Origin of the sequence: Lactiplantibacillus garii (assembly GCF_003885105.1) — a bacterium.
GTDB classification, from domain to species: Bacteria; Bacillota; Bacilli; order Lactobacillales; family Lactobacillaceae; genus Lactiplantibacillus; species Lactiplantibacillus garii.
On the sequence record NZ_QWZQ01000020.1, the window covers coordinates 1 to 56,989 of the forward strand.

A 56,989-nucleotide genomic window follows, 5' to 3' on the forward strand; every position below is an offset into this window, starting at 1 on the left:
ATATTAAAGAATACTTTTATTATCGGTTTATAGACCAAATAGTTAGCAAGAATCTAACGAAGTCTTCGGGATTTGACGCTTGGGGTGAAGATTATAATGCAACATTTGACTGGCGAACGGATGACTATAAAATTTCTTACAACAAGTATGATCCAGCTATAAAAGCATGTCTTGATCAGGCCAAAAAGAACACAGAAAAACATTATAATTTAAAACTTGAGTGGTAATAAATAGTTTCACCAGCACTCCGCCATTGGTTGAGTGCTATTTTTATACCCAAATTGTCCCGAACAAGACGTAAAAAGGTTCTTTTGTTTTGCATAAATTGTGGTGCAACCACGTAAAAAAGCGTAACGGAGGAAAACAAAAATGAAACGTGAAACACTAACAGAATTAAAGCTTACCGACGAACAAATTAAGGCCGTTATGGATATTAACGGCGAAAATATTGAAAATGCCAAGGTTAAAGCTGGTACTGGTTTGGAAGCTTTACAACAGGAGAACGAAACCTTAAAGGAAAATTTAACTAGCCGGGATATGGACTTGAAAGACCTAAAAAACAATTAGGACTTCACCATGCCAGTTACAGACCTGTAATCTAAGCATGACAAAGGTACCAAAGCGTTGACTGTATAGCTTAATCAAACAAAGTTATTTGGAATCAGTAATGTGGGATGCCAACGCCAGTGTTTGCGTTTAATCCAAGTTAGAACAGGATAGTTATGTTAAAATCATTAACACATTGAAAACGACCAAGTTTGATAAGATAAAAATTATCTGTATGACTCTGAGAATCTACATAAACTATTAAACCAATATTCTAGAATTGAAAAACTTGAACGTGATAGAATCGGTAAGTACACCAAGAAAAAGTACAAGTTGTTGGTTATGCTGGCCGGACTGATACGAAGACCGATTCGATCAAGATGTATCACTCGAAGAAGAGAACGTACATTGTGCCACAAGTTTTGCAAGAAAGGACGGATAAACATGACAATTGATATTGATAAATATTATGGTAAGTCTGTTAAATTAATTGATATTAGTAATCAAGTTTTTACGGGGTTTGTCCAGTCTGTGGATGAAGCTGAAGATGGGATTGCTTGCATAGATTTGATTAATACAAAGCAATTCCCAGATGATGTAGTAGATTTTAAGGTAGATGAAATTAAATCAATTAAAATCATTGGTGGCTAACTAGTCGCCTTTTTGTTTGCTCTGAGTACGTTTTTAAACCAACAGAAATGAATGTATGGTGTCCATAAAACCGCATCCGTATTCATTATAGTTACGAGGGAGTTTTTTTATTTCATGCTTACAAAGCAGCCTCTTTAGTTGATTTTTCCAGAAGAAGGCAGAATTACGTGAATTATTCAAGGGTGTTAAGAAAGCATCTTAGTCGGATGAGTGTCCATAAAAGAATAAATTTTACCCGCCAGACCTTAACCGTTTAACTGGTTGTTCGTGTGAAGTGGTCGAGCTTCCTTAAATAAAGCAATTAATATTGAGTCTGACGTCGTGCGCAACCCGCTTTACGAATGATGTCAAAGATGTTTTACTGTGAATGTAAAACATGTTTGACAAGGAGGGTGGTACAACCGTGCGGAACAGTATTGCAGTTCGGCGCAAACAGCGGCAGTTATCCCAAGCCGAAGTGGCCGTATTAACGAACGTGACGCGCCAAACCATCAATGCAATTGAGAATGATAAGTACGATCCGTCGCTAACGCTGGCGTTTGAACTGGCAGCGTGTTTGGGGACAACCGTGGACGAACTATTTGATTTTAGGGGGAAAAGAGAATGAGCGGTGCAAGACGAGTGGTTAGGTTTACCTTTTGGAGTAATTTTGGCACGTTCCTGTTATTGGCGTTAGAAATGGGGAGCTTCATGTACCACTTACCGTTAATGGTTAGTTTAGTAACGGCCCTGATTTTAGCGGGGGCGGTCTTTTTTCAAGTTTGGTACTTAAGACACCATTACGGGGTGACCAAGGTTGAAGAGTTCTATTTGGCGGGGGACGAACGGGATCGCAACATCGCCTACCGCGTCCACAACAGTTGTCTCTACTTTTTAACGCAGGCGCTGGAGGGACTACTAGTTGCCGTCTTTTTGCTGTTGCTGGCCGGTGTGACTAGTGCCGTGGCGTTAGGGACCTGGATCCTGGAAATCGGCTTTACCATCTTAATCCTGTCGAACTGTCAGTACTATTATCTCTGGCAAAAATACGATGCGGCCTGAGCGGGAGGTAACGGCTGGCTAGTTACTGAAAACGGTGCTGATCGTTGCACCCACAATCGGTTTGCTCGGCACGCTGGTGGTTGGTGCGTGCAAAGACAATCCGGACCCGTGGCACTTGGGCTGGGCGGCCTCTTTTTAGACGCGTTTGCCGTAATCATTATCGACGCCCGCCAACGCACGGTGCGCGGACAATCCGATTACGACTGGTTGGCCAAGCTGTTTAACGGTTACTTTGGCATCATCCTGGTTACCGTCATTATTGGGAGCCTCTATTTAATGGGACATCATTAAGTCAAAAAACGGGTGGCCGTTACTGAAACGTAGCGACCACCCGTTTTGTGCGGGTTAAAAAGAATGAGTTAGGACGGAATACTCGAATTGGCTGCCAGACTACTTTCCAAATTGGTTAAGAAAATCGTCACCAAGTCCTTTTCCGCGGGGGTGAGGGTTTTGGTCATCGGAAAGGCGATGAAGTAGTTTAACGCGATCAGGTCTTCGGGCAGCGGGTACAAGTTATAGCGCTCGGCATCCGGTTGGACGTGGACGCTGTCCGGTAACAAGGTGACTCCCATCCCGGCCTGCGCCAGCTTAGTGATCGTCAGGGTGTTGGTACTTTCAACCGCGATGTTGGGTGTCAGGTGGTACTTGGAAAAGAGGTAGTCCAATTGGCGGCGAATGGACGAGCCCTGGGGCGACACAATCAGCGGTTCGGCGAGTAAGCGTTCAATGGGGACGGTGCCCGGGTTCAGGTAGGCGTGTTCGGCGCGGTACAACCGCGAGCTCGCCGGAATGACGGCGTAGTAACCGTCGCGGCCGCGGTCGTGGATCGTTAGTCCGGGCGCGATCGTTTCGGGATTCTGTCCGAGTAGAAAATCAAGCTCACCGTGTAACAAGCGTTGCTCGTTGCGTTCGGAAATGTCTTCGACCAGTTCGATCCGGCTTTCGGGGTGCACCCGCTGGTAGGCGGGCAGCACCAGTGGCAACAGGTAGTAGCCTAAACTCGACAGCACGCCGATTTTAATGACTTGTTTGTCGGGATGCGCGTAATGTTTTAACTGTTTTTGAAACTGCGTGGTCTCGTTTTCTAAAGCGGTCAGGTGTTGGTAATACAGCCGGCCGCCGGGGGTCAGCGTTAAGGGCGTGGCGTCACGGTCAATGATGGCTAAGCCCAGTTCTTTTTCGGCCGTTTGGATGGTCTGCGTTAAGTAGGGCTGCGAGATGTAAAGGTCCTTCGCCGCCCGGGTAAAATTGCCGTGTTTCAAGAGCGCGTCTAAGAATCGCAGCATGTTAACGGAGTTGGTTTTGGGCAAAAAAATCACCTCATAGTAATTTTGTTATGACTTGATAGTTAAATAAATATTTCACAAGGTCGGTGGAAACAACTAAACTAACGGTATGGAAATGAAGTTTAATTGCCCCTGACCGTGGGCGTGAATAAGTCCATCATAGCATTTTTGTGCTGGTGGTAAAGCGAACGGGTCACGGTGGGGGCTTGAAAGGACGTTTTATGATGAAATTAGTTGGAATCGTGGGCACCAACGCCACGCAGTCGACCAACCGGCAGTTATTGCAATACATGCAGCGGCACTTTGCCGACCAGGCGGGCCTCGAAATTTGTGAAATTGTCGACTTACCCGCGTTTAACGAACCGGAACAGCACGTTGCCCCGGCGGCGGTCCAAACGCTGTCCGATGCAATCAGCGCGGCCGATGGGGTAATCTTTGCCACGCCGGAATACGATCACTCGATCCCGGCGGCCCTCAAAAGCGCGATTGAATGGTTGTCGTACACGACCCGGCCGCTGATCAACAAACCGGTGATGATCGTCGGGGCGTCAAACGGGTCACTCGGGACTTCCCGGGCGCAGGCCCACTTACGGCAGATTTTGGAAGCCCCCGAGTTAAAGGCGTTAGTGATGCCCAACGTGGAATATTTGCTGGGCCACTCCCTACAAGCCTTTGACGCGAACGGTGACTTGGTGGACGCGGACAAGCGCCACGAACTGGACCAAGCGTTTAACGAATTCGTTGCGTTTGTTGGGCTGACAGAAAAGTTAACGCCCACGGAGACGTTCTTTGAACAAAGTCGTCAATTTTCATGGTCACAGATTACGAACGGGGAGGACCTTTAAATGAAAAAGTTAGTTGGAATCGTCGGCACGAACGCCCGGCACTCCTATAATCGACAGTTATTGACCTTTATGCAGCGGCACTTTCAGGACCAGGCGGAAATTGAGATCCTCGAACTGACCGACGTCCCGCTGTTTAACGAATCCACGGATGGTTCCGATAGTCCGGTCATTCAAAACTTTAACCAAAAAATCACGGCCGCCGACGGGGTGATCATCGCCACGCCAGAACATAACCATTCGCTGCCTTCCGCGCTGAAGAGTATCTTGGAATGGTTGTCGTTTAAACTACACCCCTTGGATGGCAAACCGGTGATGATCGTCGGCGCTTCATATAGTGTCCAAGGTTCGTCACGGGCACAACTCCACTTGCGGCAAGTTTTAGACGCGCCCGGCGTTAACGCCAGCGTCATGCCGGGGTCGGAATTTTTACTCGGCCGGGCGCAGGCAGCCTTTGATGAACAGGGTAATTTGAAGGTTAGTGGCACGGTGGACTTTTTAGACAGTTGTTTTGCCAAGTTCCTGAAGTTTGTTGACGTGATTGGCGAATTAAACGTCCCGGACGCTATCAGTTATCAGCCGGGGACCTACGCCGTGCACGCGACCGGTCATAACGGGGAGATCCCGATGAGCGTGACCTTATCGAAGGACCGCATCGAAAACATTCAGATCGATACGTCGACCGAAACGGCCGGAATTAGTGACGTGGCCTTTGAACGGATTCCGAAAGCCATTATTGATGGTCAGACGCTGGCCGTCGACGCCATTTCCGGGGCCTCGATGACCAGTCACGGGGTGATCGACGGGGTGGCCACGGCCGTTAAAGAAGCCGGCGCCAATCCCGACGACCTGAAAAAACGGCGCGGTGGCACGACTGCCGCCCAACCCGAAGCGCCGGTGCAAACGCTCGACACCGACGTAGTGATCGTTGGGGCCGGTGGTGCGGGCCTCACCGCCGCCGCCAAAGTTTTACAAAGCGGTCAGCGGGCCCTCGTTTTGGAGAAATTCCCGTCGGTCGGTGGCAACACGGTTCGTGCGGGTGGCCCGATGAACGCGGCCGACCCGGATTGGCAAAACCAATTTGCCGCGATCCCGGGTGAAAAGCACACCTTAAAGGCCTTAGCGGAGCTTGATCCCCAAACGATCGACCCGGAATACCGGGCTGATTTTGAAACGTTACGGGGCCAGATCAACGACTACTTGAACCAGACGACTGGCCAACCGGGGTATCTGTTTGACTCGAAACTGTTACACCGGATCCAAACCTACTTAGGTGGTAAGCGCACCGATTTGAACGGCCACAAGATTTACGGCCAGTACGACTTGGTCAAAGAACTGACCGACCACGCGCTGGACTCCGTGAAGTGGCTGGAAAGTATTGGTGTTCAGTTTGACCAGAGTCAGGTAACGATGCCGGTCGGCGCAATCTGGCGGCGGGGCCACAAGCCGATGGGCGACCTGGGCTTTGCCTACATCAAAGCGTTACAGCCGTACGTAGAAAGTCACGGCGGCACCATCATGACCGAAACGGCTGTTCAGCGCTTAACGACGGCGGACGGCCGCATCACCGGCCTGATTGCTGAAGGACCGGCTCACCAGCGGATCGAAGTGACGGCTAAGGCCGTGATTCTAGCGTCCGGGGGCTTTGCCGCCAACGTGAAGATGCTGCAAAAGTACAACACGTACTGGACCGCCATCGATGACGATATTCAAACGACCAACTCGCCGGCCATGACCGGGGACGGCATCGAACTCGGAACCCGGGTGGGCGCGGACTTAGTCGGGATGGGCTTTTCACAAATGATGCCCGTTTCGGACCCCGACACCGGCGAACTGTTTACCGGCTTACAGGTGCCACCGCAGAACTACGTGATGGTCAACCAGCAGGGGAAGCGGTTCGTCAACGAGTACGGTAGCCGCGACGAACTGACCCAGGCCGCGATTGATAACGGCAGCCTGTTCTACTTGATCGCCGATGACGAGATCAAGAAGACGGCCTATAACACCAGTCAGGAAAAGATCGACCAGCAGGTGGCCGCCGGGACCCTGTTCCGCGCGAATACCCTCGCCGACCTGGCTAAACAGATCAAGGTTGACCCGGCCGTGTTAACGGCGACGATCAAGGCTTATAATTCGTACGTGGATGCCGGTGAAGATCCTGAATTCCACAAGAACGCCTTTGATTTGAAAGTTCAAGTGGCACCGTTTTACGCCACACCGCGGAAACCCGCGACCCACCACACGATGGGGGGCTTGAAGATCGATACCGGCGCCCACGTCTTGAACGCTGGTGGTCAGGTCATCAACGGGCTGTACGCCGCTGGGGAAGTGGCCGGCGGAATCCACGCCGGTAACCGGTTAGGCGGTAATTCGCTGGCGGACATCTTTACCTTTGGCCGCATTGCCGCGGCCAGCGCCGTCGCCGATGAATGCGCGGTGGAAACTGAATAATTGAACGTTAAAAAACGAGTAAACCAGTCCTAGCGAAGGAACTTGGTTTACTCGTTTTTGGAGTGACCATAATGTTATTACGAACGGTGGCTTTGTATAATAAGATGATGAAAGTAAGATGATTATGATGGCCGCTAAACTTAAAGGTAAGACTACGTATAGCTTAAAAATTGCAAGTCGTGGTCGGGTCACGTTACCAGCACCATTGCGGCAGCGGTTGGGTTTAAAAGCGGGTGACGAATTAGAATTAAACCGTGGATAATAAGGGGCAAATGACGCTGAAACGAAAACCCTCTGCTTTAGACTGGTCGAATTTGATTCAGGGATTACCGACTGAAACCGTCGTGATTGATCAGGATGGTCATTTTGATGAAACGGTGTCCCCACACTTTGCTAAATGGATGAAGGGGACTGCAAACGATTGATCCTGAGAATTTTGATAAATGACAGATTAACGATTTGATTATGATTGACTTGCCATACACCGTTAAGAAAAACTACTAGGTGAAACAGGTCAAGCACGCTGTTCGAATAATCAAAAAATCACCGTTCTAAACTGAACACTTAGTTCAATTTAGAACGGTGGTTTGTTAATCCAGTTGTTTCGTGGTGATTTTTCCATCAAGGTAAACGAAGTAGCGGTTGACCAGCTGGCCACGCTGCCCGTTGGCGGTCTTGGCGAAGGCGTTGACCTGGTAGTAGTGGTGGCCTTGGCCGTCCACGTTGACGGTCGGAACGCTGGCAAACAGTTGGTGTTTCGGTGCGTTCAGGACCTGTTCAACCGCCGCGGCGGCCTTCGTGGCGCTGGTGACGTGGTCGTCTTCGGCCTGGTACTGCTGGCCGGTCTTTTTAGCGGCACTGGCATCTTGCGCCTTCGCCTGGTCGTTCGCGGCGGCCGCCCGGTTACTAGCCGCGATCCGGCTTTCCTGTTTGGTGGACAGGCTCGGTTCGGCTTGTGATGTGCAGCCAGCTAATCCTAATAATAAGAGTAAACTACAAGTACTAACGGTAATTATTCGGAACAAGGTCCAACCCCCTCATTGTGATTGTTCCTGCGATAAACTGGGGTACGGCGCGTGGTCGATCACTTGAACGTCCGCGTAGGCCATCACCCCGATACTAATTAATAAAATCATGACGAGTAATAATTTTTTCACGAGTGCGCGCCTCACTTACTTCCAGTTCGGCACCCAAATGACCCGGTCAATTTGTTCGGGGAGGGCGCTGACCTTACTACCGGCCTTGGAGCCGGATTCGACCGCCACCGTGTACGTGATCGGCGCGGCGTCGACTTGGACCACGGAACCGCGCTGACCGTCGATCGTGTCGACTAAACTGTACAGCGGGATCTGGTCGTTATCGATCTCCATTTCGTAGAGCGTAAATTGTAAAAAGTAGGACTTTTTACCGGTTTTAATTTTTAACGGGGTGTCGATTGACCCGTAGTCCTGCAAGTCGCGGTGTTGAGCGTTCGGATCGTTTAAGTACTGCATCTCGTCGACCGCGTCGATCGCCATCTTCCATTCGCCACCGGTCAAGTGGGTCTTAGACGACAACGTCATGACCGAGTTGGCGTAAATGTCGATCACGTTAAAGGCCTCGTTGACCTGCTTTTTCGGCAAATAACCGATGGTGTAACCGTGGTCGGCGACCTTCAGTTCGACCCGCACGGAGCGTTGCGGACCGTCGACTTCTTCCACTAACTGGACTTCACCGATGTTGGCGTTGGCGTCGACGCGGTACTTTTTATCGTAGAGGTAGTCGGCCTTTAAGCCCGATTCGTTGTAGCCGTTGTAAGGCTTGAAGTAGCCGCGCTGACTGGCATCGGCTAAAGCCGCCTCGAATTCCTTTTGGTAGTAATCCAACCCGATCACGTAGGAACGGAAAATGGCCCGCGAGTTGGCGGTGATCCGCCGGGTGTGGGGCACTTCGATCGGGTGGGGTGCCGTGGTCCGCAGGCGTTCGCGGAAGCCGTTATTTTGAACTTGCAGCTTGTTTAAACGGCGTTCCTGGTCCTGATTGGCCAAACTTTGCTGCACCAGCCGGGTCCGGATCGACTTCAACAAGACCGCCTGTTTGTCGGCGTCCTGCTTGACGTGGTGGCCGTGCACCAGCACCATGATCAAAATAATGAATAGTATTAGGCAGGCCAAACCCAGCCCGAAAATTAACGGTAAAGTTGACATTTGAATTCACTCCAAAAAGAATTGCAGATTAGTTTTAGTATAGTAGACGCCGGGCTTAAACGCCAATTTTCTGCTGGTGCTTGTCAGTACGGCCCTAAATGCGTTATGATATTGCTATTGCTTAAATAACTGAGATAATTACATTAAGAAACGGCGGCGAACGACAGTGCAGTGGTTAACAAAAGTCTACCGGCGATATCAGTATTTTTGGAAATACGCAATTTTTGGCTTCATGGCCGCCCTCGTTAACGTGGTGGCCTTCTGGATCTTGCACTCAATTTTATTTGAACACTATTTGTTTTCCAACACGATTGCGTGGATCATCGCCACTTTGTTCAGTTTCTTTACCAATAAGGCGGTGGTGTTCCACTCCAAATCAACCAGTTTTTGGCATTGGTGCCGCGAATTTATCAGCTTTATGCTCACCCGGGGTCTGTCGTACCTATTCGATACGCTGATCATGTTTGTGGGGATCTCGCTGTTATTCTGGGGCCCGATGGTCGTCAAAATCATTGACCAAATCTTGGTCGGAATTTTTAACTACGGAACGTCCCGGTTGATTTTTATGGAACACAACCAAAAAATGCGCATGCGACATAATTTGATGAAGCGGTTAAGTAACCGGAATTCATAAGTTAACGGCCCAGAGCAAAAGCTCTTGGCCGTTTTTTAGATCCAGTTGCCGGTCAAACTCAGGTGCAGCAGGGCGCCACAAACGACCGTGACCACGATGCCCGCCGTCAGTAAGCCGAGTAATTGGCCAGTCAAATGGCTTTCCTGCTTACGGGCAAAGGCGATCTCAATGAGCCCAATCGTGCCGATACCAAGCACCGCCTTGATCAGGGTCAGCCACCAGTTACCGCCGAAGGTTTTGGTCGCCAAATAAACACCCGTAATAATAAGAAGTAAATAACCCAGCCGACTTAAAATTAAGTAGCGGTTAGCCGCTTTGACCGATTTGCGGCTGAGGCCTAACAGCACCATTACCGTCAGCCATAGCCAGCCACCAATATGAATCATTAGAAACATTTTAAAACGCCTCCCAGTTCACTTATGCATGTCTAATTTTAGCATGAAAGTGAGCCTGGGAGGCGTTTTCTTTTAACGGGTGGGCGCTAGATTTTTTTGTTGAACGTAATTCACGAGTTCAATCACCGTTTTGAAGCGGTTAAACGGGGTCACGATGTGGACGCCGTTAAAACAGTCACAAATGCCGTCGATCAATTCCTTGGCAATTTGTAAACCGACTTCCCGTTCGTTACCGTCCAACTCCGCCTGGGCCATCCGGTCGCGGACCACGCGCGGTAAGCGGATGCCGTGGACTTCGTGGTGTAAAAATTCGGCGTTGCGTTTGGATACCAGCGGCAACACGCCCACGAACACCGGCACGTGCACGTCGTTGGCCTTAAGCGCGTTGGCGAGCGCGGTGACGTTGGCCAGGTCAAACACCGGCTGGGTGATCACGTAGTCGCAACCGTACGCCAGTTTGCGCTCGATCGACTTGGTGGAAACGGTGGTGCGGTAGGCGTTGGGGTTAAACGCGCCGGCGACCTTAAAATCACTGGCCTGTTTTAACGACTTCCCGGTCGGACCGACGCCGGTGTTAAACTGTTTGATCAACTTGATCAGTTCCACCGACCGGACGTCACCGACCGACGTGGCGCCGGGAAAGTCGCCCAATTTAGCCGGGTCGCCGGTCACGGCCAGGATGTCTTCAATTCCCAGGCTGTGCAGGCCCATAATCTCGGATTGTAAACCAATCAAATTGTGGTCGCGGGTCGTCAGGTGAACGATCGGCGTGATGCCGTAACTGAGTTTCAACTGGGCCGCGATGGTGGCGTTGGCGATCCGAACCTCGGCCAGCGAGTTGTCGGACAGGGTGATCCCGTCGACGCCGGCCGCCTTGAGCCGTTGCGCGCCGCGGAAAAATTTGGCCGTATCGAAGTCGCGCGGCGGGTCGAGTTCCACCAGGGCGGTCTTTTGGGTGGCGACCTTGGTCAAAAACGGGTGCTGGCGCTTCGTTGGCGTGAGCGGTTGGGATAACGGCTGGTTGGCCCGGTCACGGTGCGGCACGATGGCCCGGCTCGCCAGTCCGCGGACGGTGGCGGCGGTGTGCAGCGGCGTGGTCCCGCAGCAGCCGCCAATCAGGTTCAATCCTAGCTGGCGAAACCGTTCGGCGTAGGTTTCAAAGTATTCGGGTTCGCCGTCGTAAACGACCGCGCCGTCCTGGTCGGTCCCGGGTAGCCCGGAGTTCGGGTAGACCGCCAGCTTGACGTTAGTCGGGACCGTCAAATTTTCAAACGACTGGGCGAGGTAGTAGGGCCCCAACCGGCAGTTGGCGCCGACCACGTCCGCCCCGGCCGCGGCGAGTTGGCGAATGGCGGCGTTAAAGGTCGTTCCGTCCCGCAACACGCCCGGTGACAACATCGAAACGTTGGTGATCACCGGTAAATCGGTCGTGGCTTTGACCAGCTTTAAGGCGCTTAGTAGTTCGGGCAACTCGTAGTAGGTCTCCAGCAGGATCCCGTCGAGCTGCGGCGTGGCCAGCAGGGCGTCCAGTTGTTCGCGCAAACTGGCCCGCATTTCCGGCGGGGTGGCCCGTTGAATCCCCTGGTCGGTGTCGCCGGCCAACCCGCCGATGGTCCCAAGCAGGTAAACGGGGTGGTCGGCTTGCTGACGAGCCTTGACCGCCAGTTGAACGGCCGCCTGGTTAATGGCGGTGACCTGGTCTTCTAAGTTGTAGCGGGCCAGTTTTAACCGGTTGGCGGCGTAGGTGTTGGTCTGGATCACGTCGGCCCCGGCGTTCACGTAGGACTGGTGGACCCGTAAAATCGTGTCCGGGTGGGTCAGGTTGAGGGCTTCAAAGGCCGAAGCGATGCCGTAGTTGCCGTAAAGCAGGGTGCCCATCGCGCCGTCCGCCACTAAGACCCGTTGTTGTAACGCTTGTTTTAGATCCATGGGCGTGACCTCCTACTTACTTGGCGTACTGAGCCGGGCTAACACGGCGTTGCGAGCGGCGACCATGTTCTTTAGCGAGGCTAACGTTTCCGGTTCCTGACGGGTCTTTAAGCCGCAGTCCGGGTTGATCCAGAACTGGTGGACGTCGATCACCCGCAGTGCCCGGGAAATATTGGCCTCAATTTCGGCTACGCTCGGGACCCGCGGACTGTGAATGTCGTAAACGCCCAGCCCAATCTCCTTGTCGTAACCGTTGTCCTCAAAGGCACTGATGATCTCACCGTGCGACCGCGAAGTTTCAATCGAGATCACGTCGGCGTCTAGGGCCTTGATGGTGTCGATAATATCGGCGAAGTTCGAGTAGCACATGTGGGTGTGAATCTGGGTGTCGTTGTGTACGCCGCTGGTCGTGATCTTAAACGAGTAGACCGCTTCGTCCAAGTAGGGCTGCCAGTGCCGCTGTTTGAGGGGCAGGCCTTCCCGTAACGCGGGTTCATCGACCTGGATGATTTTGATACCGGCCTTTTCCAGGTTCAGGACTTCTTGCCGCAACGCGAGCGCGATTTGATTTTGGACCTGGGCCTTAGGGATGTCGTCACGGACGAAGCTCCAGTTGATGATCGTGAGCGGCGCCGTCAGCATGCCCTTGACCGGCTTGGTGGTCAAACTTTGCGCGTAAACCGATTCGGCGACCGTGATCGGCTGGGTGTAGGCGACGTCCCCGAAGATCACCGGCGGCCGGACCCCGCGGGACCCGTACGATTGGACCCAGCCGTTCTGGGTCGCGTAAAACCCGGTCAGCTTTTGCCCAAAGTATTCGACCATGTCGGTCCGTTCAAACTCGCCGTGGACTAAGACGTCTAAGCCGAGGTCTTCTTGTAACTTGATCCACCGTTTGGTTTCCGCGTGCAAAAAGGCCTGGTAATCGGCGTCGCTGAGTTTGTGTTTGCGCCAAGCCGCCCGTTTGGCCCGTACTTCGCGGCTCTGCGGAAAACTGCCAATGGTGGTGGTGGGCAGCAGCGGTAAGTTCAAGCGCGCGTGTTGCAACCGGATGCGGGTGGTAAACGGCGCCTGGCGTTCAAAGGTTTGGCTGGCCAAGTGGGCTTCGGCGGCCCGCACGTCCGGGTTGTTGCGGTGACTGGACCGGTTGAGCGCGTCTAAATTGGCCCGGTTGGTGTCTAAGGCCGCTTGGACGCTGGCCGCGCCGTCGTTGACGACTTGCGTTAAGACGTGCAGTTCCTGCAACTTCTGGTCGGCAAACGCCAACCCGCCGAGAAGCACCGGGTCGGCCTTGGTTTCGTTCTTGGTCGTGATCGGCACGTGCAGTAGCGAGTTGGCCGGTTGTAACCAGAGGTGCTGGTCGTCGACCACGGTCAGCAGCTGGTTGACTAGCGCGCCCTTGGCCTGCAGATCGCTGGCCCAGACGTTGTGACCGTCAATGATCCCGGCGGCTAAAATTTTGTCTTGCGGGAAGCCGTCCGTCAACAAGTGGGTCAAGTTTTCCCCGTGGTCGTGCACGAGGTCTAAGCCGATCGCTTGGACCGGTAAGTTGACGACCTGCTCGTATAAGTCGAGGCTGTCAAAGTAGGTCTGCAGTTCCACGTTGAGCGTGGGCGCCGCCGCGTGCAGGGCGGACAAAGCGTCCGAATACGGCTGAATCTCGGCCGGCTCAGTGGTTTGGACCAGTGTGGGTTCGTCTAACTGCACCCACTGCACGCCGTTAGCCGCTAGTTCTTGGAAAACTTGTTCGTACAGCGGTAACAGTTGGGGCAGCAGTTCGGCCACCGCGGCGGCGTCGAGGTACTGGCCGTTACGTTTACCGAGTTTTAAGAAGGAGACCGGGCCTAAAATGACCGGTTTGCCGGCGATTCCCAGTTCGGCTTTGGCTTCCTGGTAGTAACGCAGCCAGCGGTTATCCAGCAGCTGGAAGTGGACGTCGTCAAATTCGGGCACGATGTAGTGGTAGTTGATGTTGAACCACTTGGTCATTTCCGAAGCGACCGCCGTTTTGGTGCCGCGGGCCAGGGCGTAGTAGTCGCTGAGATCCAACTGGTGGTCAAAGTGGCCGTAGCGCTGCGGGATCACGTTAAACGCGGCGATCGTGTCAAGCACGTGGTCGTAGTCGGAGTTGTCGGCGACCGGGATCAAGTCGACGCCTAACGCCCGTTGTTTTTTTAAGTTCGCTAACCGCAATTGTTTGGCGGTGGCGTGGAATTCCTGGGCGTCGAGTTGGCCCTTCCAAAAGTGTTCCAATAAGTGTTTCCATTCCCGGTGTTCCCCCAACCGTGGGTATCCTAAGTTACTACTAATGACAGTCATAAAACCGCTCCCCTTAATTTTATTTAAATCAACATAAAAAAACGGCAACCTCGTCGCAAAAGGACGAAGTTGCCGTTCGTGGTACCACCTTAAATTTACCAATACCTCACGATATTGATCTTAGCCCGTACGTTTCATACGGTAGCTGGGTAACAGGAGCTAACTGTCATCACCTGGCCAAGGCTCAGTGGTGCCGTTTAGGGGCCATTTTTCGCCAAGCGTTCACCGACCCGGTTTCCACTGTTCCGGGTTCACTGCGCGGGATTGCAAGGGTACTTTCCCCATCAAGACGTTCTGGAATGTTTGCTTGATTAGAAAATACCACCAACCTGCCACTTAGTCAAACCAAATTTTAATAAATAGTGAATTTTTATCAGTAAATATTAATTATTTGATGGTGGACGGTGGCTGTCAACCGCGTGCCCGTCGCCAGCGCGGGACGTTAAGTTGCGCGCTGGCATACGTGCACTTTAGTTGGATTATATTTTGCGCGTAACCATTAAGAAAAATTTAAGCCCGTGAGAAGCCCCGCCGCACAACGCCAAGTGGGAGCAGCGGGCAAGCAATCAGCCCGTGACGAGGCCCGTAAAGCGCGGGCTGACGGGGGTTAAACTTCAAGACTTATCACCAATGTCGTCGCAATTCAATCATAAAAACATCACAACCATTCCTTATCATGGGGCTAATCATTTAAAACCCGATTGGAGTAATGCGATATGATCTATGCCCAAATTTTAGCTGGCGGTAAGGGGACCCGAATGGGGAACGTGCCGATGCCCAAACAATTTTTAGCCTTAGCCGACAAACCGATTTTAATTCACACCATTGAAAAATTTTGCCTGGAACCCCGTTTTGACGCGATCTTAGTCGTGTGTCCGGCCGATTGGCTGAGTCACACGCAGGACCTGATCACCAAGTACGTCACTGATTCGCGGGTTAAAGTCGTCGCGGGCGGCAGTGAACGCAACGCGACGCTGATGAAGGGCATCCGTTATTTGCAGGAAACCTTTGGCCGCCATGCCGACGACGTGGTCGTGACCCACGACGCGGTGCGCCCGTTCGTGACCCAGCGGATCATTAGCGAAAACATTGACGCCGTGCTGCAACACCCGGCCGTTGACACCGTGGTCCCGGCCATTGACACGATCGTGCAGGGGGAGGCTGACGCCATCAGCGCCATTCCGGTCCGCTCGAGCATGTACCAGGGCCAAACCCCGCAGAGTTTCAACGTCAAAGCGCTGGTGGACGCCTACGCGACGCTAACGGATGAACAGAAAGCCAGTTTATCGGATTCGTGCAAGATCTGCTTGCTAGCCGGCCAGCCGGTGACGATGGTCCGGGGTGAAAACCTGAACTTTAAAATTACGACGCCTTACGATCTGCGGGTCGCGTCGGCGTTGATCGAAAAGAGGGCCTAAATTATGTTAAATCAAGTTTATCGATTAGTTTCCGCCCGGCAGTTTGAAGTCCAAACGGTTGCTGAAACCGTCAGCGCCGACCAGATTGTCGTTCGGCCGCGCTTTTTATCGGTCTGTCACGCCGATCAGCGTTACTTTACCGGTCAGCGGCCGCAAAACGTCTTGCGGCAAAAGTTGCCGATGGCGCTGATCCACGAAGGGGTCGGAACGGTGGTCCGCGATCCGCAAGGCAAGTTTGCGCCGGGCACGCTGGTCGTCATGATCCCGAACACCCCGGTCGAACACGACCCGATCGTCCCGGAAAACTACCTGCCGAGCTCCAAGTTTCGTTCCAGCGGCTACAACGGCACCATGCAGGAATACGTCGTGTTAAACCGCGACCGCGTCCTGGCCGTTCCGGCCGACTTTGACCACCCGATGAGCGCCTTTATCGAAATGGTGTCGGTCGGCGTGCAGGGCTTGACCCAGTTGCAGGCCACGATGGACGCCGACGCGCGGGTGATTGGCATCTGGGGTGACGGTAACCTGGGCTACATCGCTGCCACGCTGGTCAAACAACTGTTTCCCGACAGTCAACTGGTCGTCTTTGGGCGCCACCAGTCCAAACTGGACTACTTTTCGTTTGCCGACAAGACTTACTTAGTTGACCAGATCCCGGCCGACTTAAAAGTGAGCCAGGCCCTCGAATGTACCGGCGGCCGCGGGAGCGAAGCGGCCATCGCCCAGATCATCCGGCACATCCACCCGTTGGGGACCGCCGTTTTAATGGGCGTTTCGGAAGAACCTGTCGCCATCGACACCCGTTCCGTGTTAGCGGAAGGTTTAACGCTGCGGGGCGTCAGCCGCAGTGGCCGGGCTGATTTTGAACGCGCCATCCAAATCTTGACCGATAGTCCCGTGACCCGCGAGCGGCTGCAAAACCTCGTCGGCCTGACCCAGAAAGTAAGCACCATTCAGGATATCATTGATTTCTTTGAACGGGACCTCACGAATTACTGGGGCAAGGCGGTGATGGAATGGGACGTCTGAACCTCAAAAAAATAAAACTAAACCTGTTACGGCTCGGCTTTAACTGGTTTTACCAGCTGAGTTACCACGTCCGCGGCCCGCAAAAGCAGCGGGTCAGTTTTGTGACCATGCGCAGCGCCCGCTTAAACGACAACTTAAAGGCGCTCCACGCCGAATTTGCCCGGGACGGGCGCTACCAGTTAAAAGTCCTGTGTTTTCAATACGACCGCACGTGGAAAAGCAAGTTAGGTTTCCTAGTGGCCGCGCTGCGCACGCTGTGGCTGCTGGCCACTTCCAAACTGCTGATCATTGACGACTACTGTTTGCCGCTCTACGCGGTCCACAAACACCCGGAAAACCAGGTCGTGCAGTTGTGGCACGCGGTGGGGGCCCTAAAAAAATTTGGCCTCAGTTTACCCACCGCCAGCCGCAGCGTGATCAAACCGCATACCAACTACGACTGGGTGTTCATCAACACACCGGCGGATAAATTCGCCTACGTGGACGCCTTTGACGTCGACCCGGACCACGTTTTGGTGAACGGGGAGCCGATGGTCGATCAGCTGATGCGCCAGCGGCCCTTGCAACACACCGGTGCCAAGCGTTTATTGTACTCACCGACGTACCGGCCGGGAGCCCGCGGCACTGCCCAGGTCTTAGCCTACGTTCAGCAGCTGGTGCGGTCCTGTCAACAATTGACGGGGGTGTGGGACGTTTACGTTTCTTTGCACCCGTACTTACGGTTACCGGTCCTTGATTTACCGGCCAACGTCCACGTGTTTCAAGATGCCGCGCGGGTCCGGGCGTTAATGCCGACCATCGACCTGTTCGTGACCGACTATTCGTCACTATCGCTGAGTTTTAGCCACTTTGAGCGGCCAATCGTGTTGTACACGCCCGACTACGACGCCTACGTCAAAACGAGCGGTTTTTACGTCGACTACTACGACTACCTCGACGTGCCGCACTTTGAATCGGCCGAACGGGTCGTGGCGTACGTCAACGCCGACCTGGCCAACTACGACTTGGGGCGGGTGCGGCGGCTAAATGCCAAAACCTTCACCCACCAAGACGGCCACAACGCGCAGCGGGTCTTTCAATATTTAACTAAATTAACTTAATCATAAAAAGCGGGGAGTTATCTGTATGTTACAACGACTAAAAAGGATCGCGCGCCGGATCGTCTACGGACGCCGGCGCAATGCCATGACCAACCAGGCGGTACCACCGGACGCGGCGGAAAACCGTGCCGACTTTTTGAACGAACCCCGGCTCGACCAGGACGCGGAATCGCTGATCAAACGTTCCGTGACCAAGTTGGACTTTAACAGTTCGTACTTGGTGATTGAAGGGCGGGCCTGGTTTGAAAAGTACCCGGAAAAAGACGCCGAAAAGATTGTGAAAAGTTTGATCTTGGTGGGTGAACCGGGCCAGGAGATCGAAGTTCCACTCGTGAACCAGGCGAGCCAGCAAGCGGACTTTCCGCAGGCCGGCTACCGCGGCAACGTCAATTTTTCGACCATCAGTGACGGCAAGCCGCTGGTCCCCGGGACGTATAAGGTGATGCTGCAGCTTAAACAGTACTTAGACAAGGGCTGGTTGATCCGGCGCACGAGCCTGGGCCTGATCCAGGACGCCGAACGTGACTTAAACTATACGACCAAGATGACCAGCTACGCGGCGAAGAGCAACAAGTCGTACAGCCTGATCTTCCGCTACAGTTTGGCGTCGCAGGCCCTCAGCGTCACGTCCTACAAGCTTAGCGACGTGAACCCGCTGGAAAACGAGTTCAGTGAGGATACCGGCATGGACAGCGCGGCGATGCGGGCCGTGAAACGCCGGGCCTTGCAGTGGTGGTACCGGTGGTATTGCTTACGCCCGGTTCGTTCCAAGCAGATCGCGTTCGTATCGGATAGCCGGGTCACGATTTCCGGGAACTTTGAGTTTATTTACCAGGAATTAAAACGCCGGCACACCGATTTTAAGATCGCGTTTTACTTAAAACCGAGCATCAAGGCCAAGAAATCCTGGAAGGAAGTGCGGACGCTGGCCAAGGCCCTGGCAACGAGTCGCTACGTGATCTTAGACGACTTTTACCCGCTGGTCTACCCGCTGCGCATCCGGGAAAACGCCGATTTGATCCAAGTCTGGCACGCGGTCGGGGCCTTTAAGACCTTTGGCTACAGCCGCTTGGGAATGCCCGGCGGTCCCAAGATCCAGTCGTTAAACCACCGCAACTACACCAAGGCACTGGTGTCCTCCCACAACGTCGCGGACAAGTATGCCGAGGGCTTTGGCATTAGTGACGAGAAGGTCGTGCCGCTCGGAATTCCGCGGACCGACGTCTTTTTTGACCAAGCGAAGCAGCGGACCATCCGGGAACGGTTGGAAGCGGACCTGCCGTTCATCAAGGGTAAAAAGGTGATCCTGTTTGCGCCGACCTTCCGGGGGAACGGCCAGCAGTCGGCCTACTACCCGTTTGAAATGCTGAATTTTAAGGCCATCTACGAAGCGCTGCACGAGGATTACGTGTTCTTACTGAAAATTCACCCGTTCGTACAGAACAAGCCAACGCTGCCGTACGAGTACGCCGACTTTTACTACGACGTCTCGGACTACCGCGAGATCAACGACTTGTTACTGGTCGCGGACCAGTTGATCACCGATTATTCGTCGGTTTGTTTCGAATACGCGCTGCTCAACCGGCCGATGGTGTTCTTTGCGCCGGACCTCGCGGATTACATGCAGTCACGGAGTTTTTACTTCAACTACTTCGACTTCATCCCGGGGTCGTTGGCCGAAAATACCGGCGACCTGATCGAGCAGCTGCAACACCCGCAAGTTAACCAGGCTAAGCTGGACGGCTTCGTCAACTTCTTTTTTGACGACCTGGACGGCCATTCGACGGCCCGCTTCGTCGACGCCCTCGAAAACAACTTTGCGGATGCCGACACCGAACCGGTGACCGACGAAAACGGCACGGTACTCAGTGAAGACGGTAAGGTGATCCCCGATTGGGGCAAAAAGGCGCAGCCGGAGAAAAATCACTGATTAAATTAAGTCATGAGTGGCTCCTAAGAAACTTTATTTGTGAACCTCAACATGAAAAAAGTGCCAAATTCCAATTCGGAATTTGGCACTTTTTTGCTTGAGATGGCAGCACTTTAGGTGAGCGCAAAGCCGAATGGGGCTTAAAGTACGGGCGCTATAGTTTCTACAATGTTGATCTTTTGCGTGACCTTCATGTTATAGAAAAAGACCGCCAATTAGTTCCCAATAGCTACTGGTTAATTGAATAGTTCATCATGCGTTCCGGTACGGACCAGGACAAGTTGTAAGTGTTCATTAGTGAAACGGCACATTAATAACCAGTCACTTTCTAAGTGTAACTCGCGAAAATCCCGATATTTTCCCTTTAACGGGTGGTCTCGATATTTTGTTCGTAATAAATCTTTATCCTGAATGATTAAAGCGTGGACCGTGTCAAAGACTTTTTGAACTGAACGATTTTTCTTTTTGACCATTCGTTTTAAATCCCGACGGAAGGTTGGGGGTTGATCAATCGTTATTTTTGAGTTCATTGAGAACACTTGCCTGCCAGTCCGCTTCATGGTCAAAGTGTTGAACTTGACCGGTCCGTGCTGCGTAGACGGCCTTCGCAGTATCATTGACTAATTGTGGTCGAAACGGTAAGCCGTTTTCGGCAATGCTTTGTTTTAAAAATAGATTAATCGCCGTTGTCATATCCATACCAAGTGCTTTAAATAAATGGCTAGCGGCATCACGATCGGATTCTAGGACGTTCACACTTAACTTTCTTTTAATCATTGGTTGATCTTTAACGTTATTTTTCAAATCAATTCACTTCCTAACAATTATGACTGGCATCAAGTCACCAGTTAACCTATCGTCATTTAACATTGTTAAGCCTTAAATGCTCTTGATAAACACCCAATGTCTAGCTAAATGTGCAAGCGGGGAGGGCCACCAATTGAATCGGAGGCCTGATTTTATTTTGAACGTGCTTGGTTAACGGGGAAACCGGGCCAACTTTTTTGATTGGTTAGTGTCGTTGACTGGTCGCCCAACGATTTCCGCCCTGAACTCGTTTTCACTGGCGACGAATGGTGAATTGTCAGGCTTCTTAGCATGTTCATAAATTATGCGGTTTTCAGTAAAAGGGTTCAGTTTAAACCCCGCCGTTTCGACGGCTACACTGGCTAAGTGACGCGGTGTTCATAGAAAGGTCATACCTTTTTCCATTTACGGCAATTGGTTTGAACAATCTTCTTGGTAGGATAATTTGTGAACCCAGAAGTTAGTCCCATTTATCAAAATAAGAAGTGAAGGATGATCTGTATGAGTCAAAATTTATGGCAACGCCTGTTTAGTCGCCAACAACCCAAACAAGCAGTGTTAGTTCTAGGCAGTGGCCGTTCCGGAACTTCCGTGATGACCAAGTGCATTAATTTGATGGGCGTGTCGCTGGGCACCGACAACCTGCTCGCACCCAGCAAACGGATCAACCCGAAAGGTTACTTTGAAAATAAGGACGTCATCAAAATCCACAAATCACTCGGGAGCAAGATCCGTTACCGACCGGCCGCGCCGGGATACTACGATCGCCCCGCCATTAAAAATGACCGGGCGGCGCTCACGAGTTACTTACAAAATTTCTTTGCCGACCAGGCGACGCTGGTCATTAAGGATCCGCGGATGAACGATTACGTGCAGCTTTGGCAACACGTTTTGGCCGACATCAACGTCCAACCCGCCGAAGTGATCCTGTTGCGCAACCCGCTGGACGTGGTCAACTCCAATTCTCGGGCTTGGCACCGCGACACCACGCTGGCGATGCGCCAGTGGCAAGTGCGCACGTTGTTATCCCTAAAGGACACCCAGCCGCAGTCGCGGATCCTGGTGACTTATGAGGACCTCTTTGAACAAACCATGCCGACCTTAAAACGGATCGCCACCAAGTTTGACCTGCCGTGGCCGGAAGACGAGGGGCTGCTGCAAGCCCAGCTGGAAGATTTTATCGACCCCAACTTGCAACACAGCGATAGCCGCGAAAGTTTGGCCGACTTCGAAGCCCGCCCGGACGTTCCTAAGGACGTTAAGGCGTTGTACCTGTTAGGGCGTCAAGCCGCGGCCGACCCGGACTTCTTCGGTTCGACCGAGTTTCAACAACGCATCGACGACTTGATGCAGGACTACTTAAAACGTTACGGGGCGCTGTACCGCGACTTTAACGCGAAGATCAACAGCAAGACCTTCTTCGTGTTTGGTCCGGACCAGGCCGCCGTTGACACCGTCAATGAACTCCTGGCGCAAAACCGGGTCGAAATGGACGGGCCGAGTGGCAAAGCGCACGCCGTGGCGACGCAACTGGCCGAACAATTAGCGGCGCACCAGCTCGACGTTGCCACGTACCCAAAGGACTACGCGGTCGTGGAAGCGAAGCAGACCCTGAACAACTACCTGCGTAAAAATGCCAAACAGAAAAGCCGCTGGGGCGTGGGCGACGTGCTTAACGCCGACATCGTGGAAATGTTAACGACCGTCAGTGCCGAACTGGGCGCCGATACCCATAACGTGGTGATCGTGCCCGACCTGACAACGGTGACGGACGACGACGTTCTGCGGGTCCAAGTACAGCGCCTCGTCCGGACGCTTAAGGCGGTCCAAACGCCGCCGTACTTAGTGGTGATGGCCGATCAGCTGGACCAACCGCTGACGAGTGAACAGCTGGCCGCGTTCGTGGCCGCGACCCCGACGACCACCGAACTAGCGCCCGATACGCAGTCCGATGAGGCCTTGCAACTGCGGGCAACGCTGGACTGGCACGAAACGGCGACCATCCTCACGGAACTGTGCCGCAACGCCAGCCAGGACGCGACGGCCCAGTCCACGCTGAACCACTTTATTAATTTAAATGCCGATAAAATTTTAACGACGAAAGGTGATCAATATGCAAACAGTATACGGAATTAAGGCCCACGGGGGTCAACTCATTAACTTAGAAGACTTTAGTGAAACGACCGCTCAAGCGGCGGCCCAGTTACCCAGTTTGACGATCAACGCTTGGAACCTCTCCGATTTGGAATTGATCGGGATCGGGGGCTTTAGCCCGCTGACCGGTTTTATGACCAGCGACGACTACCACGCAGTCGTCAAAAACATGCACTTAATGAGCGGCGTTCTCTGGAGCATTCCCATCACGCTGCCGGTCACTAAGGAGCAGGCCGCGGCCATTGAACTCAATTCAACGATTGCTTTGAAGGACCAATCCGGGGTCATCTACGGTACAATGGTGGTTGAGGATAAGTTTGTTCCCGATAAGCAGTTAGAGGCGCAAAACGTCTACGGGACGACCGACTTAGCCCACCCGGGGGTCAAACGGTTATTTGAAAACGGCGACGTTTACCTCGGGGGTGCCATCAAGTTGCTCAAAAAGCCGAGCCACGGTGAATTTAGCGACTACTACATGGAACCCATCGAGACCCGCAAGCTCTTTCACGACCTCGGCTGGAAAACCATCGTCGGCTTCCAAACGCGTAACCCCATTCACCGGGCCCACGAGTACATCCAAAAGTTGGCGTTGGAAAACGTTGACGGGCTGTTTTTGAACCCGCTGGTTGGTGAAACTAAGGCCGACGACATTCCGGCCGACGTTCGTATGGAAAGCTACAAAACGATCCTGAAGTATTACTACCCGAAAGACCGGGTCCGCTTAGTAATCTACCCGGCCGCGATGCGTTACGCCGGCCCTAAGGAAGCCATCCTGCACGCCATTGTCCGCAAAAATTACGGCTGTACCGACTTTATTGTGGGTCGCGACCACGCCGGGGTGGGAGACTACTACGGCACCTACGAAGCCCAGGAATTGATCACCGCGGTTCAAAGTGAACTCGGGATGCACTTCTTCAAGTTCGACAACGCCTTTTACTGCAAAAAGTGCGGGTCGATGGCGACCCAGAAGACCTGCCCGCACCCAGCGAGTGACCACATTTCACTTAGTGGGACTAAGGTCCGCAAGATGCTGGCCGAAGGAACCGTTCCGCCGAAGGAAGTTTCCCGCCCAGAAGTGGCCCAAGTCTTGATCGACGGACTTAAACGCAAACGCGAAGCGGAGGTGCACGCATGATCAAATCCGACAACATTACCTGGCACGCGTCGCAGGTGACCAAGCAGCAGCGCCAAACCTTATTGAACCACAAGAGCGCGGTCCTCTGGTTTACCGGGTTATCCGGTTCGGGCAAGTCGACGGTCGCCAACGCGGTCGAACGGGCCCTCTACGAACAGCAGGTCACCAGTTACGTGCTTGACGGTGATAACATGCGCTTTGGGTTAAACAAAAACCTCGGCTTCTCCGCGGCGGATCGGACGGAAAACATTCGCCGAATCGGTGAGGTGGCGAAGTTGTTCGTCGACGCCGGCACGATCACGCTGACGGCCTTCATTTCACCGTACCGGGCCGACCGCGACCAGGTGCGCGCCCTGCTGGACGCCGATGAATTTATCGAAGTGTTCGTGGATACGCCGCTAGCCGTGTGTGAACAGCGCGACGTGAAGCAGCTCTACGCTAAGGCGCGGCGCGGTGAGATCACCGGTTTTACCGGCATCGACGCGCCGTACGAGGCCCCGGAAAAACCGGAGATCACGCTGGATACGTCCGCCCAGCCGTTGGAAGCCTCGGTGGCCCAAGTCATGACCTATTTGCGTGAACACGGGATCGTTCCGGCCGTGACTGCCGATGAAGAGTAACGGCTTATTAACGGCGATCCTGCAAAACATTCAGCGGGCTGACCGGATCCTCGTTTACCGTCATACCAATCCCGACCCCGACGCGATCGGCTCGCAACTGGGATTGGTGCAGCTGTTAAAAACGGCCTTTCCCAGTAAGCAGGTCTTGCCGGTCGGGGTGGTGCCGGGCCATTTGACTTGGATCGGGGTCGGCGCGCCCGAACTGGTCACGCCGCAAACCGGCGATTTGGTGATCACGGTCGACTGTGCCAACCACGGCCGCTTAGCCGGCAATTTGCCGGACGACGCCTTTATCATCAAAATCGACCACCATCCTAACCGCGACCCGTACGGGCAGTTGAACTGGGTCGACGACCGCTACAGCAGTTGTGCCGAAATGGTGTACGACCTGTTTGCCGCGCACCCGGCGGAGCTGACCATGACGACCAGTATCGCCGCCAAACTGTACGCCGGGATTCTTGGCGACACGGTCCGGTTTTCAACCCCGGAAACTTCGGCTAAGACCCTCGCGACGGCCGCCGAGTTGGCCGCTTACGGCATCGATATCGCGACCATCAGCCATCACGAAATGGACCTGACCCCGAAGTTGAGCAAACTCTACGGCTACGTGCTGAGCCACCTGAACGTGGACGCGTTGGGGCTGGCCCACGTCACGCTGTCGCAGACGGTGTTACGGACGCTGGGCGTGCCGTACGACGAGACCGACGCGATCGTGCCGCTGCCGGGCAATTTGACCAACGTCAAGGTCTGGCTGATTTTTGTCGCGACGCCGCAAGGGACTTACCGGGTTCATTTCCGGTCTAAACACCTGCCGGTTGACGGGGTGGCCAAAGCCTTTAACGGTGGCGGTCACGCGTTAGCCAGCGGGGCGTTTGTGGCGGACGCCGGGGTGGTTGCCGACGTGATTGCGACCATGCAGACTGAACTTAAGAAACAACTTTAATTAAAATGAAAAGGGGTGACGGGGCGATGCGTAAACGAAACTGGCTCATCGCGCTTGTCGTGGTGGTGTTGATCGCGGTTGGGGGCTTTTTTGGCTACCAGCGTTACGGTCAATCAACCACTTCGACGACGACCACGAGCAGCAAGGTGCGCTCGGACAGTGCCGTCAAAAAGGATATCAATACCCGGTTAGTGAAGACCGAGGTTAAAGCCCAGTCGAGTACGACGGCGGCTTTGAAAAAGACGGCTAAGAGTAGCAGTTACACCGTTAATAACATGTATACCAAGGTGAACCCGTACGGAACTTCACCGTTGTCCGCGAAGGTGATCTTTAAGACCAGTTCCGCGGCGAAGGTCAGTTACACGGTGGTCGGCAAGAGTAGTAAGACTTCGATCTCGAATAGTGTTAATAAGTACACGACTAGTCACAATTTGACCGTGCTGGGCTTATACGCCGGTTACAACAACACGGTTAAAATTAAGGTGACCTATAAGAGTGGCAAGGTCGTTAATAAAACGATCCATTTAAAGACGGCCAAGTTACCGACGTCGCTCAGCAGTATCAAAATCAACGTGAAGACGGCTAACAAGAAAAAGATGGTCGTGGGGACCGGGAACGCCAAGCTGACCTTCATGGTGCGGACAACGATCTCCGGTAAAAACCAGTCTAAGAACTTTACCTTTGGGCTGGACGCCGACGGGAACATCCGCTGGTACACGACCAAACCGACGTCGCACATTTTTAAACAGTTAAATAACGGGCATTTGTTGATCTGGACCAAGTCCAACAGTAGTAATTCCTACTTCGACGAGTTGGTTGAAATGGATTACACTGGTAAAGTTTATAAAACTTATAAGTTCAACCATAAAGCCTGGGGCAAGGCCAAGGGTTCTAAAAAGCAGAACCATAACCAAGTCCACCACGACGTGACCGAATTGCCAAACGGTGACCTGATTGCCACCGTTTCGGACGGCGGTCGGACCTACGTCGAGGATACGATGATCGTGATCTCCCACAAGACCGGGAAAATTACCAAGGTCATTAACATGAAGAACATCCTGCCTTCGAAATTTTATACTAAGTACAACGCCACCAGTTCCAATAAATACATGGGCAAGAAGGACTGGTTCCACCAGAATTCGGTCTACTATGATAAGACCGATAAGAGTTTGATTATTTCCAGCCGGAACCAGAACCTGGTCATGAAGATCGATTACAAGACCGAAAAGATCAAGTGGATCCTCTCCAGCAAACCGACCTCGGCTTGGCCGAAGTCTTACCGCAAGTACCTGCTAAAGGCCAGCGGCAAGATCTCCTGGCCGGGCGGGCAACACGCCGCCATCGTCGACCCGACGACGCTGGGTAAATCCGGTTCGCTGAACCTGCTGATCTTTAATAACAACGTGGCGGTCGGGACGACTAAGAAGTCACTGGAAGCCTCGTCTGGTAAGTATTCGGAAGGTGTGGAATACCACATTAACGAAAAGACCAAGACAATCTCGCAGGTCGGCAGTTACGGTAAATCGTTAGGTAAGAGCAACTTTGCCAACATTATTGGTTCGAACCGCTATTTGAGCAAAACCAACCGCTTGATCGACTTCGGTTGGCTCAACAACGGTAAGTCGGCCAACATTATCGAGTATGATACCAAGACCAAGAAACAGGTTTACAACGTCGAATTATCGAACTTAGGCAGTGGCGGCTACGTCTACCGCGCCGAACGCTTCTCGTTGTACCCGACGAAGCATAGTTACGGGATCAATGAATAGGGACCACATACCTTATTAAATTTGATGGTTTAAACCAACCGTGGTAAAAAAATTGAATGAAGACTGGGATAAAACTCTCGGCCAGTAAAAAAGAATGGTCACAAAAAATTGTTTTTTAGATTTTTTGTGACCATTCTTTTTAATCTGTTAAAGTTTTCAAAATGCCCAACTGTACGTATAAGAACAAAAAAACCGTGTTAATTACGACCAAGTGACGATTATTTGCTAAACGTAAAATGATAGCCGTTCGATTACTGGCCGTTAATAATCTTTTATTAATCGATAAAAAGAATTCTGGTTATTTATGCGCTTTAAAGCTTTGTGCCCGTATTAAAGGTAGATGCTAATTGATGAATCTAAGCACGTAGCTATTCCGTGAATGTTGTTTAATGATAAAATTATTTATGGCTGACGTGTGATATAATTTTCATGATTGAATAAGACAGCAGTTATTGATGTTTTCGTCTTAAATGTGATTTGCAAGAATCAAGACGCATTGTGGGGGGATATGTGTTTTAAATGAATGTTAAGACTACTGAATTTTTCAACTAACAGGGTTGGTATTCTAGGAGGAAATCATGAAAAAATTAATTTCAAGCTTGTTATTACTGCTAGCATTAACTTGTGGACTAGCCGGCGCAACGACCGCTGATGCAGCAACTTGGCATCACGGTAGTTTTCCAAAAACCGTTCGCGGGTATTGGCACCAAACGATTAAGAAAAATAAAACGACCGTGCAGTACCGTTATACCAAAAAGTACCAGGATGCTCAGTTATTGGGCAAAGTAAAGGGCAAGTGGGAACACGCGATGCTGAATAGGGTAAATACCTATAATGGTCCAGTTCGCTACAAAGTGACTGGGCATCATAAATATTATTTTGCAGCTACCAAAAAGCAAGTTAAAAATCGTTTCTTCACGGGGGCTGATCGGATGATTCTAACGAAAAAAGGTCATCGGTTGATCATGAAACTACACTATAAAGGTGCCCATAAATGGACTAAGCCCACAACGCTGCACGCTGGGAAAGTTAAGTAGAACTTAAATATTTAAAGGGAACCGGTGACTCAATTTAAGTTGAGCCACCGGTTTTTTGCTGGACTGGTGGACGCAAAAGGGTCAACTTATAAGTATCAATAATGGAATGGAACTTTGTTGGACTAACCGGCTTATCTTGGTTAGTGGGTGTTTGGATTAAAAAGTGGACCCAACAAGTCGTGGCGGTCATTTGGTTGTTGATGATGGTCGTGAAAAAAGCCAACCCTGATGCTTGCTGGTGACGCTTATTAAAACAAATAGCAGGTCAAAACGGACACTCCGTTCAAGTGGTGTGCCCGTTTTTGATCAATTGAGGCCTTTAAGTTTGTAGAGGCGGGATTTACCGGGTACAAAATCTTCAAAAAGTCACCACGAAATTGTCGCGGTTTAACAAAGAACTTCATACCATGTCGGATTTATGTTCACATTGGAAGTTTACAATTATTGCCATGTTGAACGAAACCGACGCGGGCAAAACGTCCGGTGGGATCGCTATTGGGGAGCACGTTTCAGCAAAAATCAACCAGATTGGAGCGGTGGACGATGACCCTCGAAATTGCAATTGTTTTACTCACCTTATTAGTTTCCTTCGTTTTAATGGCGATGGAAGTCACGACGCCCAACGCCGTCATTCTCTGCGCGCTGGCGTTTCTAATGTTTGTCGGTATTCTGTCACCCAGTGACGCTTTGGCCGGGTTTGCCAACGACGGGTTGGCCACGATCGCCTTAATGTACATCGTGGCTTACGCCATCGCCAAAAGTAACGTGATCACCCGCCTGTTTAACCGGGTGCTCGGTGCCGGTAACCATGAAAAAAAGTCACTGTTCCGCCTGCTTGCCAGCGTGAGCGTGATCTCACCGTTTATGAACAACACGCCAATCGTGTCGACGCTGACGCCGATGATCCAGCGCTGGTGTAAACAAAAGGGACTGGCGGTCTCCAAGTTTTTGATCCCGTTATCCTATGCCACGATTTTAAGCGGCCTGTTAACGGTGCTCGGGACGTCCACTAACCTGGTTGCCCAGGGGTTGTTGTCCAAGTACGACTTGAAAAAATTTGGCACCTTTGACCTGGCCATCGTGGGGATTCCCATCACGATCGTCGGCCTGGTATACCTGCTGACGATTGGCTACCGCTTGTTGCCGACCTACCACGGCAGTTCGGTGGACGACGTGGTGGCCGCACCGAACGATTACCTGATTGAAATGTCGATTGGACCGGATTTTGAGCACCTTAACCAGACCGTGGTCGCCGCCAAACTGCGCAACCTGACCAGCTCGTTTTTAGTGGCCATCAACCGGCGCGGTGAGTCGATCATTCCGGTCACGGATGGCACGGTGCTGCGGCTTGGCGACCGGTTGTACTTCACCGGCGCGGTCGACAGTATTAACGATTTGATCCAAATTAAGGGGCTGATCCCCAGTACCGAAAAAATTAACATGGACGACGTCACCAACGAACACGCCCGCTTACTGGAAGTCACGATCCCCGACACGTCTAGTTTGGTCAACCAAACCGTTAAATCGGCGCGGTTCCGGAACGTGTTTGGCAGCGTGGTGGTGGCGATTCACCGCAACACCGTCAACTTAAAGGGCCAAATTGGCCGCATTAAGCTTAAGGGCGGTGATAACCTGGTCGTGATCACCACTAACGAAGCGGACGAAATGGATAACTTAAAGGACCTCCACGTGTTTAACGTGCAGGAAATGCAGCCCCGGCAGCACACGTACAAGGACTTTCTACCGATTGTCTTGTTAGTGGCGACCATCTTGTTGTCAACGCTGAACGTGTTTGACCTGTTTGTCGGCTTAGCGGCCAGCTGCGTGATCCTGTTTGTGACTAAGTGTGTTTCAGTCAGCGACATCGTCAAAGCCGTTGACATGAACGTGCTGTTCTTAGTCGCCAGCAGTTACGGCCTGGGACTCGCGATGTCCAACGTTGGCGCCGACAAGTTTATCGCCAAATCGTTAGTGGCGGTGGCCGGCAACGCGTCGCCGTTGATCTACATGTTCTTGATCTATTTTATTACCAACTTCCTAACGGCGATCCTGTCCAACGCGGCGGCGCTGTCACTGATGTTTCCAATCGTCGTTTCGGCGGCGAAGTTAGAAGATTTGCCGGTGATGATGCTGGTGATGCTGATCACCATCGCGGCCACCGCCGATTTCTCGACGCCGATTGGCTACCAAACCAACCTGATCGTTTACGGCCCGGGGCACTACAAGTTTACCGACTACTTCAAGGTCGGTATCCCGCTGAATTTGATCTGTATGGTGATCTGCGTTTTCGTGACGTACTACTACTATATGGTGATTTAACGGCGCCTACGTTGTGCCGTTGAGCTAAGAAGGGCCGGTTCACCGTGAAACGGGCACGCTGGATGTTCAAGAACTCGGAAAGGACGGGTGGCATTGCATTACTTTAAATTTGGTACGCCTAATCAATTCGTCCTCGTCGCGCATCACAACGCCTGGGTCGCACGCCGAACGTTGCTGGAACAGCACGGTGACCTTCCAGCTAATATTCCGTGTCAGGAGATTAGCCGGACAACGGCTTGGGCCATCTACCGGGACGTTTGGGCTCACGAGTTGGAAATGAGCAATTCTGAAGTTGACCGGATTGCCGGGATTACCTTTGACCACCCCGGTGTAATGGCCCACATCAGTTACGGTGACTGACGCATTAACATAGTAGCGAGTCGTTCTGTGTTCAGTTCGGTAACCGACCAATACTAGTCAATCTAAACTAATTAAAACTATCGCTCCCACACAGATTTTGTTCAAATGAACACGCGTGGGAGCGATAGTTTTATGGTTGGCGGCCTTATTTTGCCGTTAAATACATCCGCCGCAAGGTTTGCTGTTTAGCACTGGTGACGCCGAGGCGCCGCAAGAACTTCGTGGTCGAACCGTAGCGGTGGTTGATCTCCTGGTAAGCGGCGTTCAGGTCACCCGTCGTGACGCGCTTAAACGCTTGGTTGGGGTCGGCTGGGTCCTTGAAGGTCAGCCGGGACCCCTGTGCGAGGTTGACGTTGGAACGTAGATATTCCCGCACGATGGTTTGTTTAGAAACGCCCAGTGCCGTCAAAATCAGCATGGTGGCCACGCCGGTACGGTCTTTGCCGTAGGTGCAGTGGTACAGCAGCGCGCCGTTGTGGTTGGCTAACAGTTGTTTGAACAGCGTGGCGTAACCCTGAACGGCGATCGGGGTGGCAACTAAGTCCTGGTAGTAACGTTTAGTGGTGACTGGCAACTGGTGGTCGGCCACCACGCTGTCCTGATAGTAGGTGACACCGGGCATTTCCACGTCCGGTGTAGTTTGGATCTCGTCGTGGGAGCGTAAATCGGCCACCTTGGTGACGTGAAAACGGTGCGTCAGGGTGCGGACGTCCGCCTTGGTCAAATGGGCCAGTTGATTACTGCGAATCAGCCGGTGCGAGCGGATTCGCTGACCGCTCGTCGTTTTGATCCCGCCGAGGTCCTGGGTGTTGCTGGCGCCCTTTAGGTTGATTCGCTGCCCGTAAGTTCCGCTGATCGGGTCGGCCTCCGCCGTACAGCCGCTGAGCAGGCCGACCGCTAATAAGATAATGGCAAGTGGTTTAAAAAGTCGTGACATAACGTCCATCCCCCATCATGGTTTGCCCCTAGTATACCGGTGTTGGTCGGGTATGCGGGGGCAAAACGGCTCCTTCGTGCGGTATGTTTATTTATTCAAAAGGCGTCAAAATCCGGGTGAAGGTGCGCAAAAGTCAGGACTTTGCACTTTTCGGGCAAATGACTAGTATTCGGGCCCCAAAGTTGATATACTAGCAAAGTTTGCTTAGCAGTCCGGTCAGTCTGAAACCGGTTGCTTGGCTGCCAACTTAATAGATGAAAGGGGTGCGAAAATGAACGATTTAACAAAGGGGAAACCGTTAAAACTAATTTTTTGGTTTACGATTCCGTTACTAATCGGAAACATTTTTCAGCAATTTTACAGTTTATCAGACACACTGATCGTTGGCCAGACGCTGGGCGTTAAAGCCTTAGCCGCCGTGGGCTCGACCGGGAGTGTTCAGTTCTTAATCATTGGCTTTGCACAGGGGCTCACGGCCGGGTTATCGATCCTGACCGCGCAGTACTTTGGGGCTAAGGATTACAAGGGTGTCAGGCGCAGTTTTGCGATTAGTATCGTGGTCAGTCTGATCGTTGGCATCATCCTGACCATTATTTCGATGATCTTTGTCGACCACATTTTAGTTTTGATGCAAACGCCGAGTGATATCATGGCCGACGCCCGGACCTTCTTGCAGATCATGCTGGGCGGGATGCTGGCGCCAATTGCGTTTAACCTGTTATCGAACATTATTCGCGCCCTCGGGGACAGCCGGACGCCGTTGTGGTTTCTGATCGTCAGTTCGTTAATTAACATTGGGTTGGAACTGTTATTCATCCTCGGTTTTCACTGGGGCATCGCCGGGGCCGGCTGGGCAACCATCCTGGCCCAATTAATTGCAACCTTGATGTGCGTGGTCTACATCGTGGCGAAGGTGCCAATCTTACACATTGGTCGCCGCCACTTTAAGCTGGTCTGGTCCGAAGTGAAGGCCCATTTAAACGTTGGGCTGCCAATGGCCTTTCAAATGTCGATCATCGCGATTGGGACGATCGTGTTACAAGCGGCGTTAAATAGTTTGGGGACCAACTCGGTGGCCGCCACGACCGCCGCGCAGAAGATCGACCAAGTGGCTACCCAACCGTTAATGTCGTTCGGGGTCACGATGGCGACCTTCGCCGCTCAAAACTTCGGCGCGCACAAGTACGAACGGATCATCAAGGGGGTCAAACAGACCATGTGGTTATCCGGGAGTTTTAGCGTCGCCGCCGGGCTGATCGAAATTATTTGGGGTAAGCAGTTAGTGGGGTTGTTCGTCGGTCACCAGGACATGGCCGTTTTAAACTTGTCGCAAACGTATTTTAACGTGATTGGGAGTACCTACATCCTATTATCAATGCTGTTCATCATGCGTAACACGCTGCAAGGGCTCGGCCGCAGTGCCATCCCAACCTTAGCGGGGGCCGCCGAACTATTTATGCGGGTGTTTGCCGCGCTGATCTTAGTCCGGTTCTTCGCTTATCCGGGGGCCTGCAGCTCCGAACCGCTCGCGTGGCTCGGGTCCTGCGCAGTTTTGTTACCAGCCTACGTAAAGGCGGTCCGCGAACTCCGGTTACGCGCGCGTAATGAACGGGAACACCCTGAAAAAGTGGCACCCGCGTTAGAAAACGTCGTAAAAGAGTAATTTGGACTTGCGTGCTTTGACATTTTTTGATAATATTTGTTATCAATTTTAATTAAGGAGACAACACATGGCGGTAGAATTAAAAATTGGCGATTACGTCCAAGGTAAAAAATTTGCTTCACTGGAACACAATTTCAAGGGTGAGATCGAAAAGGTGTATGAAAATTCAGTTCTGATCTTGATCAAGGAATTCGATAAGTCCGATGAACCAATCGTGAACGAATACAATCACCGTGCGGTTGTTCGCAAAGGGGACGCCAAAATGATCAAGGCGGCACCGAAGCCGGTCAAAGTTCCAGAACCCGAAGCGTAAAAAAATTTATAAATAACCATGACAACGGAAAAAATGTATGCTATACTAATTTCTGTTGTCAAATGCGGGTGTAGTTTAGTGGTAAAATTCAAGCTTCCCAAGCTTGCGTCGCGAGTCCGATTCTCGTCACCCGCTTAAGTTTTAATTCGGAGCAGTCACGCACGGCTCCAACCCATGGTCCGTTGGTCTAGTTGGTTTAGGACGCCTGCCTGTCACGCAGGAGATCACGAGTTCGAGTCTCGTACGGACCGTCTGGTAAGGCATTCTGAGGAATGTCTTTTTTTGTGTGATGAATAATAAACGGAGGAATGGTCATGCAATTTAAAACCTATCAATTGGACACTTTAACGCCGCGCCAACTCCACGCCGTGTACAAGTTACGGGTGGCGGTTTTCGTGGTTGAACAGGCCTGTGCCTACCAGGAAGTGGACGATTTAGATTTAACGGCGACCCACTTATTGGGCAGCGGTGCGGACGGCCAGTTATTAGCTTACGCGCGCTTAATGCGGGAACCCAATGACCAGGCGAGAATCGGCCGCGTGATCGTCAGCCCAGCGGCCCGTGGTGGCGGCCACGGTCAGGAACTGGTCCACCAGGCGATCGCGCAAATCAAGCGCCAGTGGTCGGCGACGACGCAGATCAACATTCAGGCCCAGCACTACTTAGACCGCTTTTACCGGTCGTTTGGTTTTGTGCCGGTCTCAGCGGTGTATTTAGAAGACGGTATTCCGCATCAAGACATGGTTTTAGCGTTACGCTAGTCAAAGTTCGTAAAGTCTGTTATACTAACACACGTTAAAATTTTCACGTCTAACGAGAAAGAGGAGTAGAACGTCACACTGGTTTAGCGAGTTCGGGATGGTGTCAGCCGAGCCCAGTGCCGTTCGAAGCGCGCTTTTGAAGACGACAATTCGATAATTAAGTGGATATTATATCAATTAGAGTGGTACCGCGGGAAAATCTCGTCTCTTACATGTTTAAACAATGTGTAGGGGACTTTTTTTATCCCGTTAAACCCGAGGAGGAAATATTTTGGATTACAAACAACTCGTGGCGGATGCCTTAGCACCGGCCTTACCAGATTTATCAACGGACGACATCTTAAGCAAGATCGAACAACCGAAGACGTCCAAGCAGGGGGACTTAGCGTTTCCAACCTTTACGTTAGCCAAGATCATGCACAAAGCACCGCAAATGATCGCCGGCGACGTGGTGGCAAAAATCGACCAAAGCAACTTTGAAAAGGTCGTTGCGATGGGCCCGTACGTTAACTTTTTCTTCAAAAAGGACGCCTTTTCCGCCGACATTATGAGTCAAGTTTTGACGCAGGCGGAGCACTTTGGTGACGGCAAACTTGGTGAACAGGGCCAAGTCCCAATCGACATGTCTTCACCAAACATTGCTAAACCGATCTCAATGGGCCACTTACGTTCTACGGTAATTGGGAACTCCTTAGCCAACATCTTAAGCAAGTTGGACTACCAACCGGTTAAAATCAACCACTTGGGCGACTGGGGCACCCAGTTTGGGAAGCTGATCACCGCCTACAAGATGTGGGGGAGTGAAGCAGAAGTTAAAGCCGACCCGATCAACAACTTACTGAAGTACTACGTGCGTTTTCATAAAGAAGACGTCGACCACCCCGAAATGGACGACGAAGCCCGTGAATGGTTCAAGAAGCTGGAAAACGGCGACGAAGAAGCCACCCACCTGTGGTCGTGGTTCCGTTCCGAATCGTTGAAGGCTTTTAAGAAGATCTACAAACGTTTGGATATCGACTTCGATTCCTTCAAGGGGGAAGCCTTCTACAACGACAAGATGGCCGAAGTCGTTGACATTTTGGAAAGTAAAAACTTGTTACACGAAAGCCAGGGAGCCGAAGTCGTCGACTTAAGCAAGTACGACCTGAACCCGGCGCTGATCAAGAAGTCCGACGGCGCGACGCTCTACATCACCCGGGACTTGGCTGCGGCCATTTACCGCAAACGGACCTACGACTTCGTGCAATCCCTGTACGTCGTGGGGAACGAACAAACCAACCACTTCAAGCAATTGAAGGCCGTGTTAACGGAAATGGGCTTTGACTGGGCCGACCAGATCCACCACATTCCGTTCGGTTTGATCACTTCCAATGGTAAGAAGTTATCAACGCGGAGTGGGCGCGTGATCTTGCTGGACAAGGTCTTAGACGACGCGGTCAGCTTGGCGCACGAACAAATCGAAGCCAAGAACCCGGACTTAGCTAACAAGGATGCCGTGGCCGACGCCGTGGGGATCGGAGCCGTGGTGTTCCACGACTTGAAGAACGAACGGATGAACAGCTTCGACTTTAACTTGGAAGAAGTCGTGCGGTTTGAAGGGGAAACCGGGCCGTACGTTCAATACGCCCACGCCCGGGCCGAAAGTATCCTGCGCAAAGCTGGCAGCCCAGCGATTGCCACGGACGGTCAGGCTTTAAGCGACCCGGCCGCTTGGGATACCTTGAAGTTACTGAGCGAATTCCCGGCAACGGTGGTTCGTGCCAGCACCGAATACGAACCGTCCGTCGTCGCAAAGTACGCTATTCACTTAGCCAAAGCCTTTAACAAGTATTACGGTAACACCAAGATCCTAGTTGAAGACGATGAATTAAACGCCCGTTTGGCCCTCGTAAAGAGTGTCAGCATCGTGCTCAAAGAGGCCCTGCGCTTACTTGGCGTCAAGGCACCGGACGAAATGTAATTTAAATTAATCACGGGACTTAATCAGCCCAAAAAAGAAGTTGCCATGCTCAGTTAGAGTGTGGCAACTTCTTTTTAATGGTGCGCGTTTGGCGATTCAGTTTGGTGCTCCCACCAGCACCGGCCCAAAATAATGAGGAGCACCGGTAACGCCACCGGTAGTAGCACGCCCTGAATAATGAAGTTGAGGGTCATGTTCATTTGATTGTCGTTCATTTCGTTATAAGCGGCTAACCGGTCGTGACTACCGACACCGTCCCGGTAGATGTCGCCAAGGTTATGGTGCGCCGCGGTGATTTGGTGTAAAGCACGGGTTCCCAGTGAGACGAACTTCAACGGGTTACGGTTAAGCTGGGGGGCAAAGTAAATGACTAACGGGTAAAAGAGTAAGTAGGCCGCGGTCAGATAACCGTTGACCCAGTTCCATTTCAAAACGAAGGGCCCGCTCGGACTGGCGGTTGTTGCGTAGAAGGTCAGGGCAAAAAAGATCAGTACCCGCACGTACGAAAAAATAAAAGTTTTAATTAGTTTTATTGCCGTGACCTCCCACTCGAACGTGTGATTGTTGATAGTATACAACGGTGAGGGTTGAAAGTATCCACGGGTGGTTGCGTAGGTTAGTGACCGAACTAAAGTCAGAGCTGTAAACGGGATTGAATCCCAAAAAACGTGCCAATCATTTGCCGAGCGTGGCTTGGTGGGTCCCCGTTGCGGATAAAGTTAGGGTTAAAAACAAAGTATTGTCAGTAATTTCATATATAAGTAACCAATTGCTTTCAAGGTGAATGTCGTATAGTCCGCTCTTGTCACCTGATAGGGCGTGTAATTTATACTTAGTTTTTAAAAGATCTTCGTTTTCATCTAAGATAACGGCAATTGCTTTTTTTTAACTTATCCATTCGATAATGTTTTTTACGCAACTCACGGTTAGACGTCTTCACGATTGGCCTCCCGCATTTGTTCATCAAAGTGTTTCATGTACTCCTCGCGGGAGTAAGCTTTTCTTTTACCAGCGCGAACCTCTGCAAGCGCTTCGGCGTTTTCTGCTTTGATACGCGTCGCGGGAGTTTGAATTTCAAAGGGAAGCTTACCAGTTGCAATAATTTCTCTTAAATATAGCACGATCCCTTGGGACAAATTTAGTCCCATTTTTTCAAAAGTTTCATTAGCGTCTGTTTTGATCTGTTCATCAGTATTAACAACGATTCTAGCTTTTTTAGGAATGAATTTTTCACTCATAATTTTCACCTCACACTGTACGGTGTAACACCTGAGTGCTAAAAGGTGCTAAATTGTGCACATTTAGGGAACGGATTAAGCAAGATAAATCAATCGTAGAATTAAACTTTCCAAAGCAATCCCGCTTTTTTCTCCGACGAAAAACATAAGTAAACTAACGGTACCAACGGGTCAAAGTCCCCGGTTGAGCCTTGAAATGCTAAGCTTAGGCATGACTGATAGTAGAAAATGGGGGAAACGGTATGGCTTATTTGGAACTACGGGGCATCCGTAAAAGTTATTACATTGGCAAACGGGCCTTTCCGGTTTTGAAGGGTATCGATTTAACGGTGGAGTTAGGGGAGTTCGTGGCCATTTTAGGGGAATCCGGTGGCGGGAAAACGACCCTGATGAACATCATCAGCGGGTTAGACCGCCAGTTTGACGGGACGGTCACGGTCCACGGTCAGGAGTTGGACCACTTGCGCGACCGGCAACTGGACCGCTACCGTCGTGAAACGATTGGTTACATTTCGCAAAGCTATAATTTAATTCGCCATTTAAACGTGCTAGAAAACGTTTTGTTAGCCCTTGATATGACCAAACTGTCCCGCGGTGAACGCACGCGCCGGGCCCACGAACTACTGCAACAGGTGGGGTTAGCGGATCAGGCTAAAAAGTACCCGAGTCAGCTTTCCGGTGGGCAGCAGCAACGGGTCGCGATTGCCCGGGCGCTGGCGGGCGACCCGCCAATCGTGGTGGCCGACGAACCGACCGGCGCTTTGGACGCCGATAACACCGCCGAAGTCATGCGCATTTTACAACAAATCGCGGCGGACGGGCGGATGGTCATTTGCGTGACCCACTCGGACCGGGTCGCGCAGGCCGCCAACCGGGTGGAACACTTGGTGGACGGCCAAATTAAGGACCAACAAGTGTTGCGGCCACTGGCCAGCGACCAGACCCAACCGGCCCCGGCGCGGCAAACGATCGCGACGCGACCGCTCCCACTGCACGTTTCGTTTACGACCGCCTTTCGCCACATGCGGTTCACGTGGAGCTGGAACAGTTTGATCGTGCTGGGGACCGCCATCGGTCTCTTTGCGGTGATGTTGTTTGCCGGTTTAGGCAACGGAATTCGCGGCTACATCAACCACCAGATCAATAACGTGGTCGACCCGCAGTCGATCACCGTCATGCGCTATAGTAATAACGGCAAGGACCAGGAAGAACAGTCGGCCGCGGTTGACCCGGCGGTGGCCGGCACGATCGCGCCCCACATGCAGACCTTTTCACCACAACAACTCCAGGCACTACGGGAGTTGCACCACGTGATTGGGGTGGAACCGGGGATCTCAGCGACCAACGCGACCATCAGTATCGGCAATAACCGCTACTCGGCACCGGAGCTGACGACTTGGACCAGTACCGACCCGGTTTCCAGCTTAAAAGCCGGCCACCCCGCGGGCAATAACCAAATCGTCCTCGATAAAACCACGATCGCCCAGAAGTGGTCCGCAACGAATTGGCGGCAACTCGTCGGCAAAACGGTCACCGTCGCTTACCAGACGCTCAACGCTAAGGGCCGGCCGGTGACCGTACAGCGGCAGTTAAAAGTTGCCGGGATTGTCGATAGTCCGTCCGGGGCCAGTTTAAACGCGGTCAACTACGCCACCATGCAATCGATGTCGCAGGCGGCCGGTTTGTCTAAACAACCGACCTTCGCGACGGTCCGGGTGGCCGTTCGTGAACAAAACGAGGCGGTCGTAAACGAGATCAACCAGCTCAAGGTCGGTGGTCAGCAACAGTTTTCCGCCAACAGTATTTCAACGACTTTGGACCGGGTCAACACGTACGTGGGCATTGCGACCGCGGTACTGGCCGCCATTGCCGGGATTTCGCTGGCCGTGTCGGCGCTGATGATCATCGTGACGATGTACATGTCGGTCAGCGCCCGCATGAAGGAAATCGGGGTGCTGCGCTCACTGGGTGAGAGTCGCCGCGACATTCGCCGGTTATTCACCAGCGAGGCGCTGATGCTGGGCGGGTTAAGTGCCGTTTTAGCGACCGGCTTAGCGTACGGTCTCGGCGCCATTTTAAACCACTGGTTATACCGGATCGCCGGTTACCCGCTGGTCCAAATCCACGCGACCAGCATCGCGCTGATCTTTGGCTTAGCCATCGTGATCGCCTGGTTAGCCGCCATCTTACCGGCACGGCGGGCGGCCCGGGCCAATCCCATTAAGGCGCTGGCCGCAAAATAGGTAATTATGAGTAACTCCAATTTTAAAACGCGTCAATGATCCTACTTTGAACGGGGGTCGTTGGCGCGTTTAGTCGTTCGATTGAATAGTTAAAACTGGCCGCGTTTTATTAATTGGGAGATAGTTTCACGGTTATTAAAAAATAATCGGATTTTTTTATGGGTAATGGCTCAATAATTGCGGTCGTTGAATACGGGGGCGACGGGTGGAAAAAAACGGGTAGCCGGGGCCGATTAAAAAATTTAAATTGACCGGTTTCGTTTAAGGGTGGTTATTCGAAAGCAGCGGGCCAAACCGGCACTCAGAGTTGTTTTTAAGTGCCGGAAGTTGATAATAAAACCGTACCAACGCACCGGTCATCCGACCTAGTCGATCGCACTCACCATTACCTTAAAGGAGTCTGAAAAAAATGAAACCTGTTGTACGGTTATTAATGGGGACTTTATTAGTTGTCGCGACGTTGTCTACGCCGACGCTTACGGCACAAGCCGCGCCGGTACTGACCACTTCAAGGCCGCGTTCAACGGTCCGGCCAATCCAGCTCGCGACTGCGCGCGCCTCCGCCACGGCCAACTACGACGAATACGTTGTGGCCCACGGGCGCTTAGTCCTGGCCGATAGTCCGGCTGGACAAGCACATACCCGTGAAGCCCGCTTGCCGGTGCCCAACGAATACGGTGTTTCCAACCCGCGCGACAAGTTCCGGAGTTATTATTTGCCGAAGGGTCAGCGGCCGACTAATTACCGCATTGACGAGTCCGGTCGGGCCCACTTTTATGGTCCCGTGCAACCCGTCACCCCGGCACAAATGGTGGCCCGGGTGACGCAGCGCACACCGCGTGTGACTGAGCAGGCTGCCCAAACCAGGACGCACCGCGCGCGCCGGTCGCCACGGGCTGCGGCTACGGAAAACGCGCCGAGTGAACCATTCGACGCCGACGCTGAATCCCAATCAACGGTACCGACCAGCCGTGAAGTGGCGGATCAAGACACCGACCAAACAACGTCGCCGGATACGGCGACTACGTCCGTTGAAACTACTAAGCCGACCACGTCCGTACCGGAGCCATCGATGGGTAGAACACAACGGTTGCCTCAAACTAGTGAGCGGGCGAACCTGCCGGGCACGGTGGTTGGGCTCGGCCTACTCTTGATTATTGGAAGCTGGGTGTATCGCAAACTCACGCACTAATCAAAAGCGGTTTTAGAATCTGATTGGGCCGGTCACCCGTTTTTATGGGGCGGATGATCGGTCTAAAGTTGTCAAAAAAAGCTAGCATTCTAGCGGATGAAAGCGCTAAAATAAAAACGAAGCAATGATTCGGAACCTTTGACTTAGTCACGTTACTTGGTCGAAGCTGAATTGATCTTTAATTTTTAGTAGGGGGCTTACGTTATGTTAGCAATGTTGATTGGGTTAACGATTGGGTTGGGACTGCCAATCCAAACGGGGTTAAATTCGCGGTTGCGCCGTTCAGTGGGGTCACCGTTTTTGGCGTCCTTAGCGTCGTTTACGTTAGGGACGCTGTTCTTGGCGGTGGTCACGCTGCTAGCGGAACACCAGTTGGGATTTAGTCCTAACGTCTTCACGACGGCCCCGGCCTGGATTTGGCTGGGCGGGTTGTTTGGTGTCATTTATTTGACCGGTAACATCCTGCTCTTTCCCAAGCTCGGCAGTGTTCAAACGGTCATTATGCCGGTTTTAGGTCAGATCCTGATGGGACTGCTGGTCGATAACTTCGGCTGGTTTGGAGCCAGCGTGGCCCGTTTGACCGTGAGCCGGGTGCTAGGCGCCGGCCTAGTGTTAGGGGGCGTCTTGATCACGGTCGCGTTAAACCCGTGGCTGGAAAACCATCACCACCCGGTGACCACGGCGCGTGGGAGCCACAAGGGCTGGTGGCGCTTAGTCGGCGTATTTACGGGGATGCTTAGTGCCTCCCAAACGGCGGTCAACGGGCACCTCGGGTTGGTGCTGGGGTCGTCGTTGCAGGCGGCTTTGACCTCTTTTTTGATGGGGATGCTGATCCTGCTCGTCATCGTGTTAGCGACCCGGACCCCGTTTAAACTGACCCAGCCGGACGGACGGCCCAATCCCTGGTGGATGTGGGTCGGTGGGGCACTCGGTGCGCTCTACGTTTTAGGTAACGTGGTCTTAGTTCAGCTGGTGGGGACCGGTCTAGCGGTCGTGATTGTTTTAGTCGGTTTAATGGCGGGCAGCTTGCTGATCGACCAGTTCGGTTGGTTACAGGCGCCGCGCCACCCGGTAACGCTGGTGCAACTGGGCGGGTTACTGGTCATGATCATTGGTGTGGCCGTAATTCGTTTGCTGTAAGGCACCGTAATAACTAACAACTGGGGACTGAGCGGCGCAATTCCAATCAGTCCTTTTTTGGGAGCCAGTTAAGTGTGGGTTGGGGCCAGCACTTGCATTTGGTTAGTTAATTATCGGAACGTTAATTGTTAGTAAAAACTCATTTAAAGTTCAACGGGGCTAACTTTCGGGACATTAAGTAGCATGCCGATTAATTGTGTACCACCTAGACTAATGAGTTGCGTGACAATTTAAACCAACGTCCAGTGGTCACTTGAATGAACCTACTAAAGTTGACCGGTTTAATTGATCTAAAAATTAATTTGTCAAGCAACTTATCAGTATTTTCTCATTAATCGCGTTCTATTAACCGTGAGATGCAATTCTAGGCTAGTAATTTGGGTGTGAAGCGGTTATGCTGTGGGTACTTTCAAAGAAATATGGGGTAATTAAATTGAGAAAAAAGACGCGTACGCTGCTCATTGGTGGTACGCAAACGGCCAGTGGTAAGAGTTTACTGACCCTTGCTTTTGCAAACGTTTTACGTGACCGGGGTGTTTCGGTCACCATCGTGCACTGCGATTATGAGACCGTGACCTGGACCCGCGTTAGTCCGAATAAGCGTCAACACCAGTGGCAAACGGAGTTAGAATCACCAGAACAACTGGAAAACTTTTGGTTAGACCTACAATTTATTAAAACCGACTACTTATTGATCGACCTAGCTTCAAGTGGGCCGCGCCACGCCAACTACACGTGGTTATTAAACCAGTGCTGGTTGCCGTTAGCGGACGAAGTCATCTTGACCTACTCCGCTAAGAGTGACCTGAGCCAGCAATTATTTGAGGATCTTGGAACGCTGCAATTTAGCATGGAATATACGAACACCCACCCGACGATCTATACGGTCTTTAACGACTGCCCGTCACCAGCGGCGGTCAAACAGGTGCTCCCCGCCAAGGAACTGGTCCCGTTTCACCGGGAATTTCAGTTCCAGTACTCGGAATTTGCCGCGCTGGATCTGCAGCCGTTAGGCACGTTAGCGGACGCCCGGCAGAATCCGGGACGGGTCATCGACGACGTGGAACATTTTTTGGACAAATTAGTTGCCTAATTCGGCAGCGGGATAACGGACGTGACCAGTCAACTGGTCCGGCCGTTTTTTTGTGGCGCGGTTCAATGGTTAATATAAATATCTAAATAACCATTTCATTTATTAATTAATTAAATTATAATTGAAGGCGTTTAATAAATGTTATTTGAAAAGGGGAATTATCATGAGCATTACCCAGGGGAATCGGGGATTAGTACTCGGTGTCGCCGCCGTCATCGGGGGGTTGACGTTACTCACGCCAACGGTTGTAAACGCTGACACAACGCCGGCCGCCACGGATCAAACGAAACCAGCGCCGGCCACGACGCGCACGGCGACGGTTAAATTACCGGCGACCGCGTACTACGCCGTCAACGGTGGCAAAACCTACGCTATGACCGGGAGTACCGCGGACGTGACGTTGAAGGCGAACCACAACTTAAAAAATTACACGACGACGACTTGGACCGCCACGGCGCAAACTGACGTGACCACGCCGAACGGTCAAACGGTGCGTTATTTATACGTAAAAAACGCCCGTAACGGCGCCACGGGGTGGGTCGCGCAGAGCCGCTTAAAAGCCGGCCGTCATTACCAATCCGACGCGCCGAAAAAGCTGAAGGCCAAAAACTACGTCCGGGTCAAAACGTTCAAGAAAGCCAAGGCCCCGACCGCCAAGGTTTACCAATTTTCCGGTAAACGGGCCGTCATGCACTGGACGAAGGGCAAGGCTCTCAGTAAGACTAAGACTTATAAGGTGACTCAAAAACGGACGTACTACCAAAACGGCAAACCCTATTCGTACTACCACGTAACTAGTGGGAAGACCAAGGGCTGGGTTTGGCGTAAGGACCTCAAAGCGGGGACCTATTACAGTGTCGCCAAGCACCAGGCTAAAATTAAGGCTAAGTTGAAGAAGTACCTTAAGTCGGTCACAAAGGATAAGACCGCCGAAGTGGCGTTTTACAATTTGTCACCGGTGAAGGGCAGTGCCGCGGCTAAGGCTAAGCACGCGGCCGTTTATAAGAGCGGTAAACTCGCCGTAAACGCCCGCGGTAACCACGTGACAACTTCGGCCAGCACGTATAAGCTCTACATCGCGGCGTACCTGATGCATCTGAAGCAACAGCACCGGTTTTCTTGGACTAAGGCCAACCGGGCGGGGATGACGCGGATGATCGTTAATTCCGCCAACGACTACCCGGTCAGCATTTTACAAAAATACGGTCGGACGAACATTAACCACTGGTTAGCGTCACAGGGTTATTACGGGGATCCGTTTAGCGCGACCCGCAACTCGATGACGACCGCTAACAGCCTGATCAAAGTTTTAAAGGACTTGCAAAATGGGAAAAAGGCCTTCACCAATAAAAAGGACCGGGCCTTCATTTTGGGCTTGATGGGGCGGCAAGTTTACCGTAAGGGGATTCCAACGGGTGTTACCCGCGCCAACCCGGGCACTACGGTGCAGGATAAAGTTGGCTTCCTCTACGACAACAACGGTGACGCCGGGATCGTGACGATGCCAAACGGGCAACGCTACTTACTCGCGGTCCTCACCTGGGGTCACGGCCAACACGCCTTCACCGGTTTCCCACGGATCGCCAAGATTGCCGAAAACGTGCAAAAAATCGTTTATTAATTATAAAAATTCGGCAACCTTATTAGGAATGCCAAATTCAATCGTGATAAGCATAAAAGGTCACCCACCGTGTTTTGGTGGGTGACCTTTTTGGCGCCGGACCGGTTAAAAGCGGCCGCTGCGTTTTGATGAAGTGCCTCGCAACTCAGTTCTAGACTGGTTGATGGTGAGTGCAAGTTAAAAGGCCCATCACGAGGCTTAATAGGATAACACCAACGATCGTTGGGATGTCGGGAACGTCAAAGACGCGCAGCTGGACGTACAACGTGATGAAGATCGTGATTAAGCTGATGATGAAAGCCATTAGATTAAGCGGCCGGCTTCTCTGCCAGAGGTCCAGTAATTCCAGCAAAACCAGAATGCCCGCTATCCAGATCATGAGTTGTCCGGTATTCAATTGGTAGCCGGGACCCGCAATGTTCGCAAACGCGTTGATCAAAAGAATGAACGCCGAATACAGCGCTGCCAGCGTACCGATAATTTTTAACCCCCATTGATATTTTGGCATGGTGAACGCCTCCCAAGCTCAGACTACGACCATTAATAAGTTGATACAACCCTAAAACATAATTAATAATCGGTCTGATGATATCAATGGGTTAATCACCGATAATGCGATCAAGCCGCTTGTTTTAAAACCTTTTAATGCCGGTTAGTTGCCGGGTGGGACACGGTAGACGGCACTTGCCTCATCGTTACCGGAATTTGCGATGGGGCGAAAACGGTTGGGCTGCAAGTTCCGGCGCCCTATTTAAACAGGTGAAACGGTTGCTTCGTGAGGCCGCTGTCGAGGGCAACGTAGAGGTAGCGGGCAGCCAGGGAGGCGTAGGGGCGCCACTTGCGGCACTTTTTGCGGACCGCGGCGGGGTGGTAGTCCTTCGTTTTGTAAACCCAACCGTACCCTTGTAGAAAAGCGACGTCCTCGACGGGTAACACGTTGGGGCGGTCGAGAACAAAAATCAGGTACATTTTGGCGGACCACTGGCCGATGCCTTTGATGGTGGTTAAATCTTGGATAATGGCGGCGTCGCTCAGCGACTGGTAGCGGTCAGCGCTAATTTGACCGGTACTGGCGGCCGCGGACAGGTTGCGGATGTAGCCAACCTTGGTGTGGGAAATCCCAATTTGACGGATCTGGCTATCCGTCAGTTGGTTGATGGCCGCTAGTCCGAGTTGGCCGGCACACTGGACCCGGAGCCGCGCGGTCAGGACCGCGGCAACCTTATTTGACAACATTTGCCCGATGATCTGGGTGACTAAAAAGGCGTAACCGTCCGCGGCGGGCACGTATTCGAGTGGCCCGACCATCCGAATGACTTTTACTAAGTGTTTGTCCCGCCGGCTTAAATACTGAATGGCGGGTGAATTCTGATCGTATCGTGGCATCTTAAGACCTCGCTTTAAGTCACATGGTAGCACCGTTCCGGGTCCCCGGGTTAAATTTTACCGGCCACGGGTGGGGGCGGTAGCTGAGACTAAAAAAGGCAGCGCTGATTGGGAGGACCCGTTGCGCTGCCGTGGTGCTTATTTTGATCAGACTTACCGCCGGCGCCGACCGTACCAGGCCAAGGCGGTAAAGCCGAGCAAGCTGATGATTGAAACGAGCAGGCCGCTGGTACCGCCCGGCACGTGATAGACCAGTTTGACGGTGTTGCGCCCGGCCTGAATCGGTAGGGCTTGCATGCCGCCGACCACCGTTTTGCTAGTGACGGGGCGGCCGTTGACGCTCACGTGCCAGCCGGAGTCGGCGGGAATGGCGACGTAGAGCCAGTGACGGTCGTTGACGTTATCGACATTGCCCGAAACGACCGTGCGGAACCCGGAGGCGTGGTATTCGGGCACGAACGCGCTCCGTTGCAGCACGTGGTAAACGTTTTGAAAGGCGGCCTGGTCCAGACTGGCGATGTGCATGTGCCCGTCAAATTGCGCCCTGGTCGTCGTGACCGTTAACGTGACCACCGTGCCCTTTTTAAAGTGACCGAGGTCGCGGAGAACGATGCCGCCGTTCGGGTTAAACTTGGTGGCCAATAGCCGCCCGTTGACCCGCATGGTGGTGTACTTGCTCGTGGCGGCCGTGTCGTCGTAGTACAAGTCACCGGTGTGGTTGACCCTTAAACGGAGCGTGTGGCGGTAACGGTACTGTTTCGCGGCCGGGTCGCGCTTGACCTGGTGTTTGAGCACCGTCGCGGCGGCAAAGTACGGCGTTTTGCGCGGCCGCAAGCTTTGTAAGATGCGCTCCTGATTAACGATGGCACTGTTGGGCCGCAGGGCGACGCGGGTCACGGCGTCCGGCACCGCGAAGCCCATACCGGCGTGACTAGCTAACGCGGTGGTCGTGGCGCGGCCGGTGGCGTTCAGGTTAACACTGTACTTGACGCCCAGCAGCATCGCGCTGACCGGGTTCAAGCCTTCCGAGCTGACCCGGCGGGCGTTTTTGCTAAACAGTCCCAGTGATTTCAGCATTAAGCGGGTCTGGTTGTCGAAGGTGGAACTGTAGTAGGTGATGTCGTGGAAGTTAAACAGCATCGGGTCGTTGTAATTGCGGTACTTGCTATCGTAGTTGTAAGCCTTATTGATCAGCGTGTTCTGGTTTTCGACCCGGTAAAGCTGGCCGTCCGGGTCGTTGACCGCCTGCATTTGGCGGTACTCGGTCTGGTAGGCCTTATTAAAGGCGGTTTGGTTGCCAAACGGGGACTTTTGCATGGTCAACACGCCGTTGCTGACGAGTTCGGCCGCGACCACCCCGGTCAAGAGGCCGGCCCGCAGGAATTTGCGGGTGGCAAACAGGATCAGGGCGGTGATGACGACGAAGGCTAGGCTCAATAACAGAATATGGCTTGCTAACGGAGCGGCGGCGTGGCGCTGCCGCTGCCAGCCGACGATCAGCGCTAACGCCAACCCGCTCGGGAGGAGCCACTGCCACTTGTTTGCGATGGCTTTAGCGTTGGCTTGCCACGCTTCAAAGGCGACCATCACCAAAACGAAACTGAAGAAAAAGGCTTCGCGGTACGGAAACCCGGCCGGCCGCTGGAACATGTGCCAGGCGGTGTCGAGGGTCCGAATTTCCATGCTCAAAAAGAGCGTTAATAACAGGCCGAAAACGTGCCACTTGTGCGCGCGCCGCACGTTGGGGTGGACGAAAAAGACCATGACCAGCAACACGACCAGCGTGGTACTAAAGATGGTCGGCGTGTGTTCAAGCCGGGTGGCGTAGTTGTTAGCGCCCAGTCCCAACTGGCTTAACGCGCTGAAACCGAACTGGGGGACCGGTAAGTAGCTGGTCGTTTTGACCGCGGACTTGGCGGTTTTTAACATCCCCAGGGCGGTCGGGATCAGTAAAAACAGCGTGCTTAACCCGCTGAGGAGCGCCGTTAAGCAAACTTTGCCGATCAGGCGGGCCTGCATTTTAACGGCCTGCCAAATGGAACTGCCGGGCGCCTTCATTTCGAACAGCAGGTAAACGAAGTAACAGATGACAAACAGGCAGGTCATGTAGCCGAGGTAGTAGTTGGTGACGATGCTGACCCACAGCCACCAGAAAAACATCGCGGGCCGGCCGGTCGTAATCAGGTGTTCGAGCCCCATGATCACGAGCGGCAGCCAGATCAGCGCGTCCAACCACATGATCGTAAAGTAGTTTAAGGCGACAAAGCCCGATAAGCTGAACGCCACGCCGAATAATACCGTGGCCCAGCGCGGCGTGCGGTAGTGGGTCTGTAAAAAGAGGGTCGTCGTCACGGCAATGGCGGCAATTTTGACCATGATGATCAGGCTTAGTCCGGTCGGTAAGTTGGCCGCTGGGAAAAGCAGGATCAGCAGGTTAAAGGGACTCATCAGGTAGTAAGCGATGGTCGGGACCGCACTGCCCCCGAGGGATTGAGAAAACGAGTAGAGCTGAAAATTGTGTTCCAAAATAGCGTGCCGGTACGCGGTGAAAAAGGAAAGGTACTGGCCCCCCATATCGCTAATTAATAAATTGCGCTGACCAAACGGGGTGATGCCCGTTGCGATAAAAATCACGCTCAAAATGAGTAACGCGAGGACCCCGGCGCACACTGGCCGCACCCACGCCCGTTGTTGTAATGGTTTCAACATCCCTGCTCAACTCCGATACCTTTTGATTTTACGACGACTTCATTATAAAAAAGCGGCTAGAAACCAACTACTTAGGTCAAAAGAGAACTTTCTGAAAATTTTTCAGAAAAAAGCGCGAAAATTAAAGACACCTGAGAAAAGTCACAAGTGTCTTGGGGATTAAGCGCCAACCGGAGGGGTCGTTGCTAATTGTAAGGTAAAAATGGTACCGCGCGGCTGGTTGTCGTGCACGCTGATCGTGGCGTGGTTCAGATCCACGAGGCGCGCGACGATGGCTAGGCCCAGCCCGGTTCCCGGAATTTCCTGGGACCGGGCCTGATCGACGCGGTAAAAGCGTTCAAAAACGTGTGGTTTGTTGTCGTCCGGAATCCCCATTCCCCGGTCGGCAACGGTCACGGTGGGCTGGCCGTTTAGCGTGGTCAGCGTGACCGTAATGGGCGCGTTGGTTGGTGAATACTTGCTGGCGTTACTCAGCAACGCCACTAAAATCTGTTGTAAACTGTCGGCGTTCACGTAAGCGGTGAGGGCCGACGGTGGCACGTGTAAACGGATCGGCTGCGGCAAGTTTTCCCGGTAGTTGGTGACGGTCTCTTCGACCAGCTTGGTGAGGTCGTAATAACCGCCCGCCACGTCGACGTGGTCCATGCGTGAAAGTCGTAGCAGGCTTTCCACCAGCGTCTCCATCCGGTGCGACTCGTGGTCGATAAAGTTTAGTGAGCGCGGAATGATTTCCGGGTGCTGCTCCCCCCGGCGTTTAATTAAACTAATGTGACCCCGAATTGCCGTTAGCGGCGTCCGTAACTCGTGGGACGCGTCGGATACGAATTGGTGGTCACGCAGCACCTGCTCGTTGAGTGATTGCAGTAACTCGTTGATCTCAAGTCCTAAGTGGTGCACTTCCGCGGGATGGTCCGGCACCGGTAACGCTTCGTGGTACGAAACGTTTTCGGCGTGGTTGATCCGGGACGCGGCGCGGGTGAGATCGGCGAGGGGGCGGTTCAGCCGTTTGGCGAGCCATCCCATCACAAAGTAGCCTAACACGCCACAAATCATTAACACCAGTAACATGTCTCCTAAAATCAACTTAAAAATGTGAATTACCGTATTCAAACTAGTCCACGTTTCGTAATAGACCCGTTTTTTTTCAGCCCCCAGCCGGTAAAATAGGCCGTAACCGCGCCGGTAGCGAATGGCGGGAAAGCCCGGAACGGTGAGCTCCCGTGCTTTGAGGAACTTTTTAGCGCGGGGCGAATAGTAGGTGTGGTGGCCCCGTTTGCGGGTGGCCGTGTCGACCTTGACGTAGGTGTCCTTGGTATTGATCGGGCTGTTTAAGTTCCACTGGTTCCAGTCGGGATCGTCGTCGGTCACCGAGCGTTGCAGACTTTTCATCAGGGTGGCGGCGTCGTCCATCCGGTTGTGGGTGAGCCGCCAGCCGACGACGGTCGAAACCGATAACCCGGTGATAAAAATAATGATCAGCATCATCACGGTAAAGGTGCGGGCAATTTCGGCGGCGTTAGAACGTCCCTTGATGAAATTAAGCATGGGCGTCATCTCGCAGACAGTACCCGACGCCGCGGACGGTGTGGATCAACTTGCGGTCCTGGTCGGTATCGATCTTGTGGCGCAAGTAGCGGACGTAGACGTCCACGATGTTGGGCTGTCCGTCAAAGTCCACGCCCCAGACCTGGTCGAGCAGTTCGTCGCGGGTCAGCGTTTCGGGGGCGTTTTTTAACAGGGCCAATAATAAGTCGTATTCCCGCTGCGTGAGTTGGACCAGCCGGTGGTCGCGGTGGACTTGGCGGGCCTTGGTATTGAGTTCCAAGTCGGCAAACCGGTACACTTCTTGGGGCCGGTGGTCGCGTTGTTCGTGACGCAGGCTCACCCGGATACGGGCCAGCAGTTCCTCGGTGTCAAACGGTTTGGTGATGTAGTCGTCGGCACCGCCGTCTAAGCCGGCGACCTTGTCACCAACGTAGTCGCGGGCGGTCATCATGATGACCGGGATGTCATCGTGTTTGCGGATGCGCCGCAGTACTTCTAGGCCGTCCACCTTGGGTAACATCCAGTCAAGGATGATTAAGTCGAGGTCGGCCTGGTGGTCCTGATAAGTTTGCAGGGCCTGCTGACCGTCCGTGGCGGTAATCACCCGGTAGTCTTCAAAGGCGAGTTCTTGTTGTAAAAAGTCGATGACGCTCGTTTCGTCGTCAACCAGTAAAATAGTGGCCATCGTTGCTCACTTTCCTTACTTTTTTGATTAATTATAATGATTTTGATATTTACGGTGAATAATCATGCCGTTTGGACTTTCAACTATCATAATACGTCTATTTTAGGAAAACCGCGTCAAATCAGCCACCGCGTTTAACTGAAAAGATTCTGAAAAAATTTCAGAAAACATTTAGGAGCAATAACTAGTTTTTCAACCCGCGATTTTCTATACTAACCTTGAATCCATCGATATTTGAGTTAGGTTTATGGGAATAGAAAGGGGTCGTTACGATGCAACAACCGCGTTTAACGATTATCGTGCCTTGTTACGATGAAGAGGAGGTTTTACCCACTTCTTCCAAAGTACTGGGAACGATCATTCAGAAACTGATCCAGAGTGATCAGATCAACCGGGACAGCAAGGTACTGTTCGTAGACGATGGAAGTACTGATAAAACTTGGCCGATCATTAAGAACTTGGAACGGCAGTCCAAGATCTTTTGCGGCTTAAAGTTTAGTCGCAACTTTGGCCACCAAAACGCGTTAATGGCGGGGATGAAGGTTGCTGGGGCAACTTCCGACGCCGTGATCACCATTGACGCCGATTTGCAGGATGATCCGCAGGTGATTCCCGAAATGGTCGCCCGGTTCAAAGCGGGCAACGACGTCGTTTTAGGGGTCCGCAACGACCGCTCGAGCGACTCGCACTTTAAACGCTGGACCGCCGAGACCTTCTACGGCATGATGCGCAAGATTGGGGTCCAACTAGTCCCGGACCACGCCGATTTCCGGCTGCTTAGCCAACGGGCGGTCGACGCGTTAATGGAATACTCCGAAACCAACTTATTTTTACGGGGCATCGTGCCCCAACTGGGCTTTCCAACCACCAAGCTGTACTACCGGCGCAAGCCGCGGATGGCCGGCAAGTCCAAGTACCCGTTAAAGAAAATGATCGCCTTCGCGATGGACGGAATCACCTCGTTTTCGATTGCGCCAATCAAAGCCATCTTGTCGGTGGGGGTCTTAATTAGCGGCGTCAGCCTGTTAATGATGATCTTCGCCTTAGTCCAACACTTACTCGGCAACACCGTCGACGGCTGGGCCTCGCTGATGACCAGTTTATGGTTCCTAGGCGGGATGCAGCTGATTGGGATCAGTATCGTTGGCGAGTACGTTGGGAAGATTTTTGCCGAAGTCAAACGCCGTCCGCGTTACATTATCGAAACGGACGACTATACCGCGACGCAGCAACCCGCGGTATTAAATAATCAACGCGTTCGTTCATGAACCGCGTTTTAAAGGGAATTAATTGGCTAGCCGCGGGAGTTCTGGGCTGGGCCGGGTTAGTGGCTTGGTTGCAGCCCGTGAATTTTTTCGGTGACCCGGACTTAGCTTCCCCCGTGGTAATTGGCAGTTTTACCCTCGCGTTTTTGATCCTTGTCAACGCGCTGCGACAGTGGATGCGGCGCTGGTCATCGGCAACGTATCGGCGGGTGGTCGTCGGCTTACTGATTCTAATTGCCGTGACCCAACTCGTCGTGGCCGTCAACTTTGTGGACGTGAGCCGCGCGGACGCCTTTTACGTCCGCACCCAGGCCCTTACGTTAGCCCGTGGGGACCACACCTGGATGCACTACTTTGCCATCTACCCGAACAACGTGAACTTTACGCTGCTCGAGGCGACGCTGATCAAGGTGGTCACGACGGTCGTTTCGCCGCCGTGGACCGTGTTAAACGTCCTACGGTTTTTGTGGGTCGACAGCGCGCTATTCAGCGGGCTGTACCTGTTACGCCACTGGCACCACGCGCGCCCGGGGGCCGTCTGGTTAGCCGGTTTTTGGTTAGTTAGTCCGCCCGTTTATTCGTACGCGTTGTACGCCTACACCGACGCGCTCGTCTTGCCGATGGTGCTCAACTGCCTGGCCCTAATGACCTGGGCGTTAGGGCGTTCCGGTTGGCGGCGCTGGGGTGGTTTGATCGCGGCCGGCTTACTGCTAGCCGTGGGGGTCGCCATGAAGTCCAACTTGGTGGTCTTTTGGATCGCCACGCTGCTGTTGATCCTCGTCTTGTGGCAACAGCGCCACGTGACCTGGCAAACGGCGTTAGGCTGGCTTGTCAGCACGCTGGTGACCCTCGGGTTAGTCTTTAGTCTGATGGGCGCCTGGCGCAAGCAGGCCGGGTTTCGGCCCACTGCCAACGACCAGTTGCCGGCGACTAGCTGGATCGCGATGAGTTTAAACCCGAAACACAGCGGCCAGTATAACTACGCTGACTTCGAGTCGGTCAACCGCAAGCCGACCGCCGCGGCGAAGAATCGCCGGACGGCCAAGATGATCCGGGGCCGCCTGAAGCAAATGGGCGTGACCGGGACGGCCGTGCACCTGACCAAAAAGATGCGGGTGTTTTGGGCGACCGGGGACTTTGACAGTTTTAAGCTGACGACCCAGTGGATCAAAGCACCGCGCTTTTACGTGACCGGCCAGCGCAACATTCAATTCTGGCTAGTCATCATGACCCAGGTGATTTATTTAACGTTACTGATCGAAGCCATCATCGTCCTCGTGACCGCGCGAACGCTGCGGCCGGGGCCGCTGTTCATCGCGCTGACGATCCTCGGATTAACGGCGTTTCACGTTGTCTTTTGGGAGGTCGAGCCGCGCTACGCCTTACCGCTATTGCCGGGCTTAATGTTACTCGGCGTGATTGGTATTTGCGAACGGCCGCAGTGGGTACTCACGCCGCGAACGCGTAAAGTCGGGCTGGCGGCGATGAGCGGTCTGGCCGTGTTTAGTTTGTTAAGTCTCTGGCAGACCAGTCAGCGGACCCTGATTACCCACACGACGGTCGCCGTGCAGGGGAACGGGAACTACGTTGAAAACACGCACCGGACCTTAAAGCCGGAACAATCGGTCACCCAGACGATCAAAACGGCCGGACGCAGTAACCGCTTAAGCTTGTCACCGCTGCATAACCGCTACGGTTTAGTGAACGTTCAAATTGAAGCGGGCGGCCGGGTGATTTTTAATCAGGCGGGGACGCCGCGGGATCTGCAATCGATCCGCTACCCGACGACCCGGCACACAACGCTGCGGGTCACGATCACGAACCTGGGGCTCAGCACGGTCAGTTACGGGACGGCGGAGGCGCCGTATAACCCGTTAAACGGTAAGATCACGCCGCACAGCCGCAGTTATTTACAGTATTCAGTTCAGGAGGTGCACCCGCCGCGGACGTTAAGCGGCGGACTCGTCAGTACGCTGATCGCCGTGGTGTTCTTCGGTGGGGCCTTACCGGTATTAAAACGCCTGCCAATCAGCAGTCAGGCCAAGTAAGGCGGACTTTATCAGCAATTAAAAACCAGCTAGGAAGCGCGAAATCAATCGTTTCGCAGCGCCTAGCTGGTTTAATTTGTTTAAAAGTAAGTGGTTAATGAATTACTGCATGCTTTGAACTTTAGCCACGATTTTTGCGGGGGTGTCCCATTCGGAACGTTCAAATTCAGAAACGGGAACTTCGATGCCGAGTTGATTTTGAAGTTCCAATAGCAGTTGAACGGAACCCATCGAATCCAAGATCCCCTCGTCAAATAAGTTGGTATCCATGTTACCGGAAACGTCTTCCCCCGTTAGATCTTGTAAAATTGATAAAACCGTTGCTTTTGTGTCATCCATGATCAATAACTCCCCTTGTATTTTGATAGATTTGAACCCTTATAGCTTAGCATAGTTTTGACAAACTAAAGCATTTCGACGCTTTCTTTAGCAAGTTTTAACGTTCACTTGTTGAAATGTCAATTGGCCGGAAGTTCGTTTTCAAGTGGCGCCTGCCCAGCTGCCGGTGCAAAACAGCCGTCAAGCACCAGTATCAGGATAGTGGGCGGGGTGCCAGAAAAAACACCACGACCTCAGCCGGGTTCGGGTTAGTTTAACCTGGCTGGGGTCGTGGTGTGACTTGGAAAAACTGAACGGTCGCTGAACTTTTCTCAGTTAAGCCGATTAGTCGTTTTGGCGGTTTAAAATGGCGTGGGCCCGGGGTTGCCAGGACCAGAACCAGGCGCGGCCCTGTTGCCAGCAACCACTTGCTAGGGCCAAACTGCCGGCGGTGTCCGACGCGAAGTGGTCACGCAGGTAGACCCGGCTGATTAAGACGATTAGGATCCAGACGATGCCGAGGACGATTAACCCAACTTGTACGGCGTGGGAGCGAATAAACGGCAGCCCAATCGCTAACAGGATCGTGACCAGTAGGGTGGTGCCGAAGACGTGGCCGCTCGGAAAACTGTAACCGGTGTCCGGCATGAGCTGTTGGGTCGGTCGATTGCGTTGAACGAGAAATTTTACGACCAGCGCGGCGGCGTCCCCGCCAAACATGGTCGTGATGGCTAGGATTCCGAGGGTGCGGTGATGGGTGACGTAGAGCACGATTCCAAACAGTAACGCCACGGCGAGCGTGACGGCCGGACTAGCCACCGTGGTGATCAGTTTAAAAACGGTCGTCATGGTGACACCGTCGAGTTTGGCGACGGCTTGAAAACTCAGATTATCAAATTGTTGAATCACGGTGGCGTTGACCTTGACGAGAATCGCCAGAATTGCCGTCAGCCCGAAGCAGGCCCAGGCCAGTTGGCGCTCGTGGTCGGTGCGTTTTAACATGGACAGGACTCCTTGATTATTTTTTGAAAATGAGGTACTTACTGAAGACCCAGTTGATCAAGACGATGATCACTTGGTCGATCAGCTTGACCAGCATGCCGTTGCCTGCGAGTAAACTGACCCCGACGAACATAATTAATTCATCAACGCCCAGACTGAGCGCGCGGTACCAGAAAAAGCTGGCAACTTCGCGGACCCGGGCCCGCAGCGTGGTGGCTTGACTGTCAAAGACCCAACGGCGGTTGGTGACGTAGGCGAACAGCACCGACCCGAACCAGGCAATCACGTTACTGATCAGGTAGGGACAGTTAACGGCGGGCAGGGTCAGCACTCCGAATAAAATGAAGTTGACCGCGGTCGTCAGACCCCCGAAAATGAGGTAGGCGAGCACGCTGCGGTGACGTTGCCAAACTTGCTGGACAAGCTGAATCATAAAAAATGGCCTCCTTATTCGACCGGCTTTTGACGTTTTAAGAAACTTAGGCCAACGGGGGGGCGTGCAATCGACACGATCGTGACCGCGCTTAGTTTAAAGTGGTCATGATCAGTAGTACCGTACTTTTGCTTTAAGCATACGGTTCTCGTGCGGCGCTTGCCCCCTATGGCGACTGAAGAAATGATGATAATTTCTCATAAATTCCTTGATGTTTGCTAAGCTTAAGGCCGTTAACGCCGAAAATACAGTAAAGCTGCCCGTTTGGGATAAAAAATTAACTAAAAAATCTAAGCGACCGCGGCAGGGAAATCGGGGGGAAGACCGACGAACAAAGTGGCTGTCCGGCTGGTGAGATTAGTCTTTGAACTAAGGGGTGAAGGTTAGAAATATGCGGGCGCATCTTTGAAAATAATCTAGTTAAAATAAACGTCATTGGGTACTAAATGCGTGTTGTTAGTTATGATTAAGACGTTGAAAAATAAAAAATATTCAAAAACAATAGACTTGAAATAAAATTTTTAATAATGTAAAGA

General features: G+C 52.6%; 54 protein-coding genes and 2 tRNA genes. 36 read left to right on the forward strand and 20 right to left on the reverse strand.

All coding sequences use genetic code 11. The annotated features are described in order from the left end of the window. The 6 genes from D1831_RS14615 to D1831_RS07190 form a co-directional block, all read left to right on the forward strand. Positions 1-227, forward strand: a 227-nt coding sequence (locus tag D1831_RS14615) for a hypothetical protein (RefSeq protein WP_225422814.1), incomplete at its 5' end; no start/stop codon positions are given. A 142-nt stretch (positions 228-369) separates the two neighbouring features. After that, a complete protein-coding gene (locus D1831_RS07170) occupies positions 370-567 on the forward strand; it encodes a phage scaffolding protein (RefSeq protein WP_125072252.1) in 198 nt (65 codons plus the stop codon). A 423-nt stretch (positions 568-990) separates the two neighbouring features. After that, positions 991-1,197, forward strand: coding sequence for a hypothetical protein (locus tag D1831_RS07175; protein ID WP_125072253.1), 207 nt, complete (start codon positions 991-993; stop codon positions 1,195-1,197). A gap of 403 nt (positions 1,198-1,600) precedes the next feature. Next, positions 1,601-1,804 (forward strand): helix-turn-helix transcriptional regulator, encoded by a 204-nt coding sequence (locus D1831_RS07180; RefSeq protein ID WP_225422815.1) that lies wholly within the window; start codon positions 1,601-1,603, stop codon positions 1,802-1,804. Beyond that, the gene (locus D1831_RS07185) at positions 1,801-2,238 is read left to right on the forward strand and encodes a hypothetical protein (RefSeq protein WP_125072255.1); all 438 of its coding nucleotides are present in this window, start codon (positions 1,801-1,803) and stop codon (positions 2,236-2,238) included. The genes D1831_RS07180 and D1831_RS07185 overlap by 4 nt, the downstream gene beginning before the upstream one ends. Positions 2,239-2,325: 87 nt before the next feature. Next, positions 2,326-2,529: a LasU family protein gene (locus tag D1831_RS07190; RefSeq protein WP_125072256.1), complete on the forward strand. Its 204-nt coding sequence runs from the start codon at positions 2,326-2,328 to the stop codon at positions 2,527-2,529. Positions 2,530-2,597: 68 nt separating this feature from the next. On the opposite strand, the gene D1831_RS07195 is transcribed toward D1831_RS07190, so the two are convergent. Next, positions 2,598-3,548 (reverse strand): LysR family transcriptional regulator, encoded by a 951-nt coding sequence (locus D1831_RS07195; protein WP_125072257.1) that lies wholly within the window; start codon positions 3,546-3,548, stop codon positions 2,598-2,600. A gap of 200 nt (positions 3,549-3,748) precedes the next feature. Here D1831_RS07195 and D1831_RS07200 point away from each other — a divergent pair, with 200 nt between their 5' ends. The 3 genes from D1831_RS07200 to D1831_RS07210 all read left to right on the forward strand — a co-directional run bounded on the left by D1831_RS07200 (position 3,749) and on the right by D1831_RS07210 (position 7,079). Beyond that, positions 3,749-4,369, forward strand: a complete 621-nt coding sequence (locus tag D1831_RS07200) for an NADPH-dependent FMN reductase (RefSeq protein WP_125072258.1) — start codon at positions 3,749-3,751, stop codon at positions 4,367-4,369. Continuing rightward, positions 4,370-6,817, forward strand: a complete 2,448-nt coding sequence (locus D1831_RS07205) for a flavocytochrome c (RefSeq protein ID WP_125072259.1) — start codon at positions 4,370-4,372, stop codon at positions 6,815-6,817. A 118-nt stretch (positions 6,818-6,935) separates the two neighbouring features. Further along, on the forward strand, positions 6,936-7,079 hold the full coding sequence (locus D1831_RS07210; RefSeq protein WP_125072260.1) for an AbrB/MazE/SpoVT family DNA-binding domain-containing protein: 144 nt from the start codon (positions 6,936-6,938) through the stop codon (positions 7,077-7,079). Between the two features lie 328 nt (positions 7,080-7,407). Here D1831_RS07210 and D1831_RS07220 read toward each other — a convergent pair whose 3' ends face one another. Both D1831_RS07220 and D1831_RS07225 read right to left on the reverse strand, forming a co-directional pair. Next, positions 7,408-7,842, reverse strand: a complete 435-nt coding sequence (locus D1831_RS07220; RefSeq protein ID WP_125072261.1) for a hypothetical protein — start codon at positions 7,840-7,842, stop codon at positions 7,408-7,410. A gap of 147 nt (positions 7,843-7,989) precedes the next feature. Beyond that, positions 7,990-9,003 (reverse strand): hypothetical protein, encoded by a 1,014-nt coding sequence (locus D1831_RS07225; RefSeq protein WP_125072262.1) that lies wholly within the window; start codon positions 9,001-9,003, stop codon positions 7,990-7,992. Positions 9,004-9,169: 166 nt separating this feature from the next. Here D1831_RS07225 and D1831_RS07230 point away from each other — a divergent pair, with 166 nt between their 5' ends. After that, entirely contained in the window at positions 9,170-9,637 is a 468-nt protein-coding gene (locus D1831_RS07230) for a GtrA family protein (RefSeq protein ID WP_125072263.1), read from the forward strand. A gap of 35 nt (positions 9,638-9,672) precedes the next feature. On the opposite strand, the gene D1831_RS07235 is transcribed toward D1831_RS07230, so the two are convergent. The 3 genes from D1831_RS07235 to metE all read right to left on the reverse strand — a co-directional run bounded on the left by D1831_RS07235 (position 9,673) and on the right by metE (position 14,280). Beyond that, positions 9,673-10,032, reverse strand: a complete 360-nt coding sequence (locus D1831_RS07235) for a DUF1516 family protein (protein ID WP_125072264.1) — start codon at positions 10,030-10,032, stop codon at positions 9,673-9,675. 72 nt (positions 10,033-10,104) lie between these two features. Beyond that, a complete protein-coding gene (locus tag D1831_RS07240; protein ID WP_125072265.1) occupies positions 10,105-11,961 on the reverse strand; it encodes a bifunctional homocysteine S-methyltransferase/methylenetetrahydrofolate reductase in 1,857 nt (618 codons plus the stop codon). Positions 11,962-11,973: 12 nt separating this feature from the next. Then, positions 11,974-14,280 carry a 5-methyltetrahydropteroyltriglutamate--homocysteine S-methyltransferase gene (metE, locus tag D1831_RS07245; protein ID WP_125072266.1) on the reverse strand — a complete coding sequence of 769 codons (2,307 nt, stop codon included), beginning with the start codon at positions 14,278-14,280 and terminating at the stop codon, positions 11,974-11,976. 716 nt (positions 14,281-14,996) lie between these two features. On the opposite strand from metE, the gene D1831_RS07250 reads away from it, so the two are divergent. The 4 genes from D1831_RS07250 to D1831_RS07265 are packed head-to-tail and all read left to right on the forward strand — an operon-like array spanning position 14,997 to position 19,757. Beyond that, a complete protein-coding gene (locus tag D1831_RS07250) occupies positions 14,997-15,698 on the forward strand; it encodes an IspD/TarI family cytidylyltransferase (protein ID WP_125072267.1) in 702 nt (233 codons plus the stop codon). 3 nt (positions 15,699-15,701) lie between these two features. Continuing rightward, positions 15,702-16,727, forward strand: coding sequence for a ribitol-5-phosphate dehydrogenase (locus D1831_RS07255; RefSeq protein WP_125072268.1), 1,026 nt, complete (start codon positions 15,702-15,704; stop codon positions 16,725-16,727). Continuing rightward, positions 16,715-17,827 (forward strand): CDP-glycerol glycerophosphotransferase family protein, encoded by a 1,113-nt coding sequence (locus D1831_RS07260; RefSeq protein WP_125072269.1) that lies wholly within the window; start codon positions 16,715-16,717, stop codon positions 17,825-17,827. The genes D1831_RS07255 and D1831_RS07260 overlap by 13 nt, the downstream gene beginning before the upstream one ends. A gap of 25 nt (positions 17,828-17,852) precedes the next feature. Then, the gene (locus D1831_RS07265) at positions 17,853-19,757 is read left to right on the forward strand and encodes a CDP-glycerol glycerophosphotransferase family protein (RefSeq protein ID WP_125072270.1); all 1,905 of its coding nucleotides are present in this window, start codon (positions 17,853-17,855) and stop codon (positions 19,755-19,757) included. A gap of 236 nt (positions 19,758-19,993) precedes the next feature. Here the strand turns inward: D1831_RS07265 and D1831_RS07270 are convergent, their stop codons facing one another. After that, positions 19,994-20,230: a type II toxin-antitoxin system RelE/ParE family toxin gene (locus D1831_RS07270; protein ID WP_263853678.1), complete on the reverse strand. Its 237-nt coding sequence runs from the start codon at positions 20,228-20,230 to the stop codon at positions 19,994-19,996. Positions 20,231-20,264: 34 nt separating this feature from the next. Continuing rightward, a complete protein-coding gene (locus D1831_RS07275) occupies positions 20,265-20,561 on the reverse strand; it encodes a type II toxin-antitoxin system RelB/DinJ family antitoxin (RefSeq protein WP_225422817.1) in 297 nt (98 codons plus the stop codon). A gap of 504 nt (positions 20,562-21,065) precedes the next feature. Here D1831_RS07275 and D1831_RS07280 point away from each other — a divergent pair. The 9 genes from D1831_RS07280 to D1831_RS07315 all read left to right on the forward strand — a co-directional run bounded on the left by D1831_RS07280 (position 21,066) and on the right by D1831_RS07315 (position 30,901). Further along, positions 21,066-22,700: a sulfotransferase family protein gene (locus D1831_RS07280; protein WP_125072272.1), complete on the forward strand. Its 1,635-nt coding sequence runs from the start codon at positions 21,066-21,068 to the stop codon at positions 22,698-22,700. Then, entirely contained in the window at positions 22,678-23,853 is a 1,176-nt protein-coding gene (gene sat, locus D1831_RS07285; protein WP_125072273.1) for a sulfate adenylyltransferase, read from the forward strand. The genes D1831_RS07280 and sat overlap by 23 nt, the downstream gene beginning before the upstream one ends. After that, the gene (gene cysC, locus D1831_RS07290) at positions 23,850-24,473 is read left to right on the forward strand and encodes an adenylyl-sulfate kinase (protein ID WP_125072274.1); all 624 of its coding nucleotides are present in this window, start codon (positions 23,850-23,852) and stop codon (positions 24,471-24,473) included. Before sat ends, cysC begins: the two co-directional genes overlap by 4 nt. Further along, positions 24,463-25,416 (forward strand): DHH family phosphoesterase, encoded by a 954-nt coding sequence (locus tag D1831_RS07295; protein ID WP_125072275.1) that lies wholly within the window; start codon positions 24,463-24,465, stop codon positions 25,414-25,416. Before cysC ends, D1831_RS07295 begins: the two co-directional genes overlap by 11 nt. A 26-nt stretch (positions 25,417-25,442) precedes the next feature. Further along, positions 25,443-27,185, forward strand: a complete 1,743-nt coding sequence (locus D1831_RS07300) for an aryl-sulfate sulfotransferase (protein WP_125072276.1) — start codon at positions 25,443-25,445, stop codon at positions 27,183-27,185. A gap of 578 nt (positions 27,186-27,763) precedes the next feature. Continuing rightward, positions 27,764-28,222, forward strand: coding sequence for a hypothetical protein (locus tag D1831_RS07305; RefSeq protein ID WP_125072277.1), 459 nt, complete (start codon positions 27,764-27,766; stop codon positions 28,220-28,222). Positions 28,223-28,323: 101 nt separating this feature from the next. Beyond that, entirely contained in the window at positions 28,324-28,464 is a 141-nt protein-coding gene (locus D1831_RS14370) for a hypothetical protein (protein WP_158610644.1), read from the forward strand. Between the two features lie 301 nt (positions 28,465-28,765). Further along, positions 28,766-30,541 carry an SLC13 family permease gene (locus D1831_RS07310; protein WP_125072278.1) on the forward strand — a complete coding sequence of 592 codons (1,776 nt, stop codon included), beginning with the start codon at positions 28,766-28,768 and terminating at the stop codon, positions 30,539-30,541. Positions 30,542-30,634: 93 nt separating this feature from the next. After that, positions 30,635-30,901, forward strand: coding sequence for a hypothetical protein (locus D1831_RS07315; RefSeq protein ID WP_125072279.1), 267 nt, complete (start codon positions 30,635-30,637; stop codon positions 30,899-30,901). Between the two features lie 145 nt (positions 30,902-31,046). Here D1831_RS07315 and D1831_RS07320 read toward each other — a convergent pair whose 3' ends face one another. Beyond that, positions 31,047-31,838: a tyrosine-protein phosphatase gene (locus tag D1831_RS07320; RefSeq protein WP_158610645.1), complete on the reverse strand. Its 792-nt coding sequence runs from the start codon at positions 31,836-31,838 to the stop codon at positions 31,047-31,049. Between the two features lie 271 nt (positions 31,839-32,109). On the opposite strand from D1831_RS07320, the gene D1831_RS07325 reads away from it, so the two are divergent. The 6 genes from D1831_RS07325 (at position 32,110) to argS (ending at position 36,535) form a co-directional block, all read left to right on the forward strand. After that, positions 32,110-33,501, forward strand: a complete 1,392-nt coding sequence (locus D1831_RS07325; RefSeq protein WP_125072281.1) for an MATE family efflux transporter — start codon at positions 32,110-32,112, stop codon at positions 33,499-33,501. Between the two features lie 67 nt (positions 33,502-33,568). Then, positions 33,569-33,814 carry a DUF2187 domain-containing protein gene (locus tag D1831_RS07330; RefSeq protein ID WP_125072282.1) on the forward strand — a complete coding sequence of 82 codons (246 nt, stop codon included), beginning with the start codon at positions 33,569-33,571 and terminating at the stop codon, positions 33,812-33,814. Positions 33,815-33,878: 64 nt separating this feature from the next. Continuing rightward, positions 33,879-33,949: transfer RNA gene (locus tag D1831_RS07335), tRNA-Gly, on the forward strand. Positions 33,950-33,990: 41 nt separating this feature from the next. After that, a tRNA-Asp gene (locus D1831_RS07340) sits at positions 33,991-34,065 on the forward strand. A 63-nt stretch (positions 34,066-34,128) separates the two neighbouring features. Next, positions 34,129-34,575, forward strand: coding sequence for a GNAT family N-acetyltransferase (locus tag D1831_RS07345; protein ID WP_125072283.1), 447 nt, complete (start codon positions 34,129-34,131; stop codon positions 34,573-34,575). Positions 34,576-34,846: 271 nt separating this feature from the next. Further along, the gene (gene argS, locus D1831_RS07350) at positions 34,847-36,535 is read left to right on the forward strand and encodes an arginine--tRNA ligase (RefSeq protein ID WP_125072284.1); all 1,689 of its coding nucleotides are present in this window, start codon (positions 34,847-34,849) and stop codon (positions 36,533-36,535) included. 74 nt (positions 36,536-36,609) lie between these two features. Here argS and D1831_RS07355 read toward each other — a convergent pair whose 3' ends face one another. From D1831_RS07355 to D1831_RS07365, 3 genes are all read right to left on the reverse strand, one after another. After that, complete coding sequence (locus D1831_RS07355; protein ID WP_125072285.1) at positions 36,610-36,966, reverse strand: hypothetical protein; 357 nt, start codon at positions 36,964-36,966, stop codon at positions 36,610-36,612. Between the two features lie 244 nt (positions 36,967-37,210). Beyond that, entirely contained in the window at positions 37,211-37,411 is a 201-nt protein-coding gene (locus D1831_RS14925; protein WP_125072304.1) for a type II toxin-antitoxin system RelE/ParE family toxin, read from the reverse strand. 50 nt (positions 37,412-37,461) lie between these two features. Further along, on the reverse strand, positions 37,462-37,773 hold the full coding sequence (locus D1831_RS07365) for a type II toxin-antitoxin system RelB/DinJ family antitoxin (protein ID WP_125072286.1): 312 nt from the start codon (positions 37,771-37,773) through the stop codon (positions 37,462-37,464). 242 nt (positions 37,774-38,015) lie between these two features. On the opposite strand from D1831_RS07365, the gene D1831_RS07370 reads away from it, so the two are divergent. From D1831_RS07370 to D1831_RS07390, 5 genes are all read left to right on the forward strand, one after another. Beyond that, on the forward strand, positions 38,016-40,016 hold the full coding sequence (locus tag D1831_RS07370; RefSeq protein ID WP_125072287.1) for an ABC transporter ATP-binding protein/permease: 2,001 nt from the start codon (positions 38,016-38,018) through the stop codon (positions 40,014-40,016). A gap of 409 nt (positions 40,017-40,425) precedes the next feature. Further along, on the forward strand, positions 40,426-41,208 hold the full coding sequence (locus D1831_RS07375; RefSeq protein ID WP_125072288.1) for an LPXTG cell wall anchor domain-containing protein: 783 nt from the start codon (positions 40,426-40,428) through the stop codon (positions 41,206-41,208). Between the two features lie 204 nt (positions 41,209-41,412). Next, on the forward strand, positions 41,413-42,348 hold the full coding sequence (locus D1831_RS07380) for a DMT family transporter (RefSeq protein ID WP_125072289.1): 936 nt from the start codon (positions 41,413-41,415) through the stop codon (positions 42,346-42,348). Positions 42,349-42,781: 433 nt separating this feature from the next. Continuing rightward, positions 42,782-43,441, forward strand: coding sequence for a hypothetical protein (locus tag D1831_RS07385; RefSeq protein ID WP_125072290.1), 660 nt, complete (start codon positions 42,782-42,784; stop codon positions 43,439-43,441). A 163-nt stretch (positions 43,442-43,604) separates the two neighbouring features. Then, entirely contained in the window at positions 43,605-45,062 is a 1,458-nt protein-coding gene (locus D1831_RS07390; RefSeq protein WP_125072291.1) for a serine hydrolase, read from the forward strand. Positions 45,063-45,213: 151 nt separating this feature from the next. Here the strand turns inward: D1831_RS07390 and D1831_RS07395 are convergent, their stop codons facing one another. The 5 genes from D1831_RS07395 to D1831_RS07415 form a co-directional block, all read right to left on the reverse strand. Next, positions 45,214-45,570, reverse strand: a complete 357-nt coding sequence (locus tag D1831_RS07395; protein WP_125072292.1) for a hypothetical protein — start codon at positions 45,568-45,570, stop codon at positions 45,214-45,216. A gap of 239 nt (positions 45,571-45,809) precedes the next feature. Further along, entirely contained in the window at positions 45,810-46,448 is a 639-nt protein-coding gene (locus D1831_RS07400) for a DNA-3-methyladenine glycosylase family protein (protein WP_125072293.1), read from the reverse strand. Positions 46,449-46,601: 153 nt separating this feature from the next. Next, entirely contained in the window at positions 46,602-49,157 is a 2,556-nt protein-coding gene (locus D1831_RS07405; protein WP_125072294.1) for a YfhO family protein, read from the reverse strand. 159 nt (positions 49,158-49,316) lie between these two features. Further along, on the reverse strand, positions 49,317-50,702 hold the full coding sequence (locus tag D1831_RS07410; protein ID WP_158610646.1) for a sensor histidine kinase: 1,386 nt from the start codon (positions 50,700-50,702) through the stop codon (positions 49,317-49,319). Continuing rightward, positions 50,695-51,387 carry a response regulator transcription factor gene (locus tag D1831_RS07415; RefSeq protein WP_125072296.1) on the reverse strand — a complete coding sequence of 231 codons (693 nt, stop codon included), beginning with the start codon at positions 51,385-51,387 and terminating at the stop codon, positions 50,695-50,697. Before D1831_RS07415 ends, D1831_RS07410 begins: the two co-directional genes overlap by 8 nt. Before the next feature lie 272 nt (positions 51,388-51,659). On the opposite strand from D1831_RS07415, the gene D1831_RS07420 reads away from it, so the two are divergent. After that, entirely contained in the window at positions 51,660-52,655 is a 996-nt protein-coding gene (locus tag D1831_RS07420) for a glycosyltransferase family 2 protein (RefSeq protein WP_125072297.1), read from the forward strand. Continuing rightward, positions 52,652-54,700 carry a hypothetical protein gene (locus D1831_RS07425; RefSeq protein WP_125072298.1) on the forward strand — a complete coding sequence of 683 codons (2,049 nt, stop codon included), beginning with the start codon at positions 52,652-52,654 and terminating at the stop codon, positions 54,698-54,700. Before D1831_RS07420 ends, D1831_RS07425 begins: the two co-directional genes overlap by 4 nt. Before the next feature lie 102 nt (positions 54,701-54,802). Here the strand turns inward: D1831_RS07425 and dltC are convergent, their stop codons facing one another. The 3 genes from dltC to D1831_RS07440 form a co-directional block, all read right to left on the reverse strand. Further along, entirely contained in the window at positions 54,803-55,045 is a 243-nt protein-coding gene (gene dltC, locus D1831_RS07430) for a D-alanine--poly(phosphoribitol) ligase subunit DltC (RefSeq protein ID WP_125072299.1), read from the reverse strand. A 318-nt stretch (positions 55,046-55,363) separates the two neighbouring features. Beyond that, entirely contained in the window at positions 55,364-56,020 is a 657-nt protein-coding gene (locus D1831_RS07435) for a phosphatase PAP2 family protein (RefSeq protein WP_125072300.1), read from the reverse strand. A gap of 16 nt (positions 56,021-56,036) precedes the next feature. After that, positions 56,037-56,453 carry a GtrA family protein gene (locus tag D1831_RS07440; RefSeq protein WP_125072301.1) on the reverse strand — a complete coding sequence of 139 codons (417 nt, stop codon included), beginning with the start codon at positions 56,451-56,453 and terminating at the stop codon, positions 56,037-56,039. Between the last annotated feature and the right edge of the window lie 536 nt (positions 56,454-56,989).

Coding starts and splice junctions, on each gene's coding strand:
- D1831_RS07365 (WP_125072286.1), bottom strand. CDS start 37,773: ATGAGTGAAAAATTCATTCCTAAAAAAGCTAGAATCGTTGTTAATACT.
- D1831_RS07170 (WP_125072252.1), top strand. CDS start 370: ATGAAACGTGAAACACTAACAGAATTAAAGCTTACCGACGAACAAATT.
- D1831_RS07415 (WP_125072296.1), bottom strand. CDS start 51,387: ATGGCCACTATTTTACTGGTTGACGACGAAACGAGCGTCATCGACTTT.
- D1831_RS07370 (WP_125072287.1), top strand. CDS start 38,016: ATGGCTTATTTGGAACTACGGGGCATCCGTAAAAGTTATTACATTGGC.
- D1831_RS07305 (WP_125072277.1), top strand. CDS start 27,764: ATGAAAAAATTAATTTCAAGCTTGTTATTACTGCTAGCATTAACTTGT.
- D1831_RS07205 (WP_125072259.1), top strand. CDS start 4,370: ATGAAAAAGTTAGTTGGAATCGTCGGCACGAACGCCCGGCACTCCTAT.
- D1831_RS07300 (WP_125072276.1), top strand. CDS start 25,443: ATGCGTAAACGAAACTGGCTCATCGCGCTTGTCGTGGTGGTGTTGATC.
- D1831_RS07390 (WP_125072291.1), top strand. CDS start 43,605: ATGAGCATTACCCAGGGGAATCGGGGATTAGTACTCGGTGTCGCCGCC.
- D1831_RS07295 (WP_125072275.1), top strand. CDS start 24,463: ATGAAGAGTAACGGCTTATTAACGGCGATCCTGCAAAACATTCAGCGG.
- D1831_RS07345 (WP_125072283.1), top strand. CDS start 34,129: ATGCAATTTAAAACCTATCAATTGGACACTTTAACGCCGCGCCAACTC.
- metE (WP_125072266.1), bottom strand. CDS start 14,280: ATGACTGTCATTAGTAGTAACTTAGGATACCCACGGTTGGGGGAACAC.
- sat (WP_125072273.1), top strand. CDS start 22,678: ATGCAAACAGTATACGGAATTAAGGCCCACGGGGGTCAACTCATTAAC.
- D1831_RS14370 (WP_158610644.1), top strand. CDS start 28,324: ATGGAATGGAACTTTGTTGGACTAACCGGCTTATCTTGGTTAGTGGGT.
- D1831_RS07250 (WP_125072267.1), top strand. CDS start 14,997: ATGATCTATGCCCAAATTTTAGCTGGCGGTAAGGGGACCCGAATGGGG.
- D1831_RS07410 (WP_158610646.1), bottom strand. CDS start 50,702: ATGCTTAATTTCATCAAGGGACGTTCTAACGCCGCCGAAATTGCCCGC.
- D1831_RS07395 (WP_125072292.1), bottom strand. CDS start 45,570: ATGCCAAAATATCAATGGGGGTTAAAAATTATCGGTACGCTGGCAGCG.
- D1831_RS07200 (WP_125072258.1), top strand. CDS start 3,749: ATGAAATTAGTTGGAATCGTGGGCACCAACGCCACGCAGTCGACCAAC.
- D1831_RS07280 (WP_125072272.1), top strand. CDS start 21,066: ATGAGTCAAAATTTATGGCAACGCCTGTTTAGTCGCCAACAACCCAAA.
- D1831_RS07235 (WP_125072264.1), bottom strand. CDS start 10,032: ATGTTTCTAATGATTCATATTGGTGGCTGGCTATGGCTGACGGTAATG.
- D1831_RS07405 (WP_125072294.1), bottom strand. CDS start 49,157: ATGTTGAAACCATTACAACAACGGGCGTGGGTGCGGCCAGTGTGCGCC.
- D1831_RS07440 (WP_125072301.1), bottom strand. CDS start 56,453: ATGATTCAGCTTGTCCAGCAAGTTTGGCAACGTCACCGCAGCGTGCTC.
- D1831_RS07210 (WP_125072260.1), top strand. CDS start 6,936: ATGATTATGATGGCCGCTAAACTTAAAGGTAAGACTACGTATAGCTTA.
- D1831_RS07225 (WP_125072262.1), bottom strand. CDS start 9,003: ATGTCAACTTTACCGTTAATTTTCGGGCTGGGTTTGGCCTGCCTAATA.
- D1831_RS07320 (WP_158610645.1), bottom strand. CDS start 31,838: ATGTCACGACTTTTTAAACCACTTGCCATTATCTTATTAGCGGTCGGC.
- D1831_RS07425 (WP_125072298.1), top strand. CDS start 52,652: ATGAACCGCGTTTTAAAGGGAATTAATTGGCTAGCCGCGGGAGTTCTG.
- D1831_RS07435 (WP_125072300.1), bottom strand. CDS start 56,020: ATGTTAAAACGCACCGACCACGAGCGCCAACTGGCCTGGGCCTGCTTC.
- D1831_RS07420 (WP_125072297.1), top strand. CDS start 51,660: ATGCAACAACCGCGTTTAACGATTATCGTGCCTTGTTACGATGAAGAG.
- D1831_RS07375 (WP_125072288.1), top strand. CDS start 40,426: ATGAAACCTGTTGTACGGTTATTAATGGGGACTTTATTAGTTGTCGCG.
- D1831_RS07260 (WP_125072269.1), top strand. CDS start 16,715: ATGGGACGTCTGAACCTCAAAAAAATAAAACTAAACCTGTTACGGCTC.
- D1831_RS07400 (WP_125072293.1), bottom strand. CDS start 46,448: ATGCCACGATACGATCAGAATTCACCCGCCATTCAGTATTTAAGCCGG.
- D1831_RS07380 (WP_125072289.1), top strand. CDS start 41,413: ATGTTAGCAATGTTGATTGGGTTAACGATTGGGTTGGGACTGCCAATC.
- D1831_RS07270 (WP_263853678.1), bottom strand. CDS start 20,230: ATGGTCAAAAAGAAAAATCGTTCAGTTCAAAAAGTCTTTGACACGGTC.
- D1831_RS07310 (WP_125072278.1), top strand. CDS start 28,766: ATGACCCTCGAAATTGCAATTGTTTTACTCACCTTATTAGTTTCCTTC.
- D1831_RS07265 (WP_125072270.1), top strand. CDS start 17,853: ATGTTACAACGACTAAAAAGGATCGCGCGCCGGATCGTCTACGGACGC.
- D1831_RS07175 (WP_125072253.1), top strand. CDS start 991: ATGACAATTGATATTGATAAATATTATGGTAAGTCTGTTAAATTAATT.
- D1831_RS07325 (WP_125072281.1), top strand. CDS start 32,110: ATGAACGATTTAACAAAGGGGAAACCGTTAAAACTAATTTTTTGGTTT.
- D1831_RS07330 (WP_125072282.1), top strand. CDS start 33,569: ATGGCGGTAGAATTAAAAATTGGCGATTACGTCCAAGGTAAAAAATTT.
- D1831_RS07240 (WP_125072265.1), bottom strand. CDS start 11,961: ATGGATCTAAAACAAGCGTTACAACAACGGGTCTTAGTGGCGGACGGC.
- D1831_RS07185 (WP_125072255.1), top strand. CDS start 1,801: ATGAGCGGTGCAAGACGAGTGGTTAGGTTTACCTTTTGGAGTAATTTT.
- cysC (WP_125072274.1), top strand. CDS start 23,850: ATGATCAAATCCGACAACATTACCTGGCACGCGTCGCAGGTGACCAAG.
- D1831_RS07255 (WP_125072268.1), top strand. CDS start 15,702: ATGTTAAATCAAGTTTATCGATTAGTTTCCGCCCGGCAGTTTGAAGTC.